This window comes from Sphingomonas sp. 1F27F7B (assembly GCF_005503355.1).
Lineage (GTDB): Bacteria > Pseudomonadota > Alphaproteobacteria > Sphingomonadales > Sphingomonadaceae > Sphingomonas.
Window position 1 is genome coordinate 1 of sequence record NZ_SCMK01000029.1, and the last position, 55205, is coordinate 55205.

Below are 55205 nucleotides of genomic sequence, written 5' to 3' on the forward strand. Positions count from 1 at the left end.
ATCCCCAACGGCCCCCGCGAGCCCCGCGGAGCCATTCTTGTGAGAGTAGCCGTGAACAGTCCCATGCCTTTCCGTCTCGTGATCGCCGCCACGCTTCTGACGTTCTCGACCACGCCGTCGGCGGCCCAATCCCAGACGCCGGTTCCGCCGCAGCAGCAGCGCAATGGCGACCATGTCGTGATCGGCATCGGCGCCGGCTATGCCCCCGCCTATCAGGGCTCCGACAAATATCGCGTCATGCCTCTGCCCGTGATCGATATCGCGTGGGGGCCCTTCTTCGCCAATTTTCGCAATGGCATAGGCGTCAATGCGGTCGACACCGAGCACGTCACGATCGGCGCAAGCGTGGCAATGATGCCCGGCTATCGCGGCAAGGACGCGCCCAAGGGGATCGGCAAGCTCTCCTTTGGTGCCGGAGCCCGCGGCTTCATGAGTCTCAAGGCAGCCGGCTTCGTCGCGACGATCGGCGCAACCAAGGGCTTCGTCGGCGGCACCAAGGGCGTCATCGCGGATGCCAGTCTTTCCCGGCCGGTGTCCGTGTCGTCGCGTTTCATGCTCATTCCCACGATCGCCGCGAGCTGGGCGGACCGGAAGCACAACGACCGGTTCTTCGGAGTGAGCGCCGCGCAGTCCCGCGCCTCGGGCCTTCGGCAATTCCGCCCCGGCAGCGGCTTCAACGACGTCTCGGCCATGCTGAGCGTCCAGTATCGCCTGACCGATCGCGTCAGCCTCGGCGCAACCGGCGGCGTCACCACCTTGCTCGGCAAGGTCAAGGACAGCCCGATCGTCGCCCACAAGACCCAGCCGCTCGGCTTCCTGTCGCTCTCCTATCGTTTCGGCCATTGAGGGAGCACATCGACAGGTCCTGAAGCAATCGGGTGAGATGCAGGGGAAGGAACGACCCACCTTCCCCTGCGACCGACGAGAGCGCTTGCATGTTCCGGCACGCCCCCGTGGAATGGGCGCCGCGCCATTGCCGGCGGCGATGGCCACGCGTGACGATATGCCCGGCGGCAAGTTCCGCGAGCACATCCAAGCCGCATCCGGCGCTCATCGCGGAATGCTCACGCCCGCCGCCGCCAGGATCGGCAGCCCGACTTCCCTGCCGTTCACGCTGAGGAGCCGCGGGACCGGCTCGCCGCCTTCCGCCCGCTCCCGCTTGCCCCGCACGGTATCCGCAGCGATCCGCATCCGCCCATGCAGCCCGGCGACATCGAGGCGCACCACGCCGTCGCGCCGTTCGACGATCGCCCCGCTGTTGGCAAAGGCCCGGCGCCAGGCCGCGAAGCCGCGCGCGTCGAGGCCTTCGGCGCCGCGTAGCCACACTGCCGCGACACCCTGTCCGATCGGCGCGCCGGCGGCGTGAACGATCGTGAGGCGCATGGCGGGATCATTCGGATTCTCGCGCACCAGTTCGATCGGCGCGCGACCGCCTTCGGCGGTTGCCGCGCTTGCCAGCAGAACCCGCAAGCCGATCGCCGCGTCCTTCCACCGGACGGAAATCAGCGCACCATCCGGTATCCGTGTCGGCGATTTCGGCGTGCCGGCCTGCACGCGCGCGTCGTTCACCCAGACTTCCGCCTGGGACGGAATGGTGAGATGCGTGAGCAGCCGATCCGGCCCATCGCCGCTGCGCATGCGCGTGTCCGGGCCGGCGGCCAGCAGTTGCAGAATCTCCGGACCGCGCTGGACCGTGGCGAGGAAGGGCACGAGATGCAGCGCCTTCATCGCGCCCTGGCGCTCCGCCTGCTTGTTCCGGCCATAGGGATCGCCGCGCCCGTCCATGAACAGGATCATCTGCGCGAAGGCGGGGGAATCGCCGAGATTCCCCACCAGCATCCGGTCGTCACCGCCGCGCCCTGCGCCCGCGGAACCCAGGCTGAACGATCGGGCGACATATTGGACCGCCAGACGCTCGGGCTCGCTTCCCCATTTCTGTACGACGGTGCGCGGGATCTCGCGGCGGATCGCATCGGCTTCGCTCGGCGCGGGCCCCCATTCGGCCGCGTCCAGCATCGTGACGAGATTGGCGCGCGGCGCCGGAGAGAGCCAGCCCGCCCCCTCCAGTTCGGGCTTGGCGCGAAGCCAGCCGGCCGGCCAGGTCTGCCCCTCGAGATAGCCGCGCCCCCAGAGATAGTCATAGCTGCGCGCGTTGGCCCCGCCGATCCGGTCTCCCGGTGCCCACCAGTTGGCGGCAAGATCGGCCCAGAAATAGCGCAGCGCCATCCTGGCCTTGTCGCGCCCCTCCGGACGCGCGGCATAGCGGGCGATCGCGGACAGCGCCTCGATGTCGATGCCGTAATAAGTGGGCGAATCGAATTCGGTCACGCCATTCTCCCGAGTGAAGGCGAGCCAGCTGTCCAGCTGGGCATAGCCTTCCCCGGCAACGTCCGAACGATTCAATGCCTCGCCGCACAGGATCAGGTTGACCGTCTTGGTCAGGTAGATGTTGGTATAGTCCGGCTTCACCGCATGGCGGCGCATGCCTTCGATTCCGGCATCGATCAGTTCGTCGAGCTTCGCAGCGGCATTGGCCGGCAGGCGGTCGCGGAACAATCGATGGAGCAGCGCGGCCTGAAACATGCTGCTCGACGCCGTTCATGTCGAACACGCCGCTCTGGCCATATCGCCAGCGGAAATTTCCATAGGTTTTCGAGGCCGGGTCGAGATCCTGCATGCGCCGCGCGAGTTCGAGCGCCGGCGCGATACGTTCCGGGCGCCAGTTCAGCCCGGCGCTCTCCAGCGCGAAACGGAAGACGCCGCGGATACCGACCTGATCGGTCGGCTGCTGGATAAGCGGCCACATCGCATCGAGCTCTCGCCCGCCCTCCACCGGATCGGCGTGCCAGCGATTGGACGCGGCAGGGCGCTCCTGCGCGAGGGAGATGCCGGCGACGGCCATCGTCGCGGTGCCGGCCAGGAATATTGCCGCCATGAGCTTGCGCATCGGTTCGATCCTCGTCCGCCTATATGATGCAGGATTCGCGTTCACGGCTGATGCCGCCGAAGAAGCGCAGCGAATCCGCCACATGCGCTTCCCAATAGGACCAGTCATGCCCGCCTTCGAACTCGGCATAGTCATGCGCGACGCCCGCAGCCTCGAGCTGACGATGGAGCATGCGGTTACCCGCGATCAGGGGATCCTCCACGCCGCAATCGAACCGAAGCGCGGGAAGCGTGGCACGATGGGCGAGGATCGTCCGGAGCGCGCACCGGTCCTGCATCCGCCCTCCGGCAAGCCTCGGGCTCTCCTCCACGAAATCCTCGAGCTCTTCCAGGCGGGTAATGGCGGAATGCGCGGAGATGCCGGCAAAACGCGCTCCGTGCTTCGCGCCGATGCGCAATGCGCCATAGCCGCCCATCGAGAGCCCGCAGAGGAACAGGCGAGCCGGCGGATAACCCAAAGCCTCGGCCACCGCACGAGGCACATCCTCGACGATCCAGCGCTCGAAATCCCCCTCCGACCGATCAATATAGCCGGTGCCATCGCCCCACAGCCCGTCGGAGGGCATCGCAAGTGCCATGGGCGGGATCGCGCCTTCGGCGACAAGCCGGGCGGCGGTCCGGTGCACGCCGCCCTTGAGCGCCCATGCCCAATGGCTGCCATGGACACCGTGAAGCAGGATCGCGACCGGCAGCGGCGCCTCCGCCTCGGGAACGTGGAGCGTGATGTCGCCGCGACCGCTAAAGGCGCGGCTCTTCACCGTGATCAGCCGCAGCCGCTCCGTTTCGAAGCGCGGATCCGAGATCTCGAGGCTGCGGAACGCGGACCTCATAGGAATGCGATCGTCTCTTCGCGTTCGGCCCGCACTCCCGCCAGGTGCATCGCTTCGGAGGTTATTTTCATCAGGTCATAATATGACATGAACAATAAGTGACAAGCCGGAATATTTCGGCTAGCCCGGCGAATGGGCCGGCAGGGAAGGAAGCGGATGGAATTGAAGATGCGACCCAGGCGTTCGCTCGCCTCCGAGCTGGTCGACCATCTGCGCGGCCAGATCGAGTCCGGGGCCCTGGCTCCCGGCGATCGCATCCCCACCGAACGCGAGCTGGTGGAAGGCTCCGGCGTCAGCCGGACGGTGGTGCGCGAGGCAATCGCGCGGCTTACCGCCGAAGGACTCCTCGAGCCGCGGCAGGGATCGGGAGTATTCGTCACCGAGGCCCGGTCGGCGGCCTTTCATGTATCGCAAGGCGCGTTCGACGATCTGGTGGAAGTGAGCCGGCTGCTCGAACTGCGTCTGGCGGTGGAAATAGAAATGGCCGGCCTGGCCGCGCGGCGGCGCAGCGAAACCGACGTCGCCGAGATGCGCGCGCTGATCGACCGGATCGCCGCGGACATCGCCGCCACCGGCGACGGCAGCGCTGCGGACGAGGCGCTGCACGGCCTGATCGCACGGGCATCGGGCAATCGTTATTTCGGGCGCTTTCTGGAGTTTCTCGAAATGGGGCTGGTGCCCCGGCGCGGATTGGTGCGGCAATCGGCCGAGGACGACGATACCTATCTGGACAGGGTGCATGACGAGCATGTCGCGCTGGTCGAAGCGATCGCGCGCCGCGACATCGACGGCGCGCGCGAAGCGGTGCGGCGCCATCTCGAGCATGCGCGGATGCGGCTCGAGGATTTCCTCGCGCGGCGAGGCGCGCCGACGGACTCCGGCTAGCTGGCCAGCGCGGGCAGATCCGCCACCGTGTCGGCAATGCGCCGGGCACGCTTGAGGCTGCGCTCGAGATGGCGGCGCGCCGCGCTGCGCGCCGCGCGCGGATCCGCCGCGCGGATGGCATCCACGATGGCGGCATGTTCCTGCTGGATCGTATCGAGATAGCGGCGCTGCTTCTCGTCGCTCCGCTTTACCATCGCGGCATCGCGGCGCGGCACGAGCTTGGCGCCGAGGAACTCGACGAAGCGGACGAAATACTGGTTGCCGGTCGCGCGGGCTATGCTCGCATGCAAGGCGGCATCCGCCTTCACCCCGCCATCTTCGGAACCGCTGGCATCGCGCAATATCTCAAGCCATTTCTCCAGTTCGACGATGTCGGCATCGGTGCGCCGTTCGGCCGCAAGACCGGCCATCTCGGTCTCCACCGCCAGACGCAGCTCGAGCAGCTGGAGAACGTCGTGCAGATCGGCGAGTTCGTTGGGATCGATCTGGAAGGCCTGGGGCGGCTCCTTGATGAACACGCCCGAGCCCTGACGGGCTTCCACCCAACCCTCGGCCGAGAGGCGGGCAACCGCTTCGCGGACCACGGTACGGCTGATCCCCAGCTCCTCGACCAGCGCGCGTTCGGTCGGCAGCTTGTCGCCGGGCGACAGCTCGCCGCTGCGGATCTTCTCGCGCAGCTGATCGACCAGGTCTGCCGCCATCGAGCGACGCTCGGGCATCTTGATTATCGCCATATGGTCTGACCAGTAACGCGGTTTCCGCGCCACGCGCAACCATTCTCAAGGCATGTCGGTGAGCGATTAAATGGTATGATGACATTATAAGTTGATGGACAGCGAAGCCGCACCGGTCTAGGCGTTCCGAAAAATGGAGGACGGGGATGCTGAACGGTAGTGACGCTCTGGCGCGAGTCGATGTCGTGCGGCGCTTCCGCGCGCGGCACGGCGCGCCCGGGATCGATACGCTGATGGATGCCCTGGTCGGCAGCCTGGTCGGTATCGCCGACGATGATGGCGAGTTCCTGGTCAGCGTGATCGAGGGTCGGCGCTACGACATCAAGAGCTGGCACCATTGGGACTGGACCCAGGGCGTGGGGCTCTACGGCCTCGCGCGCATGTACGAACGGAGCCGCGACCCCGGGGTGCGCGCGCATGTCGAACACTGGTTCCGCAACCGTTTCGACGAACCGGCCGTCACCAAGACGATCAACACCATGGCGCCGATGCTCGCGCTGGCCCATCTCGCCGGATGGAGCGCCGACGACAGCTGGCATCCGCTGCTCGCCGAATGGGCGGAATGGGCGATGCACGACCTTCCGCGCACCGAGGAGGGCGGCTTCCAGCATCTCGTGATCGACCTGCCCAACGAACAGCAGCTCTGGGACGACACGCTGATGATGACGGTGATGCCGCTCGCCAAGATCGGCCTGCTGCTTGGCCGCCCGGCCTATGTCGAGGAAGCGAAGCGGCAGTTCCTGCTGCATGTGAAGTACCTCGCCGACCGCGCGACCGGCCTGTGGTTCCACGGCTGGACCTTCGCGGAGCGCAACCACATGTCGGGCGCGCTCTGGGCGCGGGGCAACAGCTGGATCACCATGGCAATCCCGGACTTCATCGAGCTGCTGGATCTGCCCGAGGGTGACGGAGTTCGCGAGTTCCTCGTCGCGACGCTGGAGGCGCAGGTCGCGGCCCTCCGCGCCTGCCAGCGCACCGACGGACTGTGGCCGACCATCCTCGACGATCCGGATTCCTATGGCGAGGCATCGGCCACCGCCGGCATAGCCTATGGTGTGCTGAAGGCAGTGCGGCTGGGCCTGCTGCCCGCCGGATATCTCGAGACCGGGCTGCGGGCGGCCGAGGCAGTGATCGCGCATATCGACGCGCGCGGAGAGCTTGCCCAGGTTTCGTTCGGCACCCCCATCTTCGCGACGGTGGAGGAATATAAGCAGGTTCCCATCACCACCATGCCCTATGGCCAGGCGATGGCGATCCTGGCACTCGACGAGGCACGGAGGCTGCATCCGTGAACGCGCAGGCCGCTCGCGCGCCGCGCCGGATCCGTCCGCACACCTATCTCGCCTATGGCATCACCGACCTGTTCGGCAGCGGCGCCATGGCGGTCATCGGCGGCTGGATCCTGTTCTTCTACACGAGCTTCTGCGGACTGAGCGCAGTGGAAGCGACGTCGATCTTCGCGATCGCGCGCATCCTCGATGCGGTGGGCGGTACCTTCATCGGCCATGTCTCGGACACGATCGGCAACAGCCGGCTCGCCCGGCGGTTCGGCCGGCGGCGCATGTTCCTGCTCTTCTCGCTGCCGCTGATGCCCAGCTTCGCGCTGATGTGGGTAAGCGGCCAGTCCTATCTCTACTATCTCGCCACCTATGTGTTCTTCGAAGTCGTCTATGCGGCGGTGCTGATCCCGTACGAGACGCTCGCCGCCGAGATGTCGGATGATTACCGCACCCGCGCCCGCTTCGCCGGCGCGCGGATCCTGACCGGGCAGGCCGCGGTGTTCCTTGCCAGCATGCTGCCGCGCCTGATCACGGGCGGCACGAAGGACGCGACGGCGGATACCTTCCTGCTGATGGGCGGGATCTTCACGCTGATCTTCATCGGCGCGATCCTGACCACCTATCTCTTCACCTGGGAGCGCGAGCCGAACGAGAGCGACACGGCGGCGCCCTTGCCGGCGCCGTTCGGGCCGATGCAGATATTCCGCAACATCGCGCTCACGCTCCGGATTCGCGCCTTCCGCCTGCATCTGGGGATGTATCTGGGCGGCTTCACCGCCAATGACGTGCTGATCGCCGTGCTGAGCTATTATGTCGTGTTCGTGCTCGGCGGCAACGTCGCGACCGCCTCGACCGTGCTCGGCGTGATGACCGCGACCCAGTTCGTCTCGGCGGCGGCCTTCGTGCATCTCACGGTGCGGCTCCATCCGGGCCCGGCCTTCCGGCTTGCCGCGTCCTTCTATGCGGTGGGCATCGTGCTGATGGCCGCGCTGGCGCTGCCCGGCTTCCCGGCGCCGCTCTGGTGGATCTATCCCATCGCGATGTGCGCGGGGATCGGCCGCGGCGGGCTCGTCTATATTCCCTGGAACACCTATAATTATGTCGCCGATGTCGACGAGATCGTCAGCACCCAGCGGCGCGAAGGCATATTCGCCGGCGTGATGACGATGGTGCGCAAGGCAGTGGGGGCCTTTGCGGTGATGCTGGTCGGACTGCTGCTCGAAGCGGGCGGGTTCCAGTCTTCGGCCCCCACCCAGCCGCACGGCGCCCAGCTCGCGATCATCGCGGGGCTGACGCTGTTCCCGTTGCTGGCGCTCGCCTTCGGCATGCGGATCGCCCGGCGCTTCCGGCTCAACGAGCACACCCATTCGGTGCTGATGGCGGAGATCGCCCGCTTCCGCGCGGGCGATCGCAGGCCGCCGACGGGAGAGGCGGCCGCGATCGTCCGCGACCTGACCGGCCAGCCGCCCGAGAAGCTCTGGGCCGGCCGGCTCGACATGCCCCGCGCGGCACCGGGCCATCCGGACGGCGCCGCCATCGCCGGCTAGGCGGCGGCGTCCATCGCCAGCAGCAGCGCGCCGAGCGTGCCGGCACCCGGGCCGAGCGCGGCGGTTCGCACCATCGTCTCCACCCCGCCGCGCGCTTCCGCGATCGCGCCATAGCCGCCGATCAGCCGCGACAGACTCCGCGTGACCTGGGCGGCGAGGATCGGCCGGGTGCCGATCCCACCGCCCAGGATCACTCGATCCACGCCAGCGACGAGCACGGCGTTGAGTGCGAGATGGCCGAGATAGTGGCCGAGCATGTCCCAGGCGGGATGCCCGTCGGGCAGCTGGTCGGGCGAGACGCCCCAGCGGGCCGTGATCGCGGCGCTGCACGCCATGCCCTCGACACAGTCGCCATGCAGCGCGCAGGCGCCGGGAAACTCGCCGCGCGCAGGGTGGTGCGGCACGAAGATGTGCCCGGCCTCAGGATGCAGCCGGCTGCGCGCCGCCTTCCCGCCAACGACCAGGCCCAGCCCGACGCCGGTGCCGATCGTCACATAGGCGAAGCTTTCGACATCCTGCCCGGCGCCGAGGCGCTGCTCGGCAAGCGCGGCCACGTTGACATCGGTATCGAGCGCGATCGGCGCATCGACATGGCGTGCGAGGGGCTCGATCAGGTCGACCCCGCTCCAGCCCGGCTTGGGCGTGACGAACAGCCGGCCGTGGCTTGCCCCCGGCCCGATGCCCACCGGCCCGAACGCGCCCATGCCCAGCCCGGCGAGCGGCCCTTGTTCCGCTAGCCAGCGCCCGGCGCGGGCCAGCGTTTCCGCGGGCGTGGTGGTCGGGATGCGAGTCTCGGCAAGGATGGTGTCGAGGCCGCTCGCCACCGCCAGCTTGAAGCTGGTGCCGCCGGCATCGATCCCCGCGAAGCGCGGCGGCCCCATGCTCAGGAAATCCGCGGGATCGGCGGCGGCGGGCTGGTCGGCGCGAGCAATTCGATGTCGTTCCAGCGCAGCAGCCGCCCCTTGCCCTTCGGCGTCACTTCGATCCGGTCCCTGCTCACCCCGGCCGAGACAGGAAGGATCTCGATCGCGGCGGGGATGGCGGTGCGGCCAAGCCCGGCCGGAGCGATGCTGCCGCCCAAGGGAACGACATAGGCGACATGCGCCACGCCTTCCTGCTTCTCGATCACCCAACGACCCTGCGCGCCCTCGCCATTGTTCCAGATCGGCGGCCCCATATGGACCACCGCCTTCCATTCCCCGGCAACCAGCTCGACCCGATATTCGTCCAGCGCGCGGGCAGTCGCGCCGACGCCGTCGAGCACGAAGCGCAATTGCAGTTCCTGGCCCGGAAAGCTCGGCGCGCGGTCGAGCGTGATGTGCCAGTCGCCCGAATTGGCGAGCGGATGCGCGGACATCAGCACCCGCTGCCCGCGCTGCGCCGCGACCATGCCGAACGATGCGAAATCGCGCCCGTCCTTCTGGCAGCGCACTCGGAATACCGGGGTCGGGCCGCGTCGTGCCGTGCGCCAATAGGCAATGAGCGGATGACGCTGCGTCCAGAAGCTTTCGGCATTGGCCGAGCCGAGACATGCGGCGTCGTTGAGCCAGGTGGTGCCGCAGACTGATTGCGCATCGTCCACGGCGCGGATGAAGCGCTGGCGCACCACCGTCTCCGGTTCGGGCAGCGCGGCGAAGCGCGAAGCCAGCGCAGGGGGGCAAGGCAGCATCGGCACTTCGCGCGATGGCACCGCCACGCCGGCGCGCAACGTGCGGCCAAGCCGGGCGGAGAGACCGTCGAGCGTGGGATTGGGCGTGCGATCATAATAGGCGCGCGAATGGGGCCCGGCCCATTGATTGGTGCCGGGATGCCAGTGGCCGGCGATCATCTCCCAGATGATGCGGTGCAGTTCTCCCGCTGCCGTGCGTGCTTCGGCGTCCCGGACGAAGGAGAGGATCGCCTCGACTTCCTCGAGAGCGACCATGGTGTAGGTGGGGCTGTTATACTCGTTGAACCCGCCTTGCTGGCGGGTGTAGTCGAGCAGGCCGGTCAACCGCTTGCGGCCATAGTCGAGCAGCTTCGCGTCGCGCATCAGCTCGCCCGCCGCCAGCGTCACCCGCGCGCCCATCACCGAGATGTTGGTATAGGCCGGCCCCACGTCGCGGCGCATGATCGCCTCGCCCGCGCGGCCGATCGCCTTGCGCATGTCCGCGGCGAGAACTGCGTCGAGGCGGTCGCCATGCCGCCCGATCGCGGCAGTGAGCCGCGCGCCGTTGAAGTCCGCCCAGTTCCAGTCGGGCGGATCCATCTTCGTCAGCGGCTCCTCGAGATAATAGGACCAGATGCCATAGGTCGCGCTTGCGGGATCGGCATCCTGCAGCGCGATGACCTTGGCGATCACCGCCTGGGCACGGGCAAGGGCGGGCGCGGAGCCGGTGTCGAGCAGGCGCAGTGCATAGTCGAGATTCGAACGGGTGGCGTGCACCCAGGTCCCGCGTTGCAGACGCGTCGAATAGCCCGCGCCGCCCGACCTTTCGCCGAGCATGCCGACATCCGCATCCCAGCGGCGATCCTTGCCGGCCACATCCGGCACTCCCTCGCCATCCGTCGCGGGTGCGCTTTGCGGCGCCGCCGCGACCAGGCAGGTCGCCCCCGCCGCGAGCAGCATCTCACGCCGCGTCGTACCCAGGCCTTCGCGAACCGACGGACCTTCCATTGCCTCCCTCTCCCGTTGCGACGATTGCCTCGTCTTGCCTGCCGGCATCTAGCAGCGCCGCATGCCGCCGTCACGCAAAATGGTATGATGACATGATGAACATACTAGACAGGCAGGCGCCGGGGAGATAACGAATCGTCAAACGAGCCGCCGGAAGCGCGGCCATTGGGGAGGGTCTTATGTCTGTCAAAGCCGCCATGCTTTCATCGATTGCCTGTGTCGTCCTGGCCATTCCGGCCATCGCCCGGGCGCAGGAAACCCAGGGCGCCGCAAGCGCTCCCGCCGGCAGCCAGGCGAGCGATTCGATCGTGGTGACCGGCGTGCGGGCGTCCATCGAATCCGCAGTCAACGCCAAGAAGAATGCCGATCAGGTGGTCGATGTCGTTGCCGCCGAGGATGTGGGCAAGCTGCCCGATGCGAACGTCGCCGAGAATCTCCAGCGCGTGCCCGGCGTGCAGATCGAGCGCAATTTCGGCGAGGGTGCCCAGGTCACCGTCCGCGGCCTTTCCAATGTTCGCGTCGAGCTCAACGGCCGCTCGAACCTCGGCATCTCGGTCGGCGCGACCGGTTCGGATCCCTCGGGCCGCTCCACGGGCCTGGAGCAGCAATCGTCGACGCTGTTCAGCCGTCTCTCGGTCTACAAGTCGCCTACCGCCGATCAGATCGAAGGCGGGCTGGGCGGCTTCATCAGCATGACCACGCCGCGTCCGTTCGACTTCAAGAAGCCGACGGTCAGCTACCTCGCCGAATATTCCAATACCAATCTCGCCCGCAATCCCAACGGCTACAACCTCGCCTTGTTCGGCACGACCAGGCTGTTCGGCGACCGGCTCGGCATCGCCGTGAACCTGGCCTATTCGGACCGCGAGATCGGTTCGTCGCAGTTCATCCGCGGCGTCTGGAACCCCGGCACCACCACCGGCATGAAGACCGACTTCAACGGCGACGGCCAGCTCGACTACACGCCGCAGATCGCCCGTTCGGAATTCTACAACATCAAGCGCAAGCGCTTCGGCGCGGGCGGCACGATGCAGTTCCAGGCGACCGACAATCTGATGCTCTACGCCGATGCGCTCTACACGCATCTCGGGACGCAGCGGCACATCGAATATCTCGCGATCCAGACCACCGACACCGGCACGAACGCCTCGACTCTCACCAATGGCGTGATGGAAGGCAATTACGTCGTCGCGGGCACCCTGACCAACCAGCGCGTCCGCGTAGGCGGGGTCGAGCGCAACGAGCCGACCTCCTCGCTGGTCGCCGGCGGCGGCGCGGTCTGGAAGATCGGCCGGCTCGACCTCAAGGCCGATTTCGGCAAGTCGGTGGGCGACTATACCTATCGCCAGGACTTCATGGAGCTGGCCTCGCGCGGGCTGACGATCAACTATGACTATCGCACCGGCGACGTGCCGAGCATCACGCTGCCGGCCAATTTCGATCCGACGCTGCGCTCCTCCTATCCGACGCGTTCGAACAGCGCCGCGAACGACACGATCGTGCACACGATCGAAACCGCCTATCGCCTCGACGGCAGCTACGAGCTCGGCTGGGGCATCCTGAAATCGCTGCAGTTCGGCGGCCGCTATGCCGATCTCAGCTCGGACTATCGGGATTATCAGGCCAAGCTGGGCGCGACCAATCCCAACATCGCGACGCTGCCCGACTCCTATTTCGTCCTGACGAACAATCCCGGCTATCCCGGCGCGACCGGCAATTTCCCCAGCGTGTTCCTGGTGCCCGACGTCTATGCGGGCGGCACCGGCGACGATTCGCTGCTGCTTTCCAACTATCGCCCGACGCGGCCGCGGCCGACGACCAGCTATTACATCAGCGAGAAGACCAAGGCGATCTATGGCCGCGCCAATATCGACGGCGAATTGCTGGGCATGGGCTTTCGCGGCAATCTCGGCCTGCGCGCGGTCCGGACCGACTTCGCGGTCGACACCACGGCCGATGTCGGCGGCGGCGTGATGGTGCCGCAGCACAACACCAACCATTATTCGGACCTGCTGCCGAGCGCGAACATCAAGTTCTCGGTCGCCCGCGATCTGGTGCTGCGCCTCGCGGCATCCAAGGTGATGTCGCGCGCCAAGCTGCAGGACCTGGCGCCGCGGCTTGCAGTCAACGGCCCGCTGGGCACGGCGTCGGGCGGCAATGCCGACCTGCACCCGACGCGCGCCGACCAGCTCGACGCCGCGCTCGAATATTACATCCCCGGCGGCGGCATCGTGGCGGCGACGGCCTTCTACAAGAACATCACCGACCAGGTGGCGCGCACGACCATCGTCGAAGTGATCCCGGGCTTCGAATCCTACGGGCCGCTGCAACGCTCGCTGCCGGTGAATCTCGGCGTCGCCAAGGTGAAGGGTATCGAGCTCAACTACCAGCAGGCCTTCACGTTCCTGCCCGGCCTGTTGTCGGGCTTCGGGACCCAGCTCAACGCGACTTTCATCGACACTTCGTCCTCGGACAATCAGCCGGTGCTGGGCCTGTCCAAGACGACCTATAACGGCATTCTCTATTACGAGCGGGGACCGTTCACCGCCCGCATCGCCTATAACTGGCGCAGCAAGTCCGCAGTGAGCTTCACCACCACGCCCGCGACCGGCGAGTTGCGGCCGAACTGGTATTCGTCCGACGATCAGGTCGACGCCTCGATCGGATTGAAGCTCACCAAATACGCGACCTTGTCGGCCGCGGTCACCAATCTCTTCTACAAGAAGTCGGGCCGTACCAACTACAATCAGATGATCGATGCCGTGAACGGATATGAGATCGCCGACCGCCAGTTCCGCATCGGTATCCGCGGGCGCTTCTGAGAAACTGGGGGGAGCGGCGCTTCGCGCACGCAGCTGCTCCCCTTTCCCTGCGGCGCCATCCGGGTGACCGGAACCGGAGCGGCGAGCGGCTCATGGCCCGATGAGGCTGCACGGAGGAGCCGGCGTCGAAGGTCGCCAATGCCGGTGCCCTTCGCATGCCCAGGGCATCATGCGCTCGGACCGGTCCAGGCGCCGACTGTGTCGAGGAAGGCCGCCGCGGCGCGGCTCAGGCGCCGGGCACGATGTGTCGCGACGCTGAAATCCCGGGCCGGCAGGTCGCAATCGAGCCGGGCTATCCTGCCGGCCGCCAGCCGGCAGCCGGCGGCCAGGTCGGAAACGACCGCCACCATCCCACCCGCAGCAGCCGCTTCGAGCGTCGCCTCATTGCTGGGAAGACTCATCCGGACCATCAGGTCGCCCATGGCAAGGCCCAGCTCGGGCAGGCTGGCGGCAAGATGATCGCGCGTACCGGACCCCGGTTCGCGCAGCACCCAGGCCGCGCCGCGTAACTCGGCCGGCCCAATCGGCATTCCGGCAAGCGGATGGTCGGGAGCCGCGTAGAAGCCGGGCCGATCGCCGCCGATGCGGCGGACCTCCAACAGCTCTTCCTCGACTGCGCTCTCGACGAAGGCGAGGTCCGCTTCGCCGATCAGCAGCGCCTGCACCGCCTGACTACTGTTACCGGCGAACAGGGAAAGGTCGACGCCGGGATATTGCGCGGCAAAGCGGGCCATCCGGGTCGGCAGCCAATAGGTCGCGACCGTCTGGCTGGCCGCGATCCGTACCTCTCCGCGCACGAGGCCGGTCAAGTCGTCGAGCGCGCGCCGCGCTTCCTTCGCCCTGGCCAGCACCGCGCGCGCTTCCGGCAGAAAGGTGCGGCCGGCCGCGTTCAGCTCCAGGCCTCGGCCCACCCGGTCGAACAGGCGGGTGCCGTTTCGCATCTCCAGCGCCGCAATGGCTGCGCTGACCGCCGGCTGCGTGAGATGCAGCACCTCGCTCGCCGCGCGCATGTTCAGCGTCTCCGCGACGGCAACGAAGATGCGCAGCTGCTCCAGTGTCATTCAATCAACTTCACTTATTGATTATCAAAAATCAATCGATTGGATTTCGTGCCGGGGCAAGCCGATCCTGGCATCATGAAACCCCGCCCTTTCCATGGACGCATGCTTCCCGGGCTCGCCCTTGCCGGCGCGGTCAGTCTTGGCGCGCTGGCGCTCGAACGGATCGAGACATACGCAACCGGCCGGCCCTGGCTCGAAGCGCTGGTCCTCGCCATCCTGATCGGCACTGCGATCCGCACGGGCTGGCGCATCCCGGCCAGGTTCGACAGCGGCATCCAATGCGCGGCGAAGACGCTGCTCGAAGTTGCGATAGTCCTGATGGGCGCGACGATCAGTTTCGGCGCGATCCTTGCCGTTGGATGGCCGCTGCTGCTGGGCATCGCCGCCACGGTGGTCCTGGCGATCGGGGCAAGCTTCCTGCTCGGCCGGGCCCTGGGCCTCACGCGTGAGGTGGCGCTGCTGGTCGCGTGCGGCAACGCCATTTGCGGCAACTCGGCGATCGCCGCAGTCGCGCCGGCGATCGATGCCGATGCCGATGACGTCGCGACCGCCATCGCATTCACTGCGGTGCTGGGCGTGGGCGTGGTCCTTTGCCTGCCGCTCGCTGCCGCCGGACTGCACCTCAGCGCGGCCGCCGGCGGCGTGCTTGCCGGCCTCACCGTCTATGCCGTGCCGCAGGTGATTGCCGCGACCGCCCCGCTGGGCGCCGTCGCCATCCAGCTCGGCACGCTGGTGAAGCTGGTCCGCGTACTGACGCTGGGACCGGTGGTGACTTGCCTTTCCCTGCTCCAGCGTCGCCGCGAGGGCGCCGACCGTCGCGGGACGAACGGCCTCCTGCTGCCCGGCTTCATCCTGGCCTTTCTCGCGCTGGCCGCGGCGCGCTCGCTGGCGCTGCTGCCGGACGCGCTGGTTCCGCCCGCGCAGGGTGCGGGCAATTTCCTCACGGTGATGGCGATGGCGGGGCTCGGCCTGGGCGTCGACCTGCGCCATGTTGCCGCTGCCGGGCCCCGCGTCACCCTGGCCGTCACCCTCTCGCTGCTGATCCTCGCCGGCATTGCGCTGCTTGTGCTGCGCCTGATCGGGCTTGCCTGAACGATGGGTTTGTCGGGTGGATTCGTTCCGGGCTATGATTCGCGACGCCGGCGATCCAGCTCCCCGATCCGCTCGCCTGGCGGCGCGCCGATCGGGGAGGCGCGCAGTTCGATCGTTGCGCAGCGTGACGGAGGGGAATGGGCATGCGGTGGATCTGGTTTGGAGTTGCTGTGGCATTCGCGTCGCCGGCCCTGGCGCAACGGCCGGCCGAGCGCGATTGGGCGGCTGCGCTGCGGGCGGATGCACGGGCGCTGCACGACGAAATAGCCGCCAATCACCCGGGCGCCGTCAATCCGGAGGATCCGGGCTTTGCCAAGCGCAACGATGCGCAGCTGGCGATGGCGTTGAAGCGCGCGAGGACCGCGAGGACCTATGCCGACTATTATCTGCCGCTGCGGGAATATGTCGCCGCGTTCAACGATGGCCATATGACCATCCGCATCTTCGGGGACGCGCCGAGCGAATATCGCTGGCCCGGCTTCCTCACCAATTACGACGCGCAGGGAAAGATGCGCGTCCATACGCGCGCGGACGACGCGCCGGTGCCGATCGGAGCGGAGCTTGTCGGTTGCGACGGTCGCTCGGCGGAGAAGCTGGCGGCCGATCGGATCGGGAGGATGTGGGGCCGCTGGCAGCTCGAATCGACGCGTCAGCGCTGGGGCCGAACGCTCTTCCTCGACGAGCATAATATTGCAGTGCCGCCGCTCGCACGCTGCACCTTCCGCGTCGACGGCCGTCAGCGCACGATCGCGCTCGAATGGAAGCCGATCGATTCCAACGGCTTCTGGGAACGCGCCTGGGGCGATCGAAAGACCGAAGCGCGCATATTCGAAGCGCGGACGCTGGCCGACGGGACACGCTGGTATGCGATGCCGTCGTTCAACGGCGATGCGCAGTCCGACGCCGGCAAGGCGCTGCCCGGGTTGATCGCGGCAATGCAGGCCGATCGGAACGCGCCGGCGATCGTGCTGGACCTGCGCCGCAACAATGGCGGATCGTCGGACTGGTCCCAGCAGATCGCGCAGACACTGTGGGGGCAGGCAGCGATCGACGGGTTGCCGAAGAGCGACACACAGGTCGATTGGCGCGTCTCCGCCGCCAATCTCGCCTCGATCGAGGAAAGCTACGCCAAGCGCGGGGACGGCGTCTCGCCAGAAGCGAAGCGCTGGTTCGAGGCAGTGATCGCGGGGCTGAAGGGCGGGCTGGCCCGCGGCGACAAGCTATGGCGGGAGGCCGGCACCGAGGACGACGCGCCCAAGGCGGGGAAGGCCATGCCGCAGCCGCCGCTCAAGGCGCATGTCTATCTGCTCACCGATCCGGGATGCGCATCGGCCTGTCTGGACGCCGTCGATCTGTGGCGGGCACTGGGAGCGACGCATGTCGGAAAGACGACCAGCGCCGACACGCTCTACATGGACGTGCGCCAGTATCGGCTGCCCAGCGGCATTGCGGGCGGCGGGATGCCGATGAAAGTCTATCGCGGCAGATCGCGCGGCAATAACGAGCCGGTGGTGCCGGTGCGCAAGTTCGACGGCGACATCGCCGATACGCCGGCCGTGGAGGCATGGATCATGGCGCTGGAGCACGCGGCGCCGCGCTGATGTGCGCCCTTGAATGCCTTCACGGTCCCGGGGGACTGGCGGGCCGCTTCGGCGCGCCGGTCTCGGCCGCTCAGCTGCGCCGGATGATTGCGCGGTAAAGCTTGGCGTCGGCCAGCGAGTAATAGAGCCAGGCCGCGCCGTCGATGACGACCACGGACGCTGCAAAGGCGATATCGGTGGCAGTGCGTTCGAGCGCCGGGGGCGGGATGATCAGCGGTTCGATGCAGCGATCGACGACCCGGGTATATTCGGCGTCGAATGCCACCCAGCCGATGCGCCAGCGGGCATCGCGCGTGGCTCCGTTATAGAACATCACCGGCATGTCCTTGTCATCGGTCAGCAAGGGGCCGGTGGAGAGGTGCCAGCTGTCCCAATTGTCGGGGCGCGGCGCAAAGGGCTGGACCTGATGATCCCAGGGACCCGCGATCGTGGTCCCGATTGCCAGGCCCACCAGCGACGCCTCCGCATGGGCATATTCGTAGAACATCCGCCATTTGCCCGCCTTGGTGCGATCGATCGTGGCTTCCTTGATGTTGCCTTCGCTGTCCGAGTTCAGCATCGCTATGCCGCGCTTCCTGAGGCGGTCCAGCGACGGGCCGACCGCGTAGAGCAGTTCGGCATGCGCGCGCGTGGCATCGACGCCGGTATAATAGACGACGAGATTGCCGTCGGGTTCGACAATGGGGGTAGGATCCTCGCAGCCGCCGATATCGTCGGGGCCGGGGCCGGGAACGAGAACGGCGTCCCCTTCGATTGTGAAACGCAGCCCGTCCGGCGAGACTGCGTGCCAGATCGTGCCGGTGTCGGTGGCGGCGCCGTGATCATAGTCGCCACGCGGCACGGCGCGGAGCAGCATCGAATATCTGCCGTCCGGACGCAGCCAGACATAGGGGCTCATCAAATCGCGCTGCGCGACATCCGGCGGGCCGGAGATGCCGATCGCGTCGATCTGCTCGACGTTGAAGTCCACCACCCGGGGCATCTCAGGCGCCCAGCGCGATGGTGAGCGACAGCGCGCCGTCGATTGTCACGGTGGTGCCGGTTATATAGTCGGCGGCCGGCGACAGAAGGAAGGCGACCAGAGCCGCCACTTCTTCCGGCCTGCCTGCGCGGCCCCAGGGGATGGCGGCCTCCTTGGCCTTCAACTCGGCAGGGTTGTCGAGCGCCGACTGATTCATCGGTGTCAGGATCATCCCGGGTGCGACGCCGTTCACTGCGATGCCCCTCGGCGCCAGCTCAAGTGCCAGCGTCGCGGTAAGCTGCGACAAGCCGCCCTTGGCGGAATCATAATCGGTTCCGCCGGATCGGGGCGCCTTTTCGTGGATCGACGAGATGTTGACGATTCTGCCCCTGAGCCCGCTTCCCTCCAGCCCGCGGACGAAGCGGCGGCAGGTGAGGAAGGGGCCGTAGAGATCGGATCGGACGACTCGATCGAATTGCGCGAGCTCCATCCTCGCAAGTTCGACTCCGCTCATGTTCAGCCCGGCCGAGTTCACGAGCAAGGTTGCAGCCCCGAACATTTTCTCGGCAGTCGCGAACAGGCGCTCCACTTCGCCTTCGTCTGCGACATCGGTCTGGACGGCGACGGCACGGCCGGGCCCGCCGATCGCCTCGCACACTGCCTGCGCGGCCGCGGCATCCTTGAAATAGGTGAGCACGACGCGCGCACCGGCCGCGCCCAGCGCCCTGGCACAGGCGGCACCGATTCCCGACTCTCCGCCGGTGACGACCGCAACCCGATTTTCGAACATCGATACGCCTCGGCAATGACGAATTGTTGAAGCTGTCGAACGCTCGTCAGCGTGCTTCGGACCCAAGGATCCCCGGGCTTCGGGCAATCAACCTGGCCGGCGCCCGTTCCTCACTCGCCGGCGGCAAGGCGCTTCAGCACGGCCTTCGCGTTCGCATTGCCGGGATTGAGCGCAACCGATTTGCGATACATTGCGATGGCGTCGTCCTTGCGCCCCGCCTTCAGCAGCGCCTCGCCATAGCTGTCATAGGCATTCCAGCTGTCGGGATGCAATTCGGTGTTGAGCTTGAGGACGTCGACGGCGATCGGCAGCTGGCCGGGCATCAGGCGGTAGCCCCAGTCGTTCAAATCCCTTTCCGAATGCCTGAACGCAGCCTCACGCCGGCCCGCTTCGTTTGCCGCGCCGACCGCGTGAGCCGCTGCCCGCTGCAGCAAGGCCGTGCGAACCGCCGGCGCCACGATGCGGGCATAGGCCTTGACGATCGCACTGACGATGAGCGCAGGATTGTCGCGGAAGATGTAATGGCCCGCGCCATGGGCCGTGATCCCTTCCCGGTTCGGTGCGGCGCTCGCGAACTGGCGATGGCAGTCGCGCCAGCGCTCGACATCGCCGGGATCGGGAAAGGGCGGGCGCTCCGACACCAGATCGATCGCGGGTATCGTCGCAGGAAAGGGGGTGCGCCGCATCACGTCGACGGTTCGGGGGATATTGGCGGACTGATAATATCTGCCGAGCTCGCCCTGGGCCTTGAGCCCGGGCAGATCGCCATCGATTTCGGACATGAGCTTCCCGACATAGGCCGGCGTGAACCAGCAGGCGTGATTGGCATCGATCAGGACGGCATAGCGGACCCGGCCGGGATGGCGCGCCGCATAGAGTGTCGAATAGAAGCCGCCATAGGAATGCGCCACCAGCACGATCTGCCGATCGTAGCCCAGCGTCTTCAAGGCGCTTTCCAGGTCGGCGACGCCGTTCAGGATGCCGTGATCCTCGATCCGGCCGCCGGCGCGAACCTCGCTCTTGCCGAACCCTGCGCGATCATAGGCGAGGACGGGCGCCCCGGTGACGGCGGCGACCGAGGAGGCGATCTCGCCCCAGACGCCGGCATCGTCGCCGCCGCCGGCTTCGAACAGGATCGGCGTCCCGCGACCCGGGATGATGATGAAGTGGAGACGGTGGCCGCCGACATCGACCATCCTGTCCAGCGACGTGGCGGCGCCCTGCCGGGGCGGGGCGCCCCCAGCCGACGGCGTTGCCGGAAGCAACCAGAACAGCATCGCAACCATCGCGGCGAATCTCGATCGCATGGCGTCGCATCCTTACCTGGACGGTACGGATTGATGCCGTGCAATCGCACTTCGCGCAATTCCCGACCAGGCAATGGAACCCGCGGCGACGATGGGGACCTTCCCCGTTCGGCCCGACAGACCCTAGAAGCGCTTGCTGAGCGACAGGCCGATGATGCGTGGATCGAGCGTGAAGACATTGGTGGTCAGGCCGCTGTCATCGGAATTGATGAAGGCGCCGGTTATCGGGGTCTTGTTGAAGACGTTCTTGACGTAGAATTGCAGGGCGAAGCCGGATGCGGGGCGCTCCACGGTCAGCGCCAGGTTGGTGTTGTCCCATCCGCGCAGGCGATCGTTCACCGTGTTGTAGACTCTCGCCCAGCTTGCGCCCTGCGCATAATAGTCGGCACGGAAAGTCATCTTCCAGTCGGCGACCGGAACCGAATATTGCCCGCCGAGATTGAAGGTCCAGTGCGGCGCGTTGGGCAGTTCCTTGCCCGACAGGTCGGCATAGAATCCGCGCCCCTGATTCTGGCCGACATCGGCATAGGTCAGCGGGTCATAGACGAAGCCGCCGATGCCGCTGCCCGCCGAGCCGGGGATGAAGTTCCCCACGATGAACTCGTTCACATAGGGGCAGAAACCCGTGATCCGGATATCGACGATGTTGCCGAAGCGGCGCGGATTGGCAGCCGTCGCGGCGAGATATTTCTCGACCAGCGCTTTGGGCGCGATGCAATTGGATGCCGTCTGGATCCACGGCTTGATCAGCATCCAGTCGTCATGACCCTGAAGCCGGTTCATGACGTCGATCGATTTCATGCCCTTGCCGATACGGGTCTTGAGCAGGCCGAGATTCGCGTTGAAGCTCAGCCGCGGCGTGGGGCGCCAGATCGATTCCAGCTCCAGCCCGTAGTTGGTCGCGTTGAAATTCTCGTTCTTCGTGGCGCGGTCGATGATCTGTGAAACCTGATAATCCTTGTAGTCGTAGAAGAAGGCCGTCGCGTTCAGCGTCAGCTTGCCGCCGGCCAGGCTGTTCTTGGTGCCGATCTCCAGCGCATTGACATATTCGGGACGGAAGCGCGCGTCGTGGGTGAAGGAACCGATGGCCTGCGGATCGAAGCCGATCCCCGGCGAATTGGTGCCGCCGGCCTTGTAGCCCCGCGCATAGGATGCGTAGATGAGGGTATCGTCGGTGAACGACAGCCGCGGCTTCCAGTCCACCACCAACCGCCCGGTCAGCGCGCCCCATTTCTGGCGGATGTCGGGCGAGGCCGGATAGCCGCTATTGACCAGCCCGACGCCCAGCAAGCCCGGCGTCAGCAGCAGCTGGCTCGGATAGGGCGTGGTGACCTTGATGTCGCGCGTATAGCGCAGGCCCGCAGTGAGCTTCAGAGTGGGCGCGGCCTTCCAATAGACTTCGCCGAAGCCGGCCCAGGACTGGGTATTGGCCCGATTGCGGCTGCGGAAATAATTGTGGCCGTCGCCGTCGATCCGGCCGATCGGATTCGGATCGGCATAGATGCAGGCGAAGCCCGCGTTCAAATAGGGAGGCGTGGTTACGCCCTTCCGGCAGAGGTCGCTCGGCGGCACGTCGGGACTGGCGCGAAGCACGCCGCCGTTGATCACCGATGCGATCAGCGAGAAAGTGTTGCTGAACAGGAAATAGTCTTCGTCGACGTCGAATTTCAGATAATTTACGCCGACGTTGAAATTCAGCTTTCCGGCGAAGGAGGATTGCAGCCGCATCTCCTGCGACCATTGAGAGCTCTTGGCCCGCACCAGGTCGACGGCGAGATATTTGTTCGAGCAGCCGAGCTGCGGATCGCAGAAGCTGCCGCCCGGCAGGAGATTGGTGTTCCCGGTGGGAGAGAGCAGGGACGTGTCGTTGAAGACCGGCAGGGACTGGAAGCGCGCATAATCCTGGGTCGAGTAATAATTGTCGCGTGACCATCCCGTCTGCGACACCAGCTTCAGCCCGTCGTCCAACCCCATTTCGAAATTGAACTGCGCGATGTCGTTCTTCGCCCGGAAGCGAGGATCATAGGTAGTCGCAATCTCGCGCAGATCGTGCGATTGGACCGCACCGGCAAAGGGATCGGTTCCGAACGGAATGGCAAAGACCGCGGCGTTCGCATTCGTGAACCCGACCACTCCGGTGATGCCGACGCTGGCGGCGACGACGTTCGGCAGGCTGGCGCCGTTGGGAACCCCGAACGCGCCATCGTCATAGAGCGACCCGGGCCGGCACCCCTGGCTGAAGAAGCCGCGATTCTGAGGATAGATCGAAACGCCGTCGAGCGCAGTGGGCGAGGGATCGTTGTGGCACAGCTGCTTGCCGGTCCGCGAGCGGTCGTCGTCTTCGGAGAAATGCTCCCAGATCAGGCTGACGGTGAGGCGGGACGATGGCTGCCAGAAGATCGATCCGCGCGCACCCCACAGGTCGCGGCCGTTCACCCGGCGCTGGGTCGCGATGTTGTAGTCATAGCCGTCGCGAGAGGTCCAGGCGCCGGCCGCCCTGACGGCAAGCGTATCGGTGAGGGGTATGTTCAGCATTCCGCTCGCGCGCATCGTCGCATAGTTGCCGGTCTCCAGCTTGAGCGAGCCGGCGAGCCGATCGGGATCGGCCAGAGTCGGGATCATGTTGACCACCCCGGCAGTTGCGTTGCGGCCATAAAGCGTGCCCTGCGGCCCGCGCAGCACCTCGACGCGCTGGACGTCGAAATACTCCTGCTCGAACAATCTGTTGCGGACCATCGGCATCGAATTGAAGCTGATCGCGACTGCCGGGTCGGTCGTCACCGACAGCGCCTGGGTGCCGATCCCGCGGATCTGGAAATTGTAGCTGGCGAAATTGGTCTTGGTGAAGCTGACGTTCGGCGTGCCGCGCAGCAGCTCCGATCCGCCCTCGATCTTCTGATCGTCCAGCGACTTGGCCGAGAAGACCGAAATGGCGATGGGGACGTCCTGGATCTTCTCCCTGGCCTTTTGCGCCGTCACGATGATATCCGCCTCGGCCGGCTGATCCTGCGCGCTGCCGATGCCGTCGGCTCCCGCGCCGGATTGCGACGCCGGTTCGATGAGGATCGCTCCCGAGGATGTCGGGCGGGCGCGCAGGCCGGATCCGACCAGCAGCCGCTGCAGCACCTCGACGATGGAATAGCTTCCCCGCACCGCAGGCGCCTTGCGCGACCGGACGAGATCCGCGTTGAACTCGATCTCGCGGTGGCTCTGGATGGCCGCGCGGTTCAGCGCCGCGCCCAGATCCTGCGCGGGAATGTCGAAATCCGTCCTGGGATCGCCCTGCGCCGCAGCCGGTGCCGAAATCCACAATGAAGCGCAACCGGCAAGAGCCACGGCCCTTGCGCACAGCCCGATGCGACGTGCCATCGATATCCTCCCCTCCAAGGGCGCCGTTATCGGCTGCCGATTTCAGGGACGCATGCGAGCCGGGAACCCGTAACCTCGCTGTCATTTTATTCGGACGGAGGCAGCAAGAGCGGGTTGCCCCGCGCGTCGTGCGCCACGCGGAGATGGAAGACTTCCGACATCGATTCCGCGAAATGCTGCGAATCGCCGGTCCTGAAGACGCCGCTGACCCTGAGGCTTGCGATCTTCGGATCGCCCAGACCGATGGGTCGCGCGGTATAGCGGTTCATTTCGGCAATTGCCTGCCCCAGCGGCATATCATTGAACGACAAGGTTCCCGAGGTCCAGCTGGCCGCGCTCTCCGCTTCCGATGTGGACACGCGCAGCGAGCCGGGCCGGACGGAGTCGAAGAGCTCGCCGGCGGTCATGGTGACTTCGCCCGACCGGCGATCGAGCATGGCGGAGCCGGCGGCCTTCAGCCTGGCCACGCGGACGACGCCTTCGATGAGCGCAACGCTCGTCTTCGGGATCCGGCCGCCATCTTCTATCCGGACATTGAATCGCGTGCCCACCGCCGTCACGCGCTGCGTACCGGCATAGACCCGGAACGGCGTCGGCCGGTGCTTGGCGACGACGAACAGCGCCTGGCCCTTCAGCAGCCGGATCCCCCGCTCCTTGCCGGTATAGGCGATGCGCATCGCACTGTCGGTATCCAGCACCGCCAGGGAGCCGTCAGGCAGCGCGACTTCGGCGCGGCCCCCGACGGTGGTTCGATAGAGCGCGCCCGCCGCGTCGCCGGCGGCTATTCCGTTGCGATGCGTCAGTCCGGGGTGGATCAGGCCGAGAACGACGATCGGGATGAGGACGACAAGCAGCAATGCAGCCGCGACCGCCACGCCGAACATCGGCCCGCGATGGTCCGGCCGGGCCTGCAGCGCCAGCGAGCGCATCGCCAGCAATTCCTCGTCGGCGGCATTGTCGGCAACCGTTTGCAGCGCCGCGCTCACGTCATCCCAGGCTGCCTGGTGACGCGGATCGTCCGCGAGCCACGCCTCCAGGCGCGCGCGGTCCGCGGCGCCCGACGCGCCATTCTCGCCCCGCAGAAACCAGCTGGCCGCGATTTCGTGCGGCGACATCTTCGGCGCTTCGCGCTGGAAATGGCTCATGATCGCCGCCCCGCTCTTTCACCGAGATAGACGATGGCCCTGTGCAGATGCTTCTCCACCGTGTTGAGTGAGACGCCGAGCTGGCGCGCGATCTCGGTCTGCTTCCTCTGCTCGAGCCTCGCCAGGACGAAGATCGTGCGGGTGCGCTCGGGAAGTTCCTTCAACGCCACGACGACGGCGCGCAGGGCTTCCCGCCCCTCGCAGATGGTTTCCGGGTCGAGGTCCAGCGGCGCATGTCGAACATCATCGAACAGCTCGTGCCGGTCATTTGCGCGGACGGTGGCGCGGCGATGCAGGTCCGTCGCTACATTCGCCGCCGTTGCGAAGATATAGCTCTCGGGCCGGTGCACTTCATCGGCGAGCGCCTTGCGCTTGCTCAACCGGACGAAGACTTCCTGCACGGCATCTTCGGCATCGAGCGGCGCAACGCCTCGCCGCCGGAAATAGCGGATCAACGTCGATCGATACTGCCGCGCCAGATCATCGACCACGTGGCGATCGACATCCAGGCTTCGGATCGAGCTCTTGCCTTTCATGGACGGATGATCAGCATTTTTCGGCGCCCCGATATCAGGAGATTCTATCGCAGGGACGTCCGCTGGCGCAAATGCCGTAAGGGATTGCCACGGACAGACGCCGCTATCGCCAGACAGCACCGGTTCATTTTGGAAGGCGCATGTCGAATGAAGCGGATCGCGCCAGTGACGCTTGTCGGCCTTCCGGGCTCAACGGGTTCGTTGCATTGGCCGATCGTTCAGGAATCATCGGCAGATGACGAGAGTTCAGCTCAGCATTCCTGCGGTCGCGATGGCGCTGTGCGCCTTGTCGGTGCCGTCGCAGGGGAGATCGATCGGCACCGTTGACAAGCTGACCTGGGCCGACAGGCTGACATGGGGCAAGGAAACATCGGCATTCGGCGTTGATGCCGTGCCCGGCACGGGTCATTGGCTGGACGCGCAGCTGCGCGAAGCGTCGGTAGCCTCGCCTCCCGATGTCCAGCGTCAAGTCGACGCCATGCGCATCGCGCGCGAACCGTTGGCGCAGTTGGTCGTCGATGAGGACGCCGCCAATCGCGCGGCCAATGCGTTGATCGACCCCGCCCAGCGCAAGGCGGCGCGGGACGCCTATCAGAAGGACATGAACGCACTGGCCGACGAGGCCCGCACGCGATCGATCCTGCGTGCACTCTACGCCCCCGACCAGCTGCGCGAGCAGATGACCTGGTTCTGGTTCAATCATTTCAACGTCTACGCGCCAAAGCGCGACATCCGGGCGATGGTCGGCGACTATGAGGACACGATCCATACCCATGCGCTAGGCAAGTTCCGCGACCTGCTCGAAGCGACGCTGCGTCATCCGGCGATGCTGCGCTATCTCGACAACGACCAGAATTCGGCAGGGCACATCAACGAGAATTATGCGCGCGAGCTCATGGAGCTTCATACGATGGGCGTTAACTCCGGCTACACTCAGCAGGACGTGCAGGAACTGGCGCGAATCCTGACGGGCGTCGGAGTCGATCTCAAGCCGGACACGCCCAAGCTGAAGCCGCAATGGCAACCGCTCTACGTTCGCGCCGGCCTGTTCGAGTTCAATCCCGCGCGCCACGACTTCGGCGACAAGCATCTTCTGGGACATGCGATCAAGGGGCGCGGCTTTGCGGAAGTCGAGGAAGCGCTCGACCTGATCGCCTCTTCACCGGCAACCGCGCATCACGTCTCGCTGCGGATCGCCACATATTTCATGGGCGACGCGCCGCCGGCCGCCGTCGTGGCGCGGATGGAGCGGACGTTTCGGCGCAGCGACGGCGACATCGCCCAGGTGCTGCGCGCGATGATCGAGTCCCCCGCGTTCAAGACCTCGCTCGGCACGGCGTTCAAGGATCCGGCCCATTACGCGATATCGGCCGTGCGCTATGCCTATGGCGATCGGGTGATCCTCAACGCACAACCGATAATCGGCTGGCTCAACCGGATGGGCGAGGGCCTGTACAATCACGAAACGCCCGATGGCTATGACATGCAGTCGAGCGCCTGGTCGGGGCCGGGCCAGATGGCGACAAGGTTCGACATCGCGCGTCAGATCGGTGGCGGCTCCGCCGGTCTCTTTCGCCCGCCCGGCGCCTCTGCCGACCAGCCGGCGTTTCCGCAATTGCAGAACGCGCTCTATTTCGGCGGGCTCGATGCGACACTTCATCAGCCGACGCGCGATGCGCTTGCCAGGGCGACGTCGCCCCAGGAGTGGAATGCGCTGTTCCTCTCCTCCCCCGAATTCATGCTCCGTTGAACAGCGGGAGATGCCTCGATGCTGCCGATCCACCGCCGCGACTTTCTCAGGGGCGGCGCCGCGCTTGCGCCGCTGGTCATTGCCGGCCGCGCCTTCGCCGCGCCGCAGGCCGGCAGCCGGCTCCTCGTCGTCTTCCTGCGGGGCGCCTATGACGCGACCAGCATCATTGTCCCCTCGAGCAGTGATTTCTACTATCAGTCGCGCCCGACGATCGCGCTGGCCAAGCCCGGTTCCGCCGATCCAAAGGCAGCGCTCGCGCTCGACGCCGACTGGAGCCTGCACCCCGCGCTCAAGGATAGCATCCTGCCCTTGTGGCAACAGCGCCAGATCGCGTTCGTGCCGTTCGCCGGCACCGACGACCTCAGCCGCAGCCATTTCGAAACGCAGGATACGATAGAACTGGGCCAGCCCGTCGGCGGGTCGCGCAACTATGGTTCCGGTTTTCTGGCCCGGCTGGCGCAGATGCTGGGCAAGGACGACCGGCCGATCGCGTTCACCGATCAATTGCCGTTGTGCTTCCGCGGCGATCCCGCGCCGGTGCCCAACCTGGCACTCGCGAATGTCGGAAAGCCGATCGACCAGCGCCAAATGGCCATGATCGAGTCGATGTACGGCAAGAAGGGCCAGCTCGCGCAATCGGTCGCCGCGGGATTCCACGTGCGCGAAACTGTGTTCAAGACCCTCGACGAGGAGATGAAGGCGGCTGGGCGTGGTGCCGTGAGCAGCAAGGGGTTCGAACTGTCGGCGCGACGCATCGGCACGCTGATGCGCGACCAGTTCAACCTGGCGTTCGTCGATGTCGGCGGATGGGACACGCACGTCAACCAGGGCAACGCGACTGGCTATCTGGCCGACCGGATCGGCGAACTCGGGCGCGGACTGGCCGGCTTTGTCGATGCGATCGGACCAAATGCCTGGCGATCGACCACCATCGTCGTCGTCTCCGAATTCGGCCGCACCTTCCGGGAGAATGGCGACAAGGGCACCGATCATGGCCATGGCAGCATCTATTGGGTGATGGGCGGCGGCGTTTCGGGCGGGCGGATGGCGGGCGCGCAAGTGGCGCTGTCGGCAGCGACGCTCAACCAGGCGCGAGACCTGCCGGTGCTTACCGACTACCGCGCCCTGATCGGCGGGCTGGTAGCGCGGCAATATGGGCTGTCGGCCGATAGAATGGCGGCCGTCTTTCCCCGTGCGCAGCCGGCCGATCTGAGGCTGGTCTGACGACACCCCGAAGGGAGGCGTTGTTCGCCTCGCCTTCGCCAAGCTTGCCTTGCGCTTGGATACCAGCCCTCACGCCGCCCTCGCACCTCCCGGGATTCCGCCCTTCGCTTCGCGTTGCCGGCCGCCGATCAAGCGATCCGGAACTTGGGGGGCGGCAGGCTCAGCCGGGTGTCCGCCACAGCCTCGCCGCGGAAGAACCGCACCAGCAGCCCCTGCACATCGGGATGCGCCTCGAACACGTTGTGGCCGGCATTCTCCACAATCACGCGCGCCTTCCGCCGGAACTGCGCCGCCACTTCGTCCTGCTCGGCCAGCACGGTGCGGCCGTCCAGCGTGCCGGCGATCAGCAGCGCGGGATGATTGCTGCGGATCGGTGCCCGGAAGCCTTCGCCCAGATCGACGCCCGGAATGGCACCCACCAGTTGCGGCATCGGGAAGTTCAACGCCTCGCCCAGCACGGCGGTCCTGCCCTCGCGCCGCACCTGTGCCAGGCGGGCCGGCGAGATGCCGGAGGCGAGGTCCATCGCTTCGGGCATCCCGCGAAGGCTGAACAGGTCGGCGGGATCGCCCAGGAATTCCGCCAGCATGTCCGTCTTGCCGGCATCCAGCTCCAGGTACATGGCGGGCAGCACCGCCAGGCCGCGAGGATTCGCGATCAGGCCGCTCGCGATCAACTGCACGCCGAAGCCGCCCATCCGGATCTCGCCGGGCGCGCCGTGCAGCGTCACCTTCATCGCCAGCGGCTGCGCCTCCAGCCTGGCATGCACGCGCCGCATCAGCGCCGGCAGGTCGGGCACCGCGGCGCGCGCGGCGGGATCGACGCCGAGCAGCGCATCGACCTGACGCAGATAGACATCGCTGCGCGCCGGCAGCTTCACTGTCTGGTCCAGTCCCTCCAGGCTAGACAGGGCGACGCGGCTCACCCGGTCGCCATGCCGCTTGAGCACGCACAGCGCCAGATGCGAGCCATAGCTGGTCCCCCACAGGCTGATCTTCTCCGCGCCCAGATGCCGGCGCAGGTCGTCGATGTCGTCGGCACTCTGCTCGGTGTTGTAGCCGGCCATGGCCACGCCGGCCCGGATCCAGTCCGCCCAGGCGCTCCGGAGCTCCTCACGGAAATGCGCCGCCATCCCGGCCTCGGTGAATATCGGCAGCGGACGTTTCGATACCGGCCGTTCGGGGATCGTGCTCGACAGGCCGGTGCCGCGCTGGTCGAAGGCGATGACGTCGGCCACTGCCCGCAACGCCATGAAGATCGGAAAGCGCGGCCCGGTCGCCGCGCCCGATCCCTCGCCACCGGGCCCCCCGGCCAGATAGATGATCGGCGGGCCCGGCCGCGCCGCGGTCGAACGGAAGCGAACATAGCCGAGCTTTATCTTGCGCGAGAGCGGATCGCGGCGATCCTCCGGCACTTCGAAGAAGCCGCGTTCGGCGTCGGTCTCCTCGCCGCGCCGGTCCTTGAAACGGAACGGGCCAGCCTGGGGGGAAGGCGCCGTCTGGGCGGAAGCCCGGACGATTGCCAGGGCGGGAAGAGCGAGGCCGGCGGCGATCACGGCTCGGCGATTGAGCGAGGTGTAGGTCATGTCGCCAACTGAGCGCCTCACGGCACCGGCAGCCATGCCCCTTCGGCCAATGGCGTCCGCACATCGGCGAATGGCGGTGCATCTCGGTGAGCTGCGCCCTAGAGGGAGCGCATGTGGCGAATCCTGCTCCTTAGCGTCCTCCTGATCGGGCTCCCGGCCTCGGCCCTTGCTCGGGACATGTCGTGGCAAGCCTGTCAGCCCGCGGCCGGTCCAACCGGTCCTGCGCTGAGCGACTGCCGGCCGATCGGGGATTTCATCGATCCGCAAGGGCGTGAGCTCTGGATCCGCGCCATCATCGGCGCCCCCACCGACAACCGGCCGCGCATCCTGTATGTGGCCGGCGTCGCCTCGTCAGAGGCTTGGCTCAATGATCGACCCCTGGGCAACAATGGTCGCCCCGCCGCCTCCGCCCGGGCCGAAATCCCCGGACGCTACCAGGCGATCTTTCCGATCGGCGAAAGTGCATGGCGATCCGGCGAGAATGTGCTGGTGCTGCACCTGTCGTCCTTCCACGGCGGCCTGCGCTTCGCCCGCCCGATGAGTGCGATAGGTGTAGGGCCCTATCCCCATGCGCAGCGCATCGTGCCGCTGGCGGTCACCTTCGTGGCCGCCGGCATTCTGTTGGCCGCGGCGTTCGGCTTTGGCGTCATCCATGCCATGCGCCGCACGGGATCCAGCCTGATCCTGGCCGCGATGGCAGGGGTCGCAACGCTGCAGGCCATCGTCGAGAGCCTGCGGGCGCTGTTCGATTATTCCTATCCCCTGCATGCCTGGCGAATGAGCGCTATCTGGGTGCTGGCGGCCGCCTTCGCGATTCTGCTGGTCACTTATGTCTCCACTCGGTTCCTGCCCAGACAGCGCGGCGCCATGGTCGGCCTGGCCCTGGGCGCGGTCGGGGCAACGGCGTTGCTTCCGGGATTCGACGTGAAGACGGTTTGGGCGTTGACCGTGGGCGTAGCGCTTGCCGTCGTGCCGGCCGGCGCCGGCGCGCGCATGCGTATCCCTGGCGCGCGGCCGACGCTTGCCTGGCTGGCGCTGTTCCTCGCGCTGGCGTTCGGGTTTCCCAACTGGTTGTCCGACCTGTCCTATTTCCTGCTCGCTGCCGCCCTCGTGCTGCCGCTGCTGATGTTCGAAGTCGTGCGACTGGGCCGCGACGACCGGGGCCGCGAGGCTGCCCTGACCCGCGCCGCCAGCCGTCCGGACCGCTTGACCGTAGCCTCGGCACGCGGCGTCGAGCTGGTGCCGATCCCGGAGATCCTGGCCGTGCTGGGAGCGGACGACTATGTCGAGCTGCGGCTGGTCGGCGGTCGCAGCTTGCTGCACGCCGCGCGCCTCGACGGCTTGGCGGCCCAGTTGCCGCCGGGCTTTCTGCGGGTCCACCGGTCGGTGATCGCCAACCTGTCCCAGGTGCAGCGCCTGGAACGTGACGGCGACCGCTGGCGGCTGCACATGCGCGAAGGCACGCCTCTTCCGGTCAGCCGCTCCCGCCAGCCTGCCTTGCGAGAAGCCATGGACGCTCCTCCGCCGGTGCTTGTCGCAGCCGGACCATAGCCGATCCGCGCGCCGTCCCGCGCCGCCGATCATCATTCACCGATCCCACAGGGGCTTCACCGATCCGGTGTCGGTTTCCCGCCGGAACTGGGGTGCGCGGCCCCGAGTCCATCGGAGAGATCACGGCCGAAAATCGAGCCCCTGCTACCGCGCTGCGCTCGTATCCCCGGTCGCCGATCCGGACGATCGCCGTCGGCGAAGCTGCCTCCGGAAGTGTTCCACCAGGAGCGAGAGACCGCAGGCGCCGCAGAATGCGAGCGGCGCGTAGATCAGATACGTATAGCGCATCACCGGCTGAAAGGGCGCGACCGCCAGAACCGGAACGATGATCGGTATCGCAACGAACAGCCATCGCCGCCCGCCCAGTCCGAGCCCCGCGATCAAGCCCCCGATGCCAAGCAGCCCGACCATGGTCGCCAGCGCCGACTGAATCGGTGCGAGCCCCTGGATTCCCCAGATGCGGAAGATCCAGGGACCCGGAGTGATCATGTCGCCGACATGGGCCAGCATCACGGCGACCGCCCGTCCGGGATTCGCGGCGATCGTCGCCATCGCCTCGTTGCCCAATGCGCGGGAATAGGCCAGCTCTCCTCCCCTGGCCACCATCGTCGCGCGGGCCTCGCGGCTCTGAAGCGGATGGATCGCGTGCAATCGCGCGACGAACGCATCATCGCGATCACCGCGAACAGGGACGCCGGGATAATGCGCAAGGGCGAGTTCCAGCCCGGCATTGCTCCGAAGCAGCACGGGCTCGCCGAGAACGCGCTGGTTGCGAATCGCCCAGGGGACCACGAACATCGCCAGGAGCAGAACCGACATCGTCATGCGCCGGGCAAGGACGCCCAGCGGCACCCGCCCGGCCCATAGGAGCGCCAGCGAGAGGAACGCCGCGGCCCCCATCAGCGGATTGACGAAGAACAATAGCGGCGCTGTCGCGATGACCACATGGACGTGCCGGCGCGGCGCATCCTCGCGGTCGGCCGCCAGGGCCTGATCCAGCATCAGTGCCGACAGAAAGGCCGCCAGCCCCCCTTCCCAGACGCGGAAATCCACTGCCTCCTGCGCGATATAGGTAGGCGCCAGGCAGAGAAAGGCCAGCGCGAGGAGGCGCGGCCCCACGCCGACGCCCAGCCGCGCAAAGGCCCGGTCCAGCAGCAGATAGCTGCCGAGGGCGAGGCCGATCGACCATGCGGCCAGCACCAGCTCCGCGAGCGGCGTATAGCCGAGCAGCCAATAGACCGTACCGGCGAGACCGGGGCTGATCGGAAGCAGATGCGCGGTCGCGCCATGATCCAAGCCATAGGCGGATGCGAAGCCATGCCCCTGGGAGAATGCATAGGCGACGAGGAAGGCTTCGCCGCCGGCGCTCCAGGCGGAGCTTGCGACGCTCCACGCCACGCGCTCGACGATGGCGGCCGCGAGGAGTGCGAATATCACGCCCCTGCGCCAGCGTGACAGCCTCGACGCAATCCGCTCGCCGGCCTGTCCGTTCCGCTCTCCCCCGCCCACGTCCATGCCCTCTCCCAGAAGCCTTGCGACCGCATAGGCTGTAGCCGCGTCCCAGAAGACATGCCCCACCCGTCCGCAGCGTGGGATGGGCATGCGTGCGCACCTAGAATACCGGGAACCCGCCCTCAACACTCCAATGCGGACATGGCGGACGACTTGATAGTCGTTGCCGAAGAAAGTGATGCTCATATCGAGCGCCGGGCACTCGCCCCCCAAGCGGGCCAAAGTCGGTGCATCCGGGTCACGTGATTATATCGGCGCGGCTGCTCTGCTGGACGAATTGCCAAAGGCGCAATGGCTGCTCGCCGACCGGGGCTATGACGCCGACTGGTTCCGGGACGCACTGCGGGAGAAAGGCATAAAGCCTTGCATACCCGGCCGAAAAGCGCGCAACGAGCCGATCAGATGCGACAAACGCCGTTACAAGCACCGCAGCCGCATCGAGATCATGTTCGGCCGCCTGAAGAACGGGCGCCGCGTCGCAACCCGCTACGACCGATACCCAACCGCCTTCTTCTCCGCCATCGCGCTTGCTGGCACCGCCATCTTCTGGCTCTGATCAATGGGCCCTGACCCTAACCATCCCTGTTTGGCCGCTGCCTATTCCGAAATCCTGACGCGACGATGCAAAGCATCCAACGACCAGGCGCCACCTCCACGAAAGATCAGCGGCAACAGGATCGCCGTCCAGCTCAAATGGGTGGGCCAGGCATCGGGATGGACGAAGACCTCGATCACCAAAGTCATGCCAAGCAGCGCCAGCGCCGAGAAGCGCGTTGCGAGACCCAATATCAGCAGGATCGAGAAGACATGCTCGGACCAGGTCGCCGCCACCGCCGCGATCTGGGGCGGGATCAGCGGCAGCGCATATTCGGTGCGGAAGAGTTCTATAGCCACGCATGTCGATCGCGTGCCGCCGAGCAGCTGGACGCTCGACGCCTAGGCGAAGCGGCCGAGCCGGTAATTGGCAAGCGGATCGGCGACTACGCCATCGAGTATCTCCAGCGCGGCCAGCCGGCCCAGCGCGGGCGCCAGCGTGACGCCGCTATGGGTGACCGCGACATAGAGACCGCCCAGGCGCGGCGCGAAGCCGACGACCGGCAAGGAATCCCTGGGGACCACGCGCTGGCCAATACTGACCCGTTCGATCTCGGCCTTCCCCAAAGCGGGAAGATAGCAAGCGGCGGCGTCCTGGATGGTCTTCCCGAAGGCCTCCACTCCGGCACCCGCCGGTGCCCCGCCTTCATGCCCGCTGATGCTGGCGACGAAGCGCCCGTCGGGCATCTGCTTGAAGGTGCTGCGCGGCCCGAAGACGACTCGATCGAGCGCCGGCCTTTGCGGCCTTGTGTGGAGCAGGACGCCGGGCGAAGCGGTGAGCGGCAGTTGCACGCCGGCCTGTGCCGCCAGCGCCTCGCTGCCCAGGCCGGCCGCCAACACCACGGTATCCGCCTCGATCGCGCCGTCCGCCGTTCGCACGCCAACGGCCTTCCCGTCCCGGACGATGAGCGAATGCACCGCCACTGGCGCCCGCAGCTTCGTCCCGAGCTTGCCCGCCCGCTCGATCAGCGCGGCCACGGCACCGGCCGGGTCCACCGCGCCCTCTTCAGGGAAGAAGGCCGCCGCGGAGACCAGGCCGATGGCGAGCCCGGGCAACAACGCCTGGAGCCCGGGCGCGTCCAGGCGACGCCCGGCATAGCCCCATTGCTGCACGATCCGCAGGCTCTCGCCCAGCTTCGCGGACTCGGCTTCGCTATCGCGCCAATAGGTGGCACCACCCCATTGCAGGGGAAGCGCCGCCCCCGGCTCCCGCTGCCAGATCCGCCAGCCGGCCATGCCCAGCCAGTTCAGCTGGAAATAGGGCCGCGAGCCGGTCTTGGTCGAGGCGTTGAGATAGGCGAAGGAATCGCCCGTCGCCCCCGCCGCAGCCTTGGACTTCTCGAGGAGGGTGACCGCCACGCCGCGCTTTGCGAGTTCGTAGGCGATTGCGGCGCCGACGATCCCCGCACCGATCACGATCGCCGAACGGCTCCCCGGTGCAACGGGACGGGCACGCGCTGCCCCGGGGAGCAGTGGAGCGGCGGCAAGCAGCCCCAATGTTGCGCGGCGGTCGATCCTCACTTGCCGGCCCTCGGCTTGGCGAGCGCCTGCACCTGGCCCCAGACGCGCAGGAAGTTGCCGCCCCACAGCTTCGCGATATCCGCCTCGCCATAGCCGCGACGCTGCAGTTCGGCGGTGATGTTGACGGACTCGCCGACATCGTTCCAGCCGATGACGCCGCCGCCATGGTTGAAGTCGGACGAGATGCCGACATGGTCGATGCCGATCTTCTTCACGACATAGTCGATCTGGTCGACATAATCCTTCAGCGTCGCGCGATAGTCCGGGCTGCCGGTGATCTCGTGGAATTCCGCGCTGTACTTTGCGAAGACCTCGGGCGGGAGCACCTTCACGCCCTTGTCCGACAGCGGCTGGATGCCCGCAGGCGTCTTGTCCTCGGGAATGCCGTAGCGGCGGCGGACCGCATTGAGCTTGGCAAGCGCTTCAGGCGGAAATGCCTTCACCCAGGAGCTATAGGCGTTGATCGCGACCACGCCGCCCTTCGCCGCGATCGCCTGCAACGTCGCGTCGTCGAGGTTGCGCGGATGATCGATCACCGCGCGCGCGTTCGAATGCGAGGCGATCACCGGCGCGCGGCTCAGCTCCAGCACCTGCCGCACCGCCTGCCCCGTGATCTGCGACACGTCGATGACCACGCCGAGATCGTTGAGCCGAGCGACGGCCTGCCGCCCGAGCGGCGAGAGCCCGCCATGTTCGCTCAGCTTGTCGCCGCGCAGCAAATTGGGCCGGGCGGAATCCGCCAGGTCGTTGTTGCCGGCATGGGTGAAACCGAAGATCGACACTCCCTTGTCGTGCCAGGCATCGAGCTGGCGCAGATCCTTGCCGATCAGATTGCCGTTGAGGATCGACAGGATGATCGCAACCCGGCCCGAGCCCTCGATCGCGCGCAGCGCATCGGGCGAATGGGCAATCGCGGCCTGTTCGGGATAGCGCGCGACCACGCCCTGGATGGCGGACAGCTTCTGCTGCCCCTTGGCCGCGGCTTCGGCATAGCCGGCGGGCGTCCGGGCGTTCTGAGGCACGAAGATCGCCAGCACGACGCCCTTCAGCCGGCCGCGCTTCGCCTTGACGAAGTCGAACTGGTCGGGGCCGTCCTTGCCCGGATCATGCTCCCCGGTGCCGAAGTCGAAGGGAATGTCGAGATGGTTGTCGAGATTGGGCAGCCGCTCCTGGAGGGCGGTCGCCGCCTGGAGCTGTTCCGGCGTGAAGCTCTGGGCATGCGCGCCGGCAAGGGGCAGCGCCGTTCCTGCCAGCAGCAGGAGCAGCTTCGAACGAAGGGCAAATCGGGCCATGGAATGTCTCGCTTGGAAAAAGGGATTATTGCGCGGGGCGAGTCAGCTGGCGGGCGATGAGCTGCCAGCCGCGCCGACCCTTGGTCCACACGTCGAGGCCCGAGAGGCGCGCGGTGCTGGTGGTGCCGTCGTCCTTGCTCAGGTGGAACGTCCAGCCGGCGGTGACATAGGCGACATCGCCATAGCTGCGGACCCGGGCATCGGCGATGTCCACCGCGGTGAAGCGCTTGCCTGGCGCCAGGGTCCGGTCGATCTGCGCAGCCTTGGAAAGCACCTCGCCATCGGTATGGCCGTAGGAAAGGTCGGGGTGAAACGCGGCGTCCAGCCCTGCCCGGTCGCCCTTCACGACAGCGACGCGATAGGCGTCGATAGCCGCGATCACTGCCGCGCGTGTCTCGGCGGGGCCATGTTCCTCGACCGCTACATGCTCCTGCGCGAGGACGGGAATGGAGGACAGGCTGGCGGCGCCGGAAAGGCCGGCCGCGGCGATCAGCAACGCACTGAGATATCGGGATTTCATGGGAAGGGGCTCCTTAGAAGGACAGGTCCAGACGAGCGAAATAGGTGCGGCCGGCACCGCCTTCGGGCGACAGGCCCGAATAGAGGGCGACCACGGGATTGCGGGCGGCGGGCAGGACCTGGTCGGGATGGCTATCGAGCAGGTTGTTGATGCCGGCCGAGACGCGCGCATTGGCGAACAGCCGGTAGCCCGCGGAGAGATTGACGACCTCCTGCGGCCCGAAGCGCTGGTCATAGGCGACCACCGCATTGCGCGCCCAATAGGTGCCGTAGCGGGTGCCGGAGAGATGCGCGTCGAACCCGCCATTGGTGTAGTCGGCCGCCAGGCGCACGAAGGTGTCGGGGTTCCATTCCTCGATCAGCCCGCGCGCTTCGTGCCCGATCAGCGTCAGGCCGCTGCCCGCCAGCACCGCCGGGGTCGCCTTGATGTGCGTGATCCTGGTATCGCTCAGATTGAAGCCGGCGCTCAGGTCGAGCTTCTGGTCCTGGCCGAGACGCCAGCGATAGCGCGCGGTCGCGTCGATGCCGCGCGTGCGGGTATCGACGGCGTTGGTGAAATATTGCGCGCCCGAATAGGTCGGGAAGCCGGCGCTGGTGAGCACCTGGCGGACCAGCGTGCCGGTCAGCGTCTCGGACAGGGCGATGCGGTCGTCGATCGTCGTCTGGTAGAAATCGACCGTCACCGACAGGTCGCTGCTCGGCGTCCAGACGAGGCCGGTCGACAGGTTGGTCGCCCTTTCCGGCTTGAGCGGCGTCGCGCCGAGCGCACGGGCGACCGCGCTGTCCACGCGGGCGAGCTTGTTCGTCGCAAGCACGCCGTTGGTGATGTTCGGAATCGTGCGCGAATAGGCGGACTGGCCAAGCGACGGCGCGCGGTAGCCGGTGCCGGCACTACCGCGCCAGGCGAGCTTCGGCGTTACTTTATAGCGCAGCGCCAGGCGGGCGTTCGCGGTCGTGCCGAAGTCGGAATAATGCTCGACGCGTCCGGACGCGGTTACCCGCAGGCCCTTGGCGAGTTCGGTCTCGAGCTCGAGATAGCCGCCGCCGACGTCGCGCGTGCTGCGCCCCGCGTCATCGGGCGAGAAGCCGCCAAAGCCCTGCGAAGCCGGAGTCGCCACCTTGCCGGCATTGGGACCGTCGAGGATCGGCACGCCGCCATTGGCCCAGGAGCCATGGTCGCCCTCGAACACCTGGTAAGCCTCGTGGCGATAGGCCAGGCCCGCCGCGACGTTGAGCGGCGCGCGCAGGAAACCGGTCTCGAAGGGGCGCTTCCAGTCGAAGGTGACATTGGCCTGCTCGTTGAGCAGGTCGCCGGTATCGAACGAGGTCGGGCTGGCAGTGCCCAGGCTGGCATTGTTGGTGTTGTAGACCAGGCTCTCCACCCGGTTGCGGCCATAATTGGCCCCCAGGTCGAAATCGCCCGCCTTGCCCGACCAGCGCGCGCCGCCGCCGATCGAGGCGTCACGCGAATGGACACGCAGGAAGGGCTGGAAGCCGTCAGGGAACAATGCGCGCACCGTCTGGTCGGCACTGGGCTGCCGCAGATTGCCGAAGCCCTCGTCCTTCCGCCAGCCATAGCTGCCGCTGAGATAGAGCGTCACCCCGCCAACCGTGCTCTCGGCATTGAGCAGCAGGTTTTCGCGCTTGGTGGCGCCGCTGCCATAGAACCAGTTGCGGTTGGGATAGTTTGCCTCGCGCGCATCGCCGGCGAAATACATGGTGCGGTTGTCGCGCCCGGAAAGGCGCGTGCGCCCGACGTCCCATACGTCAAAGGCCAGCGTGACCGAGCCATCGCCCGGCAGCTTGGCGCCGATCGAACCTTCGATGCTCTTGGCCTCGCCATCGCCCTTGTCGTTGACGCCGTACTGAATCGCGAGATTGCCGTGCCCGGCCTGCTTCTTGAGCACGATGTTGACCACGCCTGCGATCGCGTCCGAGCCATATTGCGCGGATGCGCCGTCGAGCAGCACCTCCACGCGCTCGATCGCGCTCAGGGGAATGCTGTTGAGGTCGACGGTCTGTGCGCCCTTGGCGACGCCGCTGCCGGCATTGAGCTGGGCAGTTGCGTGGCGGCGCTTGCCGTTGATCAGCACCAGCGTCTCATCCGCTGCCAGCCCGCGCAGGGACACGCCCTTGACGAAACTCGCCGCGTTCGACGACGGCACCGAGGTCGGGAAATTGAAGGACGGTACGAGGCGCTGGAGCGCTTCGGACAAGGTGCGGGCGCCGGTGGCCTGCAGGTCTTCGCCGCTGACGAGCTGGACCGGAGCCGAGCTCTCGAGCGCCTTGTTGCCACTGCGCGAGCCCACGACGACGATGGCGTCCTGCTCGTCCGCGGCGGCACCGGACTGTGCCTGTGCCGGGCTGATCAGCACGAACGGCGCGGTGAGTGCCGCAGCCGTCACCCCTCCGAATAAATGGAGGACGTTTGCGCGCCTTCCAGGCATATTATCCTGATTCGCGCAGTCCTTATGTCGCATGACTATGCTATCCCCCTGAATGTACATCAGGCGGGTTGACCAATATGATTTCAGCATAACTTCCCGAATGCGAAGCCCATCAAGAACCTCGCAGAGCGGAATTATCATCCCTTGCGGGAATCACTGCAGAAACGCGCAACCCACCTTTGTTTTGCTTGCAGCTAAAAACCTACCGAAATGGTGGGGATTGGCGAGATAGTTAGACTTTGGGCCCAACTAGGCCAGCTATCGCTCAACTTCGGGCGATATTCGAGCGCGATATGAATGCGGCTCAAAGCCTGCTGGAACAATGGTTCATCGGATATCCAGACTGGACGCCTGATCGGATTTCCCATGAGGGGCCGTCCAATATGGCGCTTCGTATTGAGTACGCTCTAGTCCAAGATGGCGACCCATATTCGCCCGACTGCATGGGGTGGAGCAAGCAATTCGCGACGGTGTGGGAGGCAAGGAAAACCCCCGGCTTTCGCTATCGCAGCAAGCTGCGTTGAGCACGGGCGGTTGGAACGGCCGCTAACTACCCGTTTTTGATCGGCTAGCCGCAGCTGAGCCCGCCCGGGAGCGGACAGGCGGCAACCGCCCCAATTGCGGACGTTCCATTGCCACCGCTATACTCGGCCTGATCGATCCGCTGGTGGTATGCACCCACATGAACGGCGAAACAGAATTTCGGAAACTCAACATCCCACTGAAGGACGTTCGTTCATGCGTGACGGAGGGGGGCTCCAGCGGCGCTGTCATTCTGACTGGCGGAGTTGCGGTCATCGTTGAGCATAGTGCTGAAAGGGCAGCGGCGGTGGCGCGCCTTCAAATAGGCCGCGTCGATCATGATCGTCTTGCGCCCCGTGGCCTGAGGCGTCGCCAGACCTTCCATCATCCGAAGGAAAACACCCTTGTCGCCCCACCGCTTCCAGCGGTCGTACAGCGTCTTGTGCGGCCCATAGTCCTTCGGCGCGCCCCGCCAGCGCAGCCCGTTGCGATTGACGAAATCATCCCGCTCAACACCCGGCGATCATCGACACGGGGCCTGCCGTGGCTCTTCGGAAAATACGGCTCAAGCCGCGCCATCTGCTCGTCCGTCAGCCAGTAAAGGTCACTCAAATCCAGCCTCCTCACCGGAGCCTGAACACATCAGCCCGCCCACATCAATGGGTCCTGACCCTAGCTGGTTCCGGATATCGTTGACAGTAGTCAATCAAAGCACCGACCCCTTGATGTGCAGCAACCTCAATTACTTCCCCTCTCCATCAAGACTATTTGACAATCCTAACCTTGCCAACCGCAATATCTCAGGCAAATTGTTACGAATTTCACATATCAAGCGCGCATTTTCTTCAAAACGATCATCATCGATGATTGCATATGGTGGTGCCTGCAGAAGACAGACAGCAATCACTGAATTGCCTGGCCATCCTCCGGAGCGCATGCTGCCTTCTACCGAAACCGGCGGAGTATTGGCTATTGCAACAGCTCCCATATAATCTTCATCATCCATGTGCCGTACATACCAAGGACCATCAGAAGCTGATTTCTCGAGAGCCGCCAAGGCGTCTATTTCGGATATTTTCATCGGAGCTCCACCAATTAATTCATTGTGGCTTATAAGTTTCTGTCAAAGCAGGAACCTTCCTCGCGAGAGTCCGGATATCGGAAGTTGGTGTTCTAATGCCATGATCGGAACCGGCCGCGACAATGGCGGCGTCGTTGTACGTCAAACCGTTCACCGTCATTAGCCTCACGATAGTGAACAGACTCCCCGGCGCAGTAATTTCCGCCTTCTCAGTAGCAAGGAACGCATTCAGGCACGCCATCGCGGTAGCACGCGATATCCCCTGCTTCGCGCTGCCTTCACCGTATTCCAGCATCGCGTAAGGCGATATCGTAGCAACTCTGCCCCGCAGTGCCGCCATAGCATTCTCTGCGGAGGTTGATCCCGGCCTATCCAAAATGTTTATCAGAACATTTGTGTCCACATTAATGCGGGGACGATTATCCAGTCGGTTACTTAGATCGAGTCCGACGGCCGTACCAATCGTCAGCGTCACGCGGGTGAGCTTCTCGCCATTCGCATAGGTGATCGAGGAGGCATAGGCGAAACCGCCATAGTTCGCGCCGTTGCAGCCGGCGCTGCCGCCCATGCAGAACGGAATCGGCTCGACATACATCGGGAAGAAGCTGACGAGCGTGCCGTCGCGCCCCTGGAAGCCATAGGATTTGTCTGCGGTGCGGGTGAGACGGGCACCGTCTACCTTCGCGATTTGTTGGCACAGCCCGATGGTCGCGCAGACGAAGATTCTGTCTACGCCTTCGACATGCACCTTTATCTGTCGGCTGTTGGGGTTGCCGCTATCGGGTTCCGTCAGCGTGTCGTCGGTCAGATAGGTTTCGAGATTGGTGGTGAATCGCCGCCCGTTGAAGACGGATCGAACCTGCAGATGCTCCGCCCCCGGCGCGCTGAAACCGAGCGCCGAAGCGACGGAGTATTGCGCACTGGCGACATCGACGCCGTTGATATCAGGCTGCGGATTGACCACGGGCTGGTTCTGCGCCGAGTTGTCCTGCGCCTTCGCCGCCGCGGGTACCAGCATCAGGGCGAGAGCGAGCGGGCCGAGCCGCATGATCGCGCGCGCCGGCGATGCAAGCATCGGAACGAGGCGCCTTCCCATCCTGCCGAACATAGTTGTCCTACTGCCCACGATGTCCCTCCTGCCCGAAACCATTTGGAAGATTGCCCGGCAGCCGGGTTCGCGATCGGCGCGTGCCGCACACGTCCGAAATCCCGGCGCCTCTCCGAGCGGCTAGTCGCGAATACTGGAGCCCCGAGCCCTGCCCCGGGCCTCGCCCGTTGCCGTCTGCCCGATGCTGTTCCGGTGGCCGCCGGCCGCGGAGACGCCGGCAACGGCATAGCTCGTCCGGTTTCCGGCCGAATCGAAGCTTGTCGCGCCGGCGATGCCATTGCTCGGGCCGCCGGAAATCCGTGAGGATATGAGGCGGCCGAGCGCGTCATATTGATAGGCCGCCGTCTCCTGGGCTTGCGCGACCGCGGCAAATCCAATCGCGATCATGCTCGCGGACGTCAGCAAACGAAGATGCATGCCTGCCCCCACAGAAACCTGCACGCCATGTGCGATGTACGATGAAGCGCACGCAGATTACTGAGACGCGACAAGGATCCCGGAAATTTGCTCCGATCTCATTGAATCTGGGATTGCGCGCGCAGGTCTACGCTGCATCACAGCAAGCCAAACACGACGGACGGCAGATATCGGGAAGAGTGATCGCCCGCCGGAACGGCGTCATCTGAACGAGCCAAGCCATGCCGCACATGGGCAATGCCTAAGAGGGGGCTGCGGTGACCGGAGAGGCTCGCCAGGTGTCGAGCAACCGATTTTGGCCCGGTGGCGGACTGTCCGGTTTCAGGCAGGCAATCTCGAAAGCAGACGTTCCCAAGCAGCCCCGATGTCATCGTCCGCGCGCCGATGGCGAGCACCGATCGTCACCCGTCGCGGTGCTCGTCCAAGCCGAAGATCTACCCTCCGACGGAGAAAGCGAATGGGTTTGGACAGGACGTATCCGCAAGATGACTCATCCCAGATCGGCTGCGCTGGATCGTTCATCCGAGCCAACGCATTCTCCTCCCTTTCGTGCGGAAACAGGGATGTCGAACTTTCCGTCCGCAGCCGGCGACCTGCGCTTGAGCATGGGTTTCAACGCTCCCCAAATCCCTCGGAGCAGAGCCCGCATATCTCGGCTGACGCGTTGGCGATGCTCGACCCAGGCGCGATCATACATCTCGTCAATCATGGCGGCCCTCTGCTCTGGACTGGAGGCGGACCAGAAGGAGATGCAGATCTTCGGCGGCGGCTTCCAACAAAAGGATCGACTTGCCTTATCAAGAGGCTTTATCAAGCGCCATGCGACGGCTACCCCCGCTTCCTGCAGTTCGGGCATTTGAAGCGGTCGCGCGCAAGGGCACGTTTACGGCGGCCGCCTCCGAACTGGGGATGACCCAGGCCGCCATCAGCTATCAGATCAAGATACTCGAGGAGCGGGTCGGCGAACCGCTCTTTGTCCGGCGAGGAAGACGCGCCGAGTTGACTGTCGGGGGCGCTCGCGTCGCATCACGGTTGGCGACCGCTTTCGACGAGATCGAAATGGCGTTCGACGAGCTGACCGGCGAGAGCGAGACGGTACTGCGAATTGCCACGACGGCGAGCATTGCAAGCAACTGGCTCGCGCGAAACATCGGCTCCTTTCAAGCCGCTCATCCGGATATCGAGATCGAGCTCGAAGTCAGCAGCACCGTGATCGACCTCGCGGAAGCTCGCATCGATGTTGCAATACGAACCGGTCGCGGGGATTGGCCGGCCCTGAAGTCCGAGCATCTGGCTGCGGTGGTTTTCACCCCGATGTGCAGTCCGGCCCTGCTCGAGGGCCGCCGTCTGCCGCTGGATGCGCGGGAAGCCCGGAATATGCAGAGGATCAGCCCGCAGGATCGATGGTGGCCGATATGGTTCCGCAGCGCCGGAGTGGAGATCGGGGGCGATCTCGGGCGCGGCGGAATTCGCATGGACTCGCAGGCAACCGAAGGGCAGGCGGCGATTGCAGGGCATGGAATTGCGCTGATGACCCCGATGCTGTGGAGCACGGAAATCGCGAGTGGGCGGCTCATATGCCCTTTCGCCAACATGGCCGATGAAGGCACTGCCTACTGGTTGGTCTATGCCGAAAACCGCCGGCACACGCGCAAGATCGCGCGGTTCCGCGATTGGGTCGTTCCGGCGTTTCGCGCAATGGCCGCCTCTCCCATGATTGGCGCTATCCAGGGTCAGGACCCATTGATGTGAAAGGCGCGATCTTGATTGAGGCTCCGCAAGGAGACCGGATGTGAGCGAGCTATACTGACGGACGGGCAGATGGCGCGGCTGCAGCGGTATTTCCCGAAGAGCCATGGCAGGCCACGGGTTGACGATCGGCGGGTGTTGAGCGGGATCCTCTTCGTCAATCGCAACAGGCTGCACTGGCGGGACGCGCCGAAAGACTATGGGCCGCACAAGACGCTGTACAACCGCTGGAAGGGCTGGGGCCGGATGGGCGTCTTCACCCGGATGATGGAAGGCCCGTCCTCTGCAAGCGCCGATCGCAAGACGGTGATGATCGACGCGACCTATTTGAAGGCGCACCGCACGGCATCGAGCCTGGCGGTAAAAAGGGGGACCTCGGGCGCCTGATCGGGCGCACCAAAGGCGGTATGAACACCAAGCTCCATGCCGTCACCGACGCGAATGGCCGCCCCTTGCGCTGCTTCATGACCGCGGGTCAGATCAGCGATCATATCGGTGCAGCAGCCCTGCTGGACGAATTGCCCAAGGCGCAATGGCTGCTCGGCGACCGTGCGCACCGAGCGCGGGTGGAAAATCGTGTCGGTAATCTACTCCAACCACGATCCCGTCTAGGGTCAGGACTCATTGGTCATAGCCAGAAGATGATGGTGGCGGCGAGCGCGATGGCGGAGAAGAAGGCGGTGGGGCAGCGGTCGTAACGGGTAGCGACGCGGCGCCAGTCCTTCAAACGGCCGAACATGATCTCGATGCGATTGCGGCGTCTGTAGCGGCGCTTGTCGTATTTGATGGGCTCGTGGCTCCTTGGAAAATACGGCTCGAGCCGCGCCATTTGCTTGTCCGTCAGCCAGTACAGGTTGCTCACAGTCAGTCTCCTTGCGGAGCCTCAATCAGATCGCACCTCTCACATCAATGAGTCCTGACCCTACAGGCCGCTCACATCCAGTCCCCTCACCGAGCCTGAATCAGATCGCGCGCCACATCGATGGGCCCTGATCCTGGATAGCGTCAGTACCAAAAAACGGAACCGGAATGGAATTTCCATGATATTCGTCATAATTCTGCAATTCTAATGCTTATGTCAGTAATTAAATCCTAGTTTTCGTCGCCATGGCTGGTTTGTTATTGCTGCTCGTCGGCATGGGCATACTATCAACTGCGTTGGATCAGAAGTGGGGGCGATCGCGTGCGTCTTGCTTGGCTCAAGGGTGTTGCCTTGATGGGGGCGACGATGTTCGGTACGGCTGCGCATGCGCAAGAGAGCACAACTTACCGGTATGATGCCTTGGGGCGTCTGATTCAGGTGAATGTAGGCAGTAACGCGCTAGTCGAATATTCTTTTGATGCGGCCGGAAGTAGACAGTTAATTGTCACTACGACTTTCGTTCCGCCAGCCAATTGCAATATCGACATCGTAGATTACGGCTTCACTCTTGTGAAGTATGGGCAGCCATATTCAGGATATTCTCAGATCATACCTGGGGCGGGTTGCACCAGTCCCGTGACGATATCCTATGCCACGCAAGATGGGACCGCGATCTATAATGCCAATTATGTAGCCACGAGCGGATTGCTCAGCGTTTCGCCGGGGCAGAGCTATGTGCGCTACCCTCTGTCTGGGCTGGCAATTGGCGGAGCAGAATCGCTCGAGTTCTATGTGAACTTCGCGGTGGTCTCCGGGAATGCCACCCTGAGCAAGACCAGGGCGACCATATGGTTGAATGCCGATTGACTGGCAGAAATTCGTCAACTGTGAACGCATAAATCGCAGAATTATTTGTGGCTATTGTAATGGCGAGATATTAAATGGCTATAATCCCGATCGCTAAACGGATGGTTGCTGCAAAGCTGGTTCTGTTGGCAAGCGCTGCCATTTCTTCGGGGCCGGCATTCGCGCAGAATGCCATATCTCCCGACGGAGAGAAGCCGGCTGCGGCAAATAGCGCTGCGGCCGAGCTTGCTCCCCGGCCTGCCGCCGCAGCGGCGCGAACGACGGGCTTCGCTGCCGGTGGCGCCACCAGCGACCCGGAGTTTCAGGATGCCTTGCAGAGTCTCTATCCCGCTCAGGATTATTCGGATCCGAATGGAGTGGATCTTTCCACTGGGAAGTTTCGAGTCAGTGGCGAATTGCTTTCCGCGGGCGGCAACCGCCTCGGTGTCGGCTTCAACTTCGTCAGTCCCGGATTTGCGGTTACGCATACGCATTTCACCGACTCCCCGCCACTGTCGGTTTCAAACACGATCGGCCAAATCGTCTATGCGAGTTTGACCACGAACTCGATTCTAACATGGAGTCCAGAAGATGAGTCCGGCCCAGTTGCTGTAGCTTTTGTCAACTTCGACTCACCGACTCATCATGATAGATTTCTGCAGATCGCCTCGGTTCAGAACTTCCACAATGTAGCGAATACCTCGTCAGCCCTCACTCCTTGGGGGGCGGGTTATCTGTACACCGCGAAGGATGGCGCGACGGCGGAGATTTCGAGTGATAGAACTTATCTGCAACTCTACACGCCGTTGGTGCCGACCTCGGGATATAATGGGAACGTCGTCTCGAAGATGAACCAGCCGGATGGCGAGGTGTGGACCTATTATTACGACAAGGCATCGATCCGACTGGTGGCGTCGGGTACTATCTTCGATACGTCGCGCATTCGCTCGATTGTCTCCAGTCGAGGCTATGCGCTGCAATTCTCCTATCAAGCGGATGGCACGTTCCTCGATGGAGCCGCGCCGGTGGATCGGTGGTATTCGGTTACGCGTATCGTCAAGTACAACAAGGCACACACTTATTGCAGCGAGGCGTCCGGCTCGCGGTGCGCGTCCTTCGACAGCGATGCGCAGGCCGTCGACATTACCTATGATCGTGTCAGCAACAGGGTTCGGCTCGCAAGGCCGAACGGCGAAGCGATGACATTCGGATTCTCGCTCGAGCCGCGTTGGGGCGCCTGGCGCATGGTAAGCGTGGAGAAGGGGGATATTTCCGCGACGAAGCGCGTCATCACCTATCGCGAATACCCTCTAATTACCTATCCTGGCGGCAGTTCCGTACCCAATCCGTTGACGTGGCTGGATAATGTCGAGAGCGTTGCAGTGGACGGCCGGACCTGGAGCTATGATTTCAAGGGAATCCACTATGCGGGGGATCTCGAATCCTCGAGCGCCATGCGTGCGACGGATCCGACGGGCGCGATCACTTCGTTGGACATGCCTCTCTGGCGGGATCCGCCTGCGCGGATAGCGGATCCACTCGGGCGAGCCACCCTGTTCTCTTTCTACCGATATCCGTGGTCGGCGATCGTGAAGGGGGGATGGCCTGATCCGGATACCATGATTCGTGCCAACTGGGCATTGGCCTATCCCGCCACGGTGACCTTTCCGGAGGACGCGGGCGCCAATGTGAAGAGCATCGAATTCACCTATGACGATCGCGGCAACCGCTTGATTGCCCGGCGTAATCCCAAGGCGGGCAGCGGCCTCGCGCCGATCACCTGGGCCGCAAGCTATCCAGCGTGCGGGAATCTCAAGGTCTGCAACAAGCCCCTGATCGTTACCGATCCGCAAGGCGCGACGACAGTCTATTCCTATGATGCGGCGCATGGCGGCATCGTGTCGGAGATGAAGCCCGCGCCAACCAGCGGTGCGCCGCGGCCTCTCAAATTGAATAGCTATATCCAGAAGTACGCCTATGTCCTGACCGGGGGTGGGGGGCTGGCTCCGGCGGGGGCGCCGATCTGGGTGAAGGCGTCCACTACCCTCTGCCAGACGGCGGCAGGGAGTGACACGCCGACTTGTGACGGCGGGGCACCGCAGACGGTCATGACATTTGAGTTTGGTGCTGACGGCACGGCGGACAACATGCTTGTCCATGGCATATCCGTGACTTCGGATGGGCAGACTCTGCGCACCTGCTATCGGTACGATGGCCAGGGTAACAAGATTAGCATGACCAAGCCGCGCGCTGGGCTGAGCAGCTGCCAGTAAAACCGAGACTATTTCCAATATTCGGAAGAGGTAACGATGCTGTTACGCAGACTGGCGTGGCTCGCCGCATTGGGATTGCTCATGCCATCACTTGCGCAGGGGCAATCCGCTCCCTCGGCGTTCACGTCCGTGGTTCGCTACGATGCCGCCGGACGGGTAACTGGTGCAATTGAGGCGGATCCCGACGGAGGGGGCGCGCTCGGTTACCCTGCGGCACGAAGCTCCTATGATAGCGCCGGCCGTCTGGTCCGGGTCGAGAAGGGCGAGCTTGCAGCTTGGCCGCTGGACAATGTGGCGCCTGCCAATTGGCCCGGCTTCACGGTCTCAAATCGCCTCGACACCGAATATGATGGTTCGGATCACAAGGTGCGCGAGACGATAACGTCAAACGGTGCGGTCTATCAGGTTACCCAGTATAGCTATGACGGTGCGGGACGGCTTGAGTGCACCGCCCTGCGGATGAACCCTGCCTCGTTCGGCAGCCTGCCGGATGCATGCACCCTTGGCGCGGAGGGCGCACAAGGCCCGGACCGCATCATGCGGAACATATATGACAGCGCCGGGCAGTTGCTGCAGGTGCGGCGAGCGGTGGGGACGACGCTCGAGCAGGCTTACGCAACCTATGCCTATACGTTGAATGGGAAGCAGGAGTTCGTCATCGATGCCAGCGGCAACAAGGCTCGATTTCTGTACGACGGTTTCGATCGCGTAGAGCGGTGGCAGTTTCCTGGCGCCGGCCGCGCTCCCTTCTACAATCCCGCCAGCTACGCTTCGGCGCTCGATACCGCGGGCGAGGTGAACACAGGCGACTATCAAGCATATACATATGATTCCAACGGGAATCGCATTCGCTTCCGCGCGCGCGATGGGCGCACCTTCGTCTATGGTTATGATGCGCTGAACCGCGTCACGGCGAAGATTGTCCCGGATGGCTGCGTGGCAGGCTATGCATGTTCGCCCGTTCCGGCTGCCGCGACGCGCGATGTCTATCTCGGCTACAATGTGCGCGGCGACCAGATTTTCGCGCGTTTCGATAGTCCGGCAGGCGCCGATGGGGTCACCAATGCCTTTGACGGGTTCGGGCGCCTGGTCTCCAGCGCAGTGAGCATGGACGGTGTCAGCCGGAGCCTTGCGTACCAGTATGACGGCGACGGCAATCGCGTGCGTGTGACACATCCCGACGGCACCTTCTTCACCTATGACTATGACGGTCTCGACCGGCCGATAGCAGTTCGCGAAAATGGTGTTGCCAGCATCGCCAGCATGGTCTGGAACCCTCAAGGGCTCCGCTCGGGCGAAACGCGTGGCGGAGTCGCTTCGACCTATGGCTATGACGGCGCCTCGCGCCTGACCGGCCTAGTCGACGATCTCGCAGGTGCCGCCGATGATATAGCAACAACATTTGCCTATAATTTCGCCGGCCAGATCACGGACCGATCGCGAAGCAACGCGGCCTATGGCTTCACGGGCTACCTTGCTTCCAACCGCACCTATTTCGTCAACGGACTAGGCCAGTACACCGGCGTCGCCGGCAATGTTTACGCTTATGACTCAAACGGCAATCTCACTTCGGACGGGGTGGGAGCATTCAGCTACGATGCGGAGAATCGACTCGTGGCCACCTCGGCCGGCGCGAGCTTCGTTTACGATCCACTGGGTCGACTCTATCAGGTGAGCCGAGCCGCGACGACGCGATTCCTCTATGACGGGGATCAACTGATCGCCGAGTATGACGGTGCGGGCAATCTATTGCGGCGTTACGTTCACGGTATCGCGCAAGACAAGCCGTTGCTCTGGTACGAAGGCGCCGGGCTGGGAGATCGCCGTAGCCTCCAGACCGATCATCAAGGGTCGGTCGCTTCCGTCGCCGACGCGAGCGGTTCCAAGTTGATCATCAATACCTATGATGAATATGGTGTACCAGGTGCAGGAAACCTAGGAAGATTCCAATATACAGGCCAGGTATGGATCGCCGAACTTGGAATGTATTACTATAAGGCGCGTATATACTCGCCGATGCTGGGTCGGTTCCTTCAGGCAGACCCGGTGGGTTATAAGGACAACATCAACCTTTATGCCTATGTCGGCAACGATCCGATCAATGGCGTGGATCCTACGGGTACCGAATGCGATCCGGACCCCTGTCCGACAGCGGTCGGCGGTCCTAGGAACGGTGAGGTAATCGATCCGTCGACGGCCGTTCATCCCGGCGACTCGCGATGGAATGCAACCGTCGCCTATTATGGCGGCTATTACGAGCAGACTGCCAACGGACTAGTGTGGCACGACAATGCGATCGAAGCCGCCGTGACCATGGGCGGAGCCGCGGTGATGGTGCTGGGCGGCGAGCTGATCCTTCCAGTTTCGGCAAGCGTTCGAGCCTGGCTTGGGGCCAGAAGCGCGCTTGCTGCCCGCGGCGGGCTTGGCGGTCGCTTGGGCTTCTTCTCTTCCTCAACCAATGCGGCGGGGGGCGAGGTCTTCACTTCGACGGGCAATATCGTGCAATCGCAGTTTCGCGGAATCGTGAACAAGGGTCTCTATAAGGGCGAGGTGAACATTCTCTCGGGCGCGCACGGCACTGCGGACGGGGCCATTATCGCGGATAGTGGCTTCTTGGCGGAGGACGTGGCATATTTTGGCGAACATGCCGGCGTGACCATTCATGATGTTTCGAAAATGTCTCCAGCCGAGATCAACCGCGTTCTGAACGGTCCTGGAACGATTGTTGGAGGGTTCTGCAATAGCGGAATCTGCCTGGCACCCTTCCGTTGACAAAGGTGCGAAATGAAACTCTATCATGCGATGATTTGGGAAGCTGATCCGACTGTCCCGGGAAAGCGGGTGACTGTCTATGCAGATGATCTGCAGGAGGCGAAGAGGAAGCTGGAGGCTGAATATGGCGAAGGCCGGGTATTCAACCTCTATAACGAAGAGGACGCCAACCGCATTCGGTAGATGTGCCGGGCCGCATGTCGGGCGCGAACAAAAGTACCGCATTTCTGGAACGAGGCTGCCTCGTGTGCTGTGGCTGCAAGATGCCTCTGCTCGACCATCCGGTGCTTATAGCCACTGCTGGATTTCTGCCATAGATCTTGCCGTCCTCCACCCAGTATTCCGTGGAAATTTTTGATACATCCTTGGGCCCGGGACCATGGTCGTCCGCAGTTGGAGTGAAGTGGAATCGGAGAGCGGCAATGGCGGCGTTGCCGCCTCCGGATCCGATGGGGGGGCACCCCGAGGGGGCGTGAAGAAGCGGATCGGCGCAGAATGCGGCAACGGTGAATGTATTCGCCGTCGGAGTATGGGGTTCGAGCAATTTGGATTGCAGAAGCTTCATGGCATTGAAATCAGATAAATTTGTGAGCGTTTCGCATTGTGGTAATACGCACGCGCTACCTGATTGGCATCGTAGTCAATTTCATCGAAGGATGACGAATGCGCGCCGATATCAGTGCCGCTGTGATTTCATTCATTGTGATCGCGGTAACGATGGTCGCACCATCTTCGGCAAATGCCCAAGAGACTACGGAATATTCATATGATGCGTTGGGGCGCCTGGTTGGCGTAAGTCATAATGGGAGCACTACCGGCGGGGTAACCTCAAGCTATTCCTATGACCCCTCGGGAAATCGTACGAACGTTACGACGAGTACGCCGGTTGCGGGTGGGGATTGTACCTTCGCGGTGCGTGATGGCGGGTTCTCGTATGACTGGGAATTTCCCAGCAATCCCTTCCTGATATGGATTGATAAATCGGGCAGTTGCACCGCTCCTACAACGATCGAGTATAGCTTCTCTCGCCCTGGCTCCCCGTCCGGCACCTTTGTTGTGAATCCTTCACAAGGCAGCTATTATTACTACGAGTTGCCAACGCCGTGTGCGTCAGGTGCGGAGGGTGATTTTACAACTACGATCCGAATGGTCTCAGGCCCAGGTTCAATCGCAAGGGCAACTGCTGCACTTCGTATATGGAGTTGCGCCTGACCGCTCTGGCTGCGGGTACGGATTTCCGCCCTGAGGGATCGAGGAGCGCCGGAACCCATCCCTTTGCGTCGCTGTCACGCAATTTCCCCGACGAACTCGGTGAAGAGGGCTTCGGCGATCAAGATGGGCATCAATGCAGTCGAGGAGGCGCATGAAGGTCCGGCGGCCCTCCATTTCCCCTTGAGCCGGCAATTCGTCCGCACGCCGCCTCACAGCGCATCTCGTCCTTTCCCCATGTCGACGCAGGAGCAGACAGGCGCAGGCCCAGAGTTCTCGCTCGTTGATCATCTTGCTGCGCTGCAAGTCTGGGCGAGCCGAAGAGGCGATGCGACAGGTCTGTGGGGAACGGAGCGATCTGGGTTTCGGCGACGGGCGGGCGGTGGAAAGATATGCCCGGCCGTTATGGCGACGCTGGCGCGTGCTGCAGCCGCTATCGCCTCTGGAAGCGCGAGGGCACCCCGGAAACGATAGCAATGGTTCTGGCCGGGGCACGCCAGCGGCAGGACGGCTAGGCATTGCCCCCGTTCCAGCCCAATGAGGCTGCCAGGATGCTAGCGCCCGCCCGCCAAGCTGACGGCTTCCTTCTTGGAACTCAGCCGCCCGCTTGGCGAGAATTTGGCTCGGAGCGTGATCGCGCTCAACTCGTCGAGCGGCGTGAAACGCGGCAATCCCCGTATCGGCCCCCGATCCTTTCAAGAAATGGTCGCTATCATATCCATCATTAGCCTTACTTGTCCTAACAGGTGCTCCAGAGGCGTCAGGCTTAGAATAGTCTCCGTGAGTATGATAATCGGATTTCAGGCTTTTAGGTGCGGCAAATTTAACGGAATCACCTTTTCCGTTTGATACAGGGTTATAGGCTTGATACTTTCCGCCCTTCATATGCACACATCCGCCACATTCTTTATTCTCTGAAATCGAACGCGGATTGATATACCGAATAGCATCATCGGCCGCCTCTGACACGCTATCGAACGGATCGGACTGGTTTAAAGACCCTCCTGGAAATAAGAGATAGTATAGAGTTCCATATCGGATAAACTATGACTGGCAGCAGACGGTAAACTACAAATGATTAGAAAACTACTTTATTCGATTGCACTGGCATCCATAGCCTGCGGTGGATGCTCCAAAGGCGAAGTCCGCCTGGGAGGGGGGTTGAGGTTAGTTGAGCTGGATAGCGATAACAATGCCATCGTAAAGAATAACGGTGAGTTCGTTGTATATCCAAATATAATCAAAATATCAAAAAATGGATCAATAATAAGAGGTGCCAGAGTTAAGTCAAAATATACTATAGATGACACCGATCCGGATTTTAATAGCGGATTTGGAGATTTTTGTATAGAAATACGAGTCGATAATTACAAATTTTGCTAGCGGCGCACCATAATTCCGGAGGTGCTATAAATAATTGCACGCAGCGTTGGGCCCGGCACCGCCGCCTCAATGGCTAAGCTCGCACGCATCGCGCTTCTCGGTGTTCCGCATCGTGTGACCGAGCGCGGTAGCCGGCGGCAGCCGCTCTTCTTCGAGGCGAACTACGCCCCTAATGTTGAGTTGGCCTCGGCGGCGCGCAAAGCGCATGTGGTACGGTGCGGTGCCTCGCCTGTTGCCCGATCAATCATGTCCACCTTATCCTTGCCCTATCGGCGCCAACGATCTGTCGGCGGACTGGTCGAGGCGCGGGCACCATTCGGAGGCGTCGGCACCTAATCGAAAATTTATGCGCGCAACCCTATTGCCCATAATGTTGCATTCTCGGCGATGTCTGGTCGGCTGCGTTCTCCCTCTCGGAGCGGAACGGCGGCAAAGTCCCCAAACTCAGCCATCATCCGCCGCATGAATGAACGGCGGCTTTCGGGATCAAGGCTTTCCGAGTTGAACGGCTGAGATGGGGCACATAGCTGCCGATCAGCGCCCTCGCATGTCGGCCTTGTCGACGAGTTGCGTGACGGCGAACTTGCTGGCGCGGTCGATGGCGACGAACAGATAGAGCATGCCTTCGGCAGTTTGCACCTCGGCGATGTCCTTGTGGAAGAAGCCGATCGGGTAGCGTTTGAAGCGCTGGCGCCTCAGCTTGTCGCCCTCGACGTCCGGCAGACGGGAGATGCCGTGTCGCTGCAGGCAGCGGTGTAGCGCTGATCAGGTCAGATGCGGGACCGACGGCTGCAACGCATAAAGGCAGTCGTCCAGCGGCAGCAGGGTGTGCCGCCGGAAGGCTACAACCATCGCCTCCTCGGCTTCGGACAGGATGGTGGAATGAGGGGCCTTCGGCCCAGTCTTCAAATCCTCGACCGTCGTCCGTTTACGCCACTTCGCCACCGTCTTGGGATTGATTCCCAGTTCCCGGCTCAGCGTCGCGAGCGAAGCTTGCGATCGCTGTATTACTGCTCTGACAGCGTGCGTGATCGTGGCGCTCCCGTGACGTACCTGTCCCATGCGGCTTCCTTCCAATCCAACGAAAGGATCGCACCATCAAACCGTGGGATCAAACACCTAAACAAACCACACGGCCCACTCGGTGGGGCCGGTTAAATCCACCCGACATGGAATTAAAATATTTCTATCGTCATAGCGATCTAAATTTAGGACTTCCATTTAGAATTTCGTATCCGGATACGATCCGCAATCTATCCAGAAAGCTAGATTTGAATACCCTTAAATCCTCGATTTCCACGATGGATCTCTCTCCGTGACGTGCGCCCCTGGAATGTGACCGATTTTGAGTAGAGTCCGACGCAAAGGAGTCGGACGAGAATGAAGCGCAGCAGGTTCAGCGAAGAGCAGATCATCGCGATCTTGAAG

At 64.3% G+C, this 55205-nt stretch carries 40 protein-coding genes and 6 pseudogenes; 20 read left to right on the forward strand and 26 right to left on the reverse strand.

Annotated elements, in window-relative coordinates; all coding sequences use genetic code 11:
• Positions 1–63: 63 nt before the first annotated feature.
• Positions 64–846, forward strand: coding sequence for a MipA/OmpV family protein (locus FFS08_RS20380; protein ID WP_137871853.1), 783 nt, complete (start codon positions 64–66; stop codon positions 844–846).
• A 204-nt stretch (positions 847–1050) separates the two neighbouring features.
• Here FFS08_RS20380 and FFS08_RS20385 read toward each other — a convergent pair whose 3' ends face one another.
• A complete protein-coding gene (locus tag FFS08_RS20385) occupies positions 1051–2583 on the reverse strand; it encodes a DUF8769 domain-containing protein (protein ID WP_137861737.1) in 1533 nt (510 codons plus the stop codon).
• Between FFS08_RS20385 and FFS08_RS20390 the strand changes: the two genes are divergently transcribed.
• Positions 2582–2974 carry a hypothetical protein gene (locus tag FFS08_RS20390; protein ID WP_137861738.1) on the forward strand — a complete coding sequence of 131 codons (393 nt, stop codon included), beginning with the start codon at positions 2582–2584 and terminating at the stop codon, positions 2972–2974. The genes FFS08_RS20385 and FFS08_RS20390 overlap by 2 nt on opposite strands.
• On the opposite strand, the gene FFS08_RS20395 is transcribed toward FFS08_RS20390, so the two are convergent.
• Positions 2967–3776 carry an alpha/beta hydrolase gene (locus tag FFS08_RS20395; RefSeq protein WP_137861739.1) on the reverse strand — a complete coding sequence of 270 codons (810 nt, stop codon included), beginning with the start codon at positions 3774–3776 and terminating at the stop codon, positions 2967–2969. The genes FFS08_RS20390 and FFS08_RS20395 overlap by 8 nt on opposite strands.
• A gap of 168 nt (positions 3777–3944) precedes the next feature.
• Between FFS08_RS20395 and FFS08_RS20400 the strand changes: the two genes are divergently transcribed.
• Entirely contained in the window at positions 3945–4661 is a 717-nt protein-coding gene (locus tag FFS08_RS20400) for a FadR/GntR family transcriptional regulator (RefSeq protein WP_171012734.1), read from the forward strand.
• On the opposite strand, the gene FFS08_RS20405 is transcribed toward FFS08_RS20400, so the two are convergent.
• Positions 4658–5380, reverse strand: coding sequence for a FadR/GntR family transcriptional regulator (locus FFS08_RS20405; RefSeq protein ID WP_137861741.1), 723 nt, complete (start codon positions 5378–5380; stop codon positions 4658–4660). The two genes, FFS08_RS20400 and FFS08_RS20405, sit on opposite strands and share 4 nt — an antisense overlap.
• Positions 5381–5541: 161 nt before the next feature.
• Here FFS08_RS20405 and bglB point away from each other — a divergent pair, with 161 nt between their 5' ends.
• A complete protein-coding gene (bglB, locus tag FFS08_RS20410; RefSeq protein WP_249340998.1) occupies positions 5542–6687 on the forward strand; it encodes a beta-galactosidase BglB in 1146 nt (381 codons plus the stop codon).
• Positions 6684–8222 (forward strand): MFS transporter, encoded by a 1539-nt coding sequence (locus FFS08_RS20415; RefSeq protein ID WP_249340999.1) that lies wholly within the window; start codon positions 6684–6686, stop codon positions 8220–8222. The genes bglB and FFS08_RS20415 overlap by 4 nt, the downstream gene beginning before the upstream one ends.
• On the opposite strand, the gene FFS08_RS23655 is transcribed toward FFS08_RS20415, so the two are convergent.
• Positions 8219–9103, reverse strand: a complete 885-nt coding sequence (locus FFS08_RS23655) for an ROK family protein (RefSeq protein ID WP_171012735.1) — start codon at positions 9101–9103, stop codon at positions 8219–8221. The genes FFS08_RS20415 and FFS08_RS23655 overlap by 4 nt on opposite strands.
• A gap of 2 nt (positions 9104–9105) precedes the next feature.
• On the reverse strand, positions 9106–10878 hold the full coding sequence (locus FFS08_RS23660) for a DUF8769 domain-containing protein (RefSeq protein WP_171012736.1): 1773 nt from the start codon (positions 10876–10878) through the stop codon (positions 9106–9108).
• A 179-nt stretch (positions 10879–11057) separates the two neighbouring features.
• Between FFS08_RS23660 and FFS08_RS20425 the strand changes: the two genes are divergently transcribed.
• A complete protein-coding gene (locus tag FFS08_RS20425) occupies positions 11058–13700 on the forward strand; it encodes a TonB-dependent receptor (RefSeq protein ID WP_137861743.1) in 2643 nt (880 codons plus the stop codon).
• Positions 13701–13867: 167 nt separating this feature from the next.
• Here the strand turns inward: FFS08_RS20425 and FFS08_RS20430 are convergent, their stop codons facing one another.
• Entirely contained in the window at positions 13868–14761 is an 894-nt protein-coding gene (locus tag FFS08_RS20430; protein ID WP_137861744.1) for a LysR family transcriptional regulator, read from the reverse strand.
• A 102-nt stretch (positions 14762–14863) separates the two neighbouring features.
• Here FFS08_RS20430 and FFS08_RS20435 point away from each other — a divergent pair, with 102 nt between their 5' ends.
• A complete protein-coding gene (locus tag FFS08_RS20435; protein ID WP_249341000.1) occupies positions 14864–15853 on the forward strand; it encodes a YeiH family protein in 990 nt (329 codons plus the stop codon).
• 170 nt (positions 15854–16023) lie between these two features.
• Positions 16024–17454, forward strand: a complete 1431-nt coding sequence (locus FFS08_RS20440) for a S41 family peptidase (RefSeq protein ID WP_171012737.1) — start codon at positions 16024–16026, stop codon at positions 17452–17454.
• Between the two features lie 70 nt (positions 17455–17524).
• Here the strand turns inward: FFS08_RS20440 and FFS08_RS20445 are convergent, their stop codons facing one another.
• The 6 genes from FFS08_RS20445 to FFS08_RS20470 form a co-directional block, all read right to left on the reverse strand.
• The gene (locus tag FFS08_RS20445; RefSeq protein ID WP_137861747.1) at positions 17525–18436 is read right to left on the reverse strand and encodes a glycoside hydrolase family 130 protein; all 912 of its coding nucleotides are present in this window, start codon (positions 18434–18436) and stop codon (positions 17525–17527) included.
• Between the two features lies 1 nt (position 18437).
• Positions 18438–19205, reverse strand: coding sequence for an SDR family NAD(P)-dependent oxidoreductase (locus FFS08_RS20450; RefSeq protein ID WP_137861748.1), 768 nt, complete (start codon positions 19203–19205; stop codon positions 18438–18440).
• Between the two features lie 110 nt (positions 19206–19315).
• On the reverse strand, positions 19316–20512 hold the full coding sequence (locus tag FFS08_RS20455; protein ID WP_137861749.1) for an alpha/beta fold hydrolase: 1197 nt from the start codon (positions 20510–20512) through the stop codon (positions 19316–19318).
• Positions 20513–20635: 123 nt separating this feature from the next.
• Complete coding sequence (locus tag FFS08_RS20460; RefSeq protein WP_137861750.1) at positions 20636–23881, reverse strand: TonB-dependent receptor; 3246 nt, start codon at positions 23879–23881, stop codon at positions 20636–20638.
• Positions 23882–23967: 86 nt separating this feature from the next.
• The gene (locus tag FFS08_RS20465; RefSeq protein ID WP_137861751.1) at positions 23968–25026 is read right to left on the reverse strand and encodes a FecR family protein; all 1059 of its coding nucleotides are present in this window, start codon (positions 25024–25026) and stop codon (positions 23968–23970) included.
• A complete protein-coding gene (locus FFS08_RS20470; protein WP_137871854.1) occupies positions 25023–25562 on the reverse strand; it encodes an RNA polymerase sigma factor in 540 nt (179 codons plus the stop codon). Before FFS08_RS20470 ends, FFS08_RS20465 begins: the two co-directional genes overlap by 4 nt.
• 235 nt (positions 25563–25797) lie before the next feature.
• On the opposite strand from FFS08_RS20470, the gene FFS08_RS20475 reads away from it, so the two are divergent.
• Both FFS08_RS20475 and FFS08_RS20480 read left to right on the forward strand, forming a co-directional pair.
• A complete protein-coding gene (locus FFS08_RS20475; protein ID WP_137861753.1) occupies positions 25798–27312 on the forward strand; it encodes a DUF1800 domain-containing protein in 1515 nt (504 codons plus the stop codon).
• Positions 27313–27330: 18 nt separating this feature from the next.
• Positions 27331–28536 carry a DUF1501 domain-containing protein gene (locus FFS08_RS20480; RefSeq protein WP_212742053.1) on the forward strand — a complete coding sequence of 402 codons (1206 nt, stop codon included), beginning with the start codon at positions 27331–27333 and terminating at the stop codon, positions 28534–28536.
• A 128-nt stretch (positions 28537–28664) separates the two neighbouring features.
• Here FFS08_RS20480 and FFS08_RS20485 read toward each other — a convergent pair whose 3' ends face one another.
• Entirely contained in the window at positions 28665–30140 is a 1476-nt protein-coding gene (locus FFS08_RS20485) for an alpha/beta hydrolase (RefSeq protein ID WP_212742054.1), read from the reverse strand.
• Between the two features lie 90 nt (positions 30141–30230).
• Here FFS08_RS20485 and FFS08_RS20490 point away from each other — a divergent pair, with 90 nt between their 5' ends.
• Positions 30231–31670, forward strand: a complete 1440-nt coding sequence (locus FFS08_RS20490) for a LytR/AlgR family response regulator transcription factor (protein WP_137861755.1) — start codon at positions 30231–30233, stop codon at positions 31668–31670.
• A 144-nt stretch (positions 31671–31814) separates the two neighbouring features.
• On the opposite strand, the gene FFS08_RS20495 is transcribed toward FFS08_RS20490, so the two are convergent.
• Entirely contained in the window at positions 31815–33107 is a 1293-nt protein-coding gene (locus FFS08_RS20495; RefSeq protein WP_137861756.1) for a hypothetical protein, read from the reverse strand.
• Between the two features lie 253 nt (positions 33108–33360).
• On the opposite strand from FFS08_RS20495, the gene FFS08_RS20500 reads away from it, so the two are divergent.
• On the forward strand, positions 33361–33738 hold the full coding sequence (locus FFS08_RS20500; protein WP_283214618.1) for a transposase: 378 nt from the start codon (positions 33361–33363) through the stop codon (positions 33736–33738).
• Between the two features lie 41 nt (positions 33739–33779).
• Here FFS08_RS20500 and FFS08_RS20505 read toward each other — a convergent pair.
• The 5 genes and pseudogenes from FFS08_RS20505 to FFS08_RS20525 all read right to left on the reverse strand — a co-directional run.
• A pseudogene (locus FFS08_RS20505) lies at positions 33780–34067 on the reverse strand (DoxX family protein); the annotation flags it as partial.
• A 51-nt stretch (positions 34068–34118) separates the two neighbouring features.
• Positions 34119–35297: an NAD(P)/FAD-dependent oxidoreductase gene (locus FFS08_RS20510; protein WP_249341001.1), complete on the reverse strand. Its 1179-nt coding sequence runs from the start codon at positions 35295–35297 to the stop codon at positions 34119–34121.
• Positions 35294–36589: a dipeptidase gene (locus FFS08_RS20515; RefSeq protein ID WP_137861758.1), complete on the reverse strand. Its 1296-nt coding sequence runs from the start codon at positions 36587–36589 to the stop codon at positions 35294–35296. The genes FFS08_RS20510 and FFS08_RS20515 overlap by 4 nt, the downstream gene beginning before the upstream one ends.
• 25 nt (positions 36590–36614) lie before the next feature.
• Positions 36615–37109, reverse strand: coding sequence for a nuclear transport factor 2 family protein (locus tag FFS08_RS20520; protein ID WP_137861759.1), 495 nt, complete (start codon positions 37107–37109; stop codon positions 36615–36617).
• 13 nt (positions 37110–37122) lie between these two features.
• On the reverse strand, positions 37123–39513 hold the full coding sequence (locus FFS08_RS20525) for a TonB-dependent receptor plug domain-containing protein (protein WP_249341002.1): 2391 nt from the start codon (positions 39511–39513) through the stop codon (positions 37123–37125).
• Positions 39514–39848: 335 nt separating this feature from the next.
• Here FFS08_RS20525 and FFS08_RS23875 point away from each other — a divergent pair, with 335 nt between their 5' ends.
• Positions 39849–40079, forward strand: coding sequence for a hypothetical protein (locus FFS08_RS23875; RefSeq protein WP_171015311.1), 231 nt, complete (start codon positions 39849–39851; stop codon positions 40077–40079).
• 302 nt (positions 40080–40381) lie between these two features.
• Here the strand turns inward: FFS08_RS23875 and FFS08_RS20530 are convergent.
• The 4 genes and pseudogenes from FFS08_RS20530 to FFS08_RS20545 all read right to left on the reverse strand — a co-directional run.
• Positions 40382–40689, reverse strand: a pseudogene (locus tag FFS08_RS20530) (transposase); the annotation flags it as partial.
• 130 nt (positions 40690–40819) lie between these two features.
• Positions 40820–41158 (reverse strand): hypothetical protein, encoded by a 339-nt coding sequence (locus tag FFS08_RS20535; protein ID WP_137861761.1) that lies wholly within the window; start codon positions 41156–41158, stop codon positions 40820–40822.
• A 19-nt stretch (positions 41159–41177) separates the two neighbouring features.
• Complete coding sequence (locus tag FFS08_RS20540; protein WP_137861762.1) at positions 41178–42233, reverse strand: hypothetical protein; 1056 nt, start codon at positions 42231–42233, stop codon at positions 41178–41180.
• Positions 42234–42386: 153 nt separating this feature from the next.
• Positions 42387–42683 carry a hypothetical protein gene (locus tag FFS08_RS20545; protein ID WP_137861763.1) on the reverse strand — a complete coding sequence of 99 codons (297 nt, stop codon included), beginning with the start codon at positions 42681–42683 and terminating at the stop codon, positions 42387–42389.
• A gap of 819 nt (positions 42684–43502) precedes the next feature.
• Here FFS08_RS20545 and FFS08_RS20550 point away from each other — a divergent pair.
• Together FFS08_RS20550 and FFS08_RS20555 are read left to right on the forward strand one after the other, a co-directional pair.
• Positions 43503–44435, forward strand: a complete 933-nt coding sequence (locus tag FFS08_RS20550; protein WP_137861764.1) for a LysR substrate-binding domain-containing protein — start codon at positions 43503–43505, stop codon at positions 44433–44435.
• A 69-nt stretch (positions 44436–44504) separates the two neighbouring features.
• Positions 44505–44995: pseudogene (locus FFS08_RS20555) on the forward strand (IS5 family transposase); the annotation flags it as partial.
• A 65-nt stretch (positions 44996–45060) separates the two neighbouring features.
• Here FFS08_RS20555 and FFS08_RS20560 read toward each other — a convergent pair.
• A pseudogene (locus FFS08_RS20560) lies at positions 45061–45222 on the reverse strand (transposase); the annotation flags it as partial.
• 393 nt (positions 45223–45615) lie between these two features.
• Here FFS08_RS20560 and FFS08_RS20565 point away from each other — a divergent pair.
• The 5 genes from FFS08_RS20565 (at position 45616) to FFS08_RS24360 (ending at position 52909) form a co-directional block, all read left to right on the forward strand.
• Positions 45616–46161 carry a hypothetical protein gene (locus FFS08_RS20565; protein ID WP_137861765.1) on the forward strand — a complete coding sequence of 182 codons (546 nt, stop codon included), beginning with the start codon at positions 45616–45618 and terminating at the stop codon, positions 46159–46161.
• Between the two features lie 74 nt (positions 46162–46235).
• Positions 46236–48413 (forward strand): hypothetical protein, encoded by a 2178-nt coding sequence (locus tag FFS08_RS20570; protein WP_137861766.1) that lies wholly within the window; start codon positions 46236–46238, stop codon positions 48411–48413.
• Positions 48414–48449: 36 nt separating this feature from the next.
• Complete coding sequence (locus FFS08_RS20575; RefSeq protein ID WP_137861767.1) at positions 48450–51185, forward strand: RHS repeat-associated core domain-containing protein; 2736 nt, start codon at positions 48450–48452, stop codon at positions 51183–51185.
• Positions 51186–51197: 12 nt separating this feature from the next.
• Positions 51198–51368 (forward strand): hypothetical protein, encoded by a 171-nt coding sequence (locus FFS08_RS23665; RefSeq protein WP_163628629.1) that lies wholly within the window; start codon positions 51198–51200, stop codon positions 51366–51368.
• A gap of 1334 nt (positions 51369–52702) precedes the next feature.
• Positions 52703–52909 (forward strand): transposase, encoded by a 207-nt coding sequence (locus FFS08_RS24360; protein ID WP_137861789.1) that lies wholly within the window; start codon positions 52703–52705, stop codon positions 52907–52909.
• A gap of 241 nt (positions 52910–53150) precedes the next feature.
• On the opposite strand, the pseudogene FFS08_RS24365 reads toward FFS08_RS24360, so the two are convergent.
• Positions 53151–53363: pseudogene (locus FFS08_RS24365) on the reverse strand (DUF4329 domain-containing protein); the annotation flags it as partial.
• Between the two features lie 966 nt (positions 53364–54329).
• Positions 54330–54839 (reverse strand): annotated as a pseudogene (locus tag FFS08_RS20595) (transposase family protein); the annotation flags it as partial.
• Positions 54840–55205 lie beyond the last annotated feature (366 nt).

Excerpts from the sequence above, each read along its gene's own strand:
- FFS08_RS20380 (WP_137871853.1), top strand. The coding sequence starts at position 64 with ATGCCTTTCCGTCTCGTGATCGCCGCCACGCTTCTGACGTTCTCGACC.
- FFS08_RS20390 (WP_137861738.1), top strand. The coding sequence starts at position 2,582 with ATGCTGCTCGACGCCGTTCATGTCGAACACGCCGCTCTGGCCATATCG.
- FFS08_RS20385 (WP_137861737.1), bottom strand. The coding sequence starts at position 2,583 with ATGTTTCAGGCCGCGCTGCTCCATCGATTGTTCCGCGACCGCCTGCCG.
- FFS08_RS20395 (WP_137861739.1), bottom strand. The coding sequence starts at position 3,776 with ATGAGGTCCGCGTTCCGCAGCCTCGAGATCTCGGATCCGCGCTTCGAA.
- FFS08_RS20400 (WP_171012734.1), top strand. The coding sequence starts at position 3,945 with ATGCGACCCAGGCGTTCGCTCGCCTCCGAGCTGGTCGACCATCTGCGC.
- FFS08_RS20405 (WP_137861741.1), bottom strand. The coding sequence starts at position 5,380 with ATGCCCGAGCGTCGCTCGATGGCGGCAGACCTGGTCGATCAGCTGCGC.
- bglB (WP_249340998.1), top strand. The coding sequence starts at position 5,542 with ATGCTGAACGGTAGTGACGCTCTGGCGCGAGTCGATGTCGTGCGGCGC.
- FFS08_RS23655 (WP_171012735.1), bottom strand. The coding sequence starts at position 9,103 with ATGGGGCCGCCGCGCTTCGCGGGGATCGATGCCGGCGGCACCAGCTTC.
- FFS08_RS23660 (WP_171012736.1), bottom strand. The coding sequence starts at position 10,878 with ATGGAAGGTCCGTCGGTTCGCGAAGGCCTGGGTACGACGCGGCGTGAG.
- FFS08_RS20425 (WP_137861743.1), top strand. The coding sequence starts at position 11,058 with ATGTCTGTCAAAGCCGCCATGCTTTCATCGATTGCCTGTGTCGTCCTG.
- FFS08_RS20430 (WP_137861744.1), bottom strand. The coding sequence starts at position 14,761 with ATGACACTGGAGCAGCTGCGCATCTTCGTTGCCGTCGCGGAGACGCTG.
- FFS08_RS20435 (WP_249341000.1), top strand. The coding sequence starts at position 14,864 with ATGCTTCCCGGGCTCGCCCTTGCCGGCGCGGTCAGTCTTGGCGCGCTG.
- FFS08_RS20445 (WP_137861747.1), bottom strand. The coding sequence starts at position 18,436 with ATGCCCCGGGTGGTGGACTTCAACGTCGAGCAGATCGACGCGATCGGC.
- FFS08_RS20450 (WP_137861748.1), bottom strand. The coding sequence starts at position 19,205 with ATGTTCGAAAATCGGGTTGCGGTCGTCACCGGCGGAGAGTCGGGAATC.
- FFS08_RS20455 (WP_137861749.1), bottom strand. The coding sequence starts at position 20,512 with ATGCGATCGAGATTCGCCGCGATGGTTGCGATGCTGTTCTGGTTGCTT.
- FFS08_RS20460 (WP_137861750.1), bottom strand. The coding sequence starts at position 23,881 with ATGGCACGTCGCATCGGGCTGTGCGCAAGGGCCGTGGCTCTTGCCGGT.
- FFS08_RS20465 (WP_137861751.1), bottom strand. The coding sequence starts at position 25,026 with ATGAGCCATTTCCAGCGCGAAGCGCCGAAGATGTCGCCGCACGAAATC.
- FFS08_RS20470 (WP_137871854.1), bottom strand. The coding sequence starts at position 25,562 with ATGAAAGGCAAGAGCTCGATCCGAAGCCTGGATGTCGATCGCCACGTG.
- FFS08_RS20475 (WP_137861753.1), top strand. The coding sequence starts at position 25,798 with ATGACGAGAGTTCAGCTCAGCATTCCTGCGGTCGCGATGGCGCTGTGC.
- FFS08_RS20480 (WP_212742053.1), top strand. The coding sequence starts at position 27,331 with ATGCTGCCGATCCACCGCCGCGACTTTCTCAGGGGCGGCGCCGCGCTT.
- FFS08_RS20490 (WP_137861755.1), top strand. The coding sequence starts at position 30,231 with ATGTGGCGAATCCTGCTCCTTAGCGTCCTCCTGATCGGGCTCCCGGCC.
- FFS08_RS20500 (WP_283214618.1), top strand. The coding sequence starts at position 33,361 with ATGCTCATATCGAGCGCCGGGCACTCGCCCCCCAAGCGGGCCAAAGTC.
- FFS08_RS20515 (WP_137861758.1), bottom strand. The coding sequence starts at position 36,589 with ATGGCCCGATTTGCCCTTCGTTCGAAGCTGCTCCTGCTGCTGGCAGGA.
- FFS08_RS20520 (WP_137861759.1), bottom strand. The coding sequence starts at position 37,109 with ATGAAATCCCGATATCTCAGTGCGTTGCTGATCGCCGCGGCCGGCCTT.
- FFS08_RS23875 (WP_171015311.1), top strand. The coding sequence starts at position 39,849 with ATGAATGCGGCTCAAAGCCTGCTGGAACAATGGTTCATCGGATATCCA.
- FFS08_RS20535 (WP_137861761.1), bottom strand. The coding sequence starts at position 41,158 with ATGAAAATATCCGAAATAGACGCCTTGGCGGCTCTCGAGAAATCAGCT.
- FFS08_RS20540 (WP_137861762.1), bottom strand. The coding sequence starts at position 42,233 with ATGCTTGCATCGCCGGCGCGCGCGATCATGCGGCTCGGCCCGCTCGCT.
- FFS08_RS20545 (WP_137861763.1), bottom strand. The coding sequence starts at position 42,683 with ATGCATCTTCGTTTGCTGACGTCCGCGAGCATGATCGCGATTGGATTT.
- FFS08_RS20550 (WP_137861764.1), top strand. The coding sequence starts at position 43,503 with ATGCGACGGCTACCCCCGCTTCCTGCAGTTCGGGCATTTGAAGCGGTC.
- FFS08_RS20570 (WP_137861766.1), top strand. The coding sequence starts at position 46,236 with ATGGCTATAATCCCGATCGCTAAACGGATGGTTGCTGCAAAGCTGGTT.
- FFS08_RS20575 (WP_137861767.1), top strand. The coding sequence starts at position 48,450 with ATGCTGTTACGCAGACTGGCGTGGCTCGCCGCATTGGGATTGCTCATG.
- FFS08_RS23665 (WP_163628629.1), top strand. The coding sequence starts at position 51,198 with ATGAAACTCTATCATGCGATGATTTGGGAAGCTGATCCGACTGTCCCG.